This is a genomic window from Stenotrophomonas sp. STK16_22, from assembly GCF_051984505.1.
Lineage (GTDB): Bacteria > Pseudomonadota > Gammaproteobacteria > Xanthomonadales > Xanthomonadaceae > Stenotrophomonas > Stenotrophomonas maltophilia_A.
On record NZ_CP196972.1, the window covers coordinates 375,001 to 431,145 of the forward strand.

49 protein-coding genes and 3 rRNA genes (2 of these 52 cut by a window edge) are annotated in these 56,145 nt (G+C 65.7%); 33 read left to right on the forward strand and 19 right to left on the reverse strand.

Translation table 11 applies throughout. The features are described 5' to 3' along the window. From ACSYAO_RS01685 to rrf (ACSYAO_RS01695), 3 genes are all read left to right on the forward strand, one after another. A 23S ribosomal RNA gene (locus tag ACSYAO_RS01685) occupies positions 1-2,174 on the forward strand (it extends 704 nt beyond the left edge of the window). Positions 2,175-2,301: 127 nt separating this feature from the next. Continuing rightward, positions 2,302-2,416, forward strand: a 5S ribosomal RNA gene (rrf, locus tag ACSYAO_RS01690). Between the two features lie 134 nt (positions 2,417-2,550). Then, positions 2,551-2,665 (forward strand): 5S ribosomal RNA (rrf, locus tag ACSYAO_RS01695). 496 nt (positions 2,666-3,161) lie between these two features. Here the strand turns inward: rrf (ACSYAO_RS01695) and ACSYAO_RS01700 are convergent. Beyond that, the gene (locus ACSYAO_RS01700) at positions 3,162-4,877 is read right to left on the reverse strand and encodes a M28 family metallopeptidase (protein WP_049401620.1); all 1,716 of its coding nucleotides are present in this window, start codon (positions 4,875-4,877) and stop codon (positions 3,162-3,164) included. A gap of 86 nt (positions 4,878-4,963) precedes the next feature. Beyond that, positions 4,964-5,626 (reverse strand): hypothetical protein, encoded by a 663-nt coding sequence (locus tag ACSYAO_RS01705; RefSeq protein ID WP_032129713.1) that lies wholly within the window; start codon positions 5,624-5,626, stop codon positions 4,964-4,966. A 95-nt stretch (positions 5,627-5,721) separates the two neighbouring features. On the opposite strand from ACSYAO_RS01705, the gene ACSYAO_RS01710 reads away from it, so the two are divergent. The 3 genes from ACSYAO_RS01710 to ACSYAO_RS01720 all read left to right on the forward strand — a co-directional run bounded on the left by ACSYAO_RS01710 (position 5,722) and on the right by ACSYAO_RS01720 (position 9,071). Then, positions 5,722-7,020, forward strand: a complete 1,299-nt coding sequence (locus tag ACSYAO_RS01710; protein WP_049461916.1) for a murein hydrolase activator EnvC family protein — start codon at positions 5,722-5,724, stop codon at positions 7,018-7,020. A 108-nt stretch (positions 7,021-7,128) separates the two neighbouring features. Beyond that, entirely contained in the window at positions 7,129-8,577 is a 1,449-nt protein-coding gene (locus ACSYAO_RS01715; RefSeq protein WP_049461915.1) for a S41 family peptidase, read from the forward strand. 83 nt (positions 8,578-8,660) lie between these two features. Continuing rightward, positions 8,661-9,071, forward strand: coding sequence for a hypothetical protein (locus ACSYAO_RS01720; protein WP_032129716.1), 411 nt, complete (start codon positions 8,661-8,663; stop codon positions 9,069-9,071). Between the two features lie 117 nt (positions 9,072-9,188). Here ACSYAO_RS01720 and ACSYAO_RS01725 read toward each other — a convergent pair whose 3' ends face one another. Then, on the reverse strand, positions 9,189-9,881 hold the full coding sequence (locus tag ACSYAO_RS01725; protein ID WP_019662230.1) for a rhomboid family intramembrane serine protease: 693 nt from the start codon (positions 9,879-9,881) through the stop codon (positions 9,189-9,191). A 226-nt stretch (positions 9,882-10,107) separates the two neighbouring features. Here ACSYAO_RS01725 and ACSYAO_RS01730 point away from each other — a divergent pair, with 226 nt between their 5' ends. Both ACSYAO_RS01730 and pnuC read left to right on the forward strand, forming a co-directional pair. Next, complete coding sequence (locus tag ACSYAO_RS01730) at positions 10,108-11,457, forward strand: outer membrane protein transport protein (RefSeq protein ID WP_049461914.1); 1,350 nt, start codon at positions 10,108-10,110, stop codon at positions 11,455-11,457. 142 nt (positions 11,458-11,599) lie between these two features. Continuing rightward, positions 11,600-12,172 carry a nicotinamide riboside transporter PnuC gene (gene pnuC, locus ACSYAO_RS01735; protein WP_049461913.1) on the forward strand — a complete coding sequence of 191 codons (573 nt, stop codon included), beginning with the start codon at positions 11,600-11,602 and terminating at the stop codon, positions 12,170-12,172. A gap of 88 nt (positions 12,173-12,260) precedes the next feature. On the opposite strand, the gene putA is transcribed toward pnuC, so the two are convergent. Further along, the gene (putA, locus tag ACSYAO_RS01740) at positions 12,261-15,479 is read right to left on the reverse strand and encodes a bifunctional proline dehydrogenase/L-glutamate gamma-semialdehyde dehydrogenase PutA (RefSeq protein ID WP_071227445.1); all 3,219 of its coding nucleotides are present in this window, start codon (positions 15,477-15,479) and stop codon (positions 12,261-12,263) included. Between the two features lie 274 nt (positions 15,480-15,753). On the opposite strand from putA, the gene ACSYAO_RS01745 reads away from it, so the two are divergent. The 6 genes from ACSYAO_RS01745 to ACSYAO_RS01770 are packed head-to-tail and all read left to right on the forward strand — an operon-like array spanning position 15,754 to position 20,607. Continuing rightward, complete coding sequence (locus tag ACSYAO_RS01745) at positions 15,754-16,230, forward strand: DUF2244 domain-containing protein (protein ID WP_004153894.1); 477 nt, start codon at positions 15,754-15,756, stop codon at positions 16,228-16,230. 11 nt (positions 16,231-16,241) lie between these two features. Further along, positions 16,242-17,219, forward strand: coding sequence for a cytochrome c oxidase subunit II (gene coxB, locus ACSYAO_RS01750; protein WP_049461911.1), 978 nt, complete (start codon positions 16,242-16,244; stop codon positions 17,217-17,219). Between the two features lie 59 nt (positions 17,220-17,278). Next, complete coding sequence (gene ctaD / locus ACSYAO_RS01755) at positions 17,279-18,886, forward strand: cytochrome c oxidase subunit I (RefSeq protein WP_004153896.1); 1,608 nt, start codon at positions 17,279-17,281, stop codon at positions 18,884-18,886. Positions 18,887-18,894: 8 nt separating this feature from the next. Next, positions 18,895-19,131: a hypothetical protein gene (locus ACSYAO_RS01760; RefSeq protein ID WP_049461910.1), complete on the forward strand. Its 237-nt coding sequence runs from the start codon at positions 18,895-18,897 to the stop codon at positions 19,129-19,131. Then, on the forward strand, positions 19,128-19,718 hold the full coding sequence (locus ACSYAO_RS01765; protein WP_049461909.1) for a cytochrome c oxidase assembly protein: 591 nt from the start codon (positions 19,128-19,130) through the stop codon (positions 19,716-19,718). The genes ACSYAO_RS01760 and ACSYAO_RS01765 overlap by 4 nt, the downstream gene beginning before the upstream one ends. A 13-nt stretch (positions 19,719-19,731) precedes the next feature. Next, positions 19,732-20,607, forward strand: a complete 876-nt coding sequence (locus tag ACSYAO_RS01770) for a cytochrome c oxidase subunit 3 (protein WP_049461908.1) — start codon at positions 19,732-19,734, stop codon at positions 20,605-20,607. Between the two features lie 20 nt (positions 20,608-20,627). On the opposite strand, the gene ACSYAO_RS01775 is transcribed toward ACSYAO_RS01770, so the two are convergent. Continuing rightward, complete coding sequence (locus ACSYAO_RS01775; RefSeq protein ID WP_005412025.1) at positions 20,628-20,846, reverse strand: twin transmembrane helix small protein; 219 nt, start codon at positions 20,844-20,846, stop codon at positions 20,628-20,630. 57 nt (positions 20,847-20,903) lie between these two features. Here ACSYAO_RS01775 and ACSYAO_RS01780 point away from each other — a divergent pair, with 57 nt between their 5' ends. The 6 genes from ACSYAO_RS01780 (at position 20,904) to ACSYAO_RS01805 (ending at position 26,745) form a co-directional block, all read left to right on the forward strand. Next, on the forward strand, positions 20,904-21,620 hold the full coding sequence (locus ACSYAO_RS01780) for an SURF1 family protein (RefSeq protein ID WP_049461907.1): 717 nt from the start codon (positions 20,904-20,906) through the stop codon (positions 21,618-21,620). Positions 21,621-21,729: 109 nt separating this feature from the next. Further along, positions 21,730-22,299, forward strand: a complete 570-nt coding sequence (locus tag ACSYAO_RS01785) for a hypothetical protein (RefSeq protein ID WP_032129724.1) — start codon at positions 21,730-21,732, stop codon at positions 22,297-22,299. 10 nt (positions 22,300-22,309) lie between these two features. Then, entirely contained in the window at positions 22,310-23,473 is a 1,164-nt protein-coding gene (locus ACSYAO_RS01790) for a COX15/CtaA family protein (protein ID WP_049421194.1), read from the forward strand. A 4-nt stretch (positions 23,474-23,477) separates the two neighbouring features. Continuing rightward, positions 23,478-24,371 (forward strand): heme o synthase, encoded by an 894-nt coding sequence (gene cyoE / locus ACSYAO_RS01795; protein WP_010484229.1) that lies wholly within the window; start codon positions 23,478-23,480, stop codon positions 24,369-24,371. A 146-nt stretch (positions 24,372-24,517) separates the two neighbouring features. After that, positions 24,518-25,324, forward strand: a complete 807-nt coding sequence (locus ACSYAO_RS01800; protein WP_049461906.1) for a hypothetical protein — start codon at positions 24,518-24,520, stop codon at positions 25,322-25,324. 677 nt (positions 25,325-26,001) lie between these two features. Further along, a complete protein-coding gene (locus ACSYAO_RS01805; protein WP_132808923.1) occupies positions 26,002-26,745 on the forward strand; it encodes a hypothetical protein in 744 nt (247 codons plus the stop codon). A gap of 117 nt (positions 26,746-26,862) precedes the next feature. Here ACSYAO_RS01805 and ACSYAO_RS01810 read toward each other — a convergent pair whose 3' ends face one another. The 6 genes from ACSYAO_RS01810 to rpsU form a co-directional block, all read right to left on the reverse strand. Beyond that, positions 26,863-27,834 carry a bile acid:sodium symporter family protein gene (locus ACSYAO_RS01810; protein WP_049421191.1) on the reverse strand — a complete coding sequence of 324 codons (972 nt, stop codon included), beginning with the start codon at positions 27,832-27,834 and terminating at the stop codon, positions 26,863-26,865. Between the two features lie 28 nt (positions 27,835-27,862). Further along, the gene (locus tag ACSYAO_RS01815) at positions 27,863-28,363 is read right to left on the reverse strand and encodes a fused DSP-PTPase phosphatase/NAD kinase-like protein (protein WP_049461904.1); all 501 of its coding nucleotides are present in this window, start codon (positions 28,361-28,363) and stop codon (positions 27,863-27,865) included. Positions 28,364-28,390: 27 nt separating this feature from the next. Next, entirely contained in the window at positions 28,391-30,130 is a 1,740-nt protein-coding gene (gene dnaG, locus ACSYAO_RS01820) for a DNA primase (protein WP_071227447.1), read from the reverse strand. A 61-nt stretch (positions 30,131-30,191) separates the two neighbouring features. Next, complete coding sequence (locus ACSYAO_RS01825) at positions 30,192-31,112, reverse strand: YihY/virulence factor BrkB family protein (RefSeq protein WP_049461902.1); 921 nt, start codon at positions 31,110-31,112, stop codon at positions 30,192-30,194. A 105-nt stretch (positions 31,113-31,217) separates the two neighbouring features. Beyond that, the gene (locus tag ACSYAO_RS01830; protein WP_005415013.1) at positions 31,218-31,661 is read right to left on the reverse strand and encodes a GatB/YqeY domain-containing protein; all 444 of its coding nucleotides are present in this window, start codon (positions 31,659-31,661) and stop codon (positions 31,218-31,220) included. Positions 31,662-31,794: 133 nt separating this feature from the next. Next, positions 31,795-32,010, reverse strand: a complete 216-nt coding sequence (rpsU, locus tag ACSYAO_RS01835; protein ID WP_002808376.1) for a 30S ribosomal protein S21 — start codon at positions 32,008-32,010, stop codon at positions 31,795-31,797. 166 nt (positions 32,011-32,176) lie between these two features. On the opposite strand from rpsU, the gene tsaD reads away from it, so the two are divergent. After that, positions 32,177-33,202, forward strand: coding sequence for a tRNA (adenosine(37)-N6)-threonylcarbamoyltransferase complex transferase subunit TsaD (gene tsaD / locus ACSYAO_RS01840; protein WP_049461901.1), 1,026 nt, complete (start codon positions 32,177-32,179; stop codon positions 33,200-33,202). A gap of 142 nt (positions 33,203-33,344) precedes the next feature. Here tsaD and ACSYAO_RS01845 read toward each other — a convergent pair whose 3' ends face one another. Continuing rightward, positions 33,345-34,010, reverse strand: a complete 666-nt coding sequence (locus ACSYAO_RS01845) for a hypothetical protein (RefSeq protein WP_049461900.1) — start codon at positions 34,008-34,010, stop codon at positions 33,345-33,347. A gap of 360 nt (positions 34,011-34,370) precedes the next feature. On the opposite strand from ACSYAO_RS01845, the gene folB reads away from it, so the two are divergent. The 4 genes from folB (at position 34,371) to ACSYAO_RS01865 (ending at position 39,035) form a co-directional block, all read left to right on the forward strand. Then, a complete protein-coding gene (gene folB, locus ACSYAO_RS01850; protein WP_025878255.1) occupies positions 34,371-34,724 on the forward strand; it encodes a dihydroneopterin aldolase in 354 nt (117 codons plus the stop codon). A gap of 62 nt (positions 34,725-34,786) precedes the next feature. Beyond that, entirely contained in the window at positions 34,787-36,058 is a 1,272-nt protein-coding gene (locus ACSYAO_RS01855; protein WP_049461899.1) for a mechanosensitive ion channel family protein, read from the forward strand. Positions 36,059-36,186: 128 nt separating this feature from the next. Further along, on the forward strand, positions 36,187-38,361 hold the full coding sequence (locus tag ACSYAO_RS01860) for a glycoside hydrolase family 3 N-terminal domain-containing protein (RefSeq protein ID WP_049461898.1): 2,175 nt from the start codon (positions 36,187-36,189) through the stop codon (positions 38,359-38,361). Between the two features lie 131 nt (positions 38,362-38,492). Beyond that, positions 38,493-39,035: a hypothetical protein gene (locus ACSYAO_RS01865; protein WP_049461897.1), complete on the forward strand. Its 543-nt coding sequence runs from the start codon at positions 38,493-38,495 to the stop codon at positions 39,033-39,035. A 70-nt stretch (positions 39,036-39,105) separates the two neighbouring features. On the opposite strand, the gene ACSYAO_RS01870 is transcribed toward ACSYAO_RS01865, so the two are convergent. Then, the gene (locus tag ACSYAO_RS01870; protein WP_049461896.1) at positions 39,106-40,275 is read right to left on the reverse strand and encodes a PQQ-dependent sugar dehydrogenase; all 1,170 of its coding nucleotides are present in this window, start codon (positions 40,273-40,275) and stop codon (positions 39,106-39,108) included. A 168-nt stretch (positions 40,276-40,443) separates the two neighbouring features. On the opposite strand from ACSYAO_RS01870, the gene yiaA reads away from it, so the two are divergent. Then, the gene (gene yiaA / locus ACSYAO_RS01875) at positions 40,444-40,896 is read left to right on the forward strand and encodes an inner membrane protein YiaA (RefSeq protein WP_049461895.1); all 453 of its coding nucleotides are present in this window, start codon (positions 40,444-40,446) and stop codon (positions 40,894-40,896) included. A 52-nt stretch (positions 40,897-40,948) separates the two neighbouring features. Here yiaA and ACSYAO_RS01880 read toward each other — a convergent pair whose 3' ends face one another. The 6 genes from ACSYAO_RS01880 to ACSYAO_RS01905 all read right to left on the reverse strand — a co-directional run bounded on the left by ACSYAO_RS01880 (position 40,949) and on the right by ACSYAO_RS01905 (position 47,460). After that, entirely contained in the window at positions 40,949-41,278 is a 330-nt protein-coding gene (locus ACSYAO_RS01880; RefSeq protein ID WP_049461894.1) for a hypothetical protein, read from the reverse strand. Positions 41,279-41,388: 110 nt separating this feature from the next. Continuing rightward, entirely contained in the window at positions 41,389-42,690 is a 1,302-nt protein-coding gene (locus ACSYAO_RS01885) for an APC family permease (RefSeq protein ID WP_049461893.1), read from the reverse strand. After that, a complete protein-coding gene (locus ACSYAO_RS01890; RefSeq protein ID WP_049461892.1) occupies positions 42,687-43,448 on the reverse strand; it encodes a L,D-transpeptidase family protein in 762 nt (253 codons plus the stop codon). Before ACSYAO_RS01890 ends, ACSYAO_RS01885 begins: the two co-directional genes overlap by 4 nt. A gap of 15 nt (positions 43,449-43,463) precedes the next feature. Further along, positions 43,464-44,312, reverse strand: coding sequence for a MurR/RpiR family transcriptional regulator (locus tag ACSYAO_RS01895; RefSeq protein WP_049461891.1), 849 nt, complete (start codon positions 44,310-44,312; stop codon positions 43,464-43,466). 616 nt (positions 44,313-44,928) lie between these two features. Continuing rightward, the gene (locus tag ACSYAO_RS01900; protein ID WP_032130035.1) at positions 44,929-46,023 is read right to left on the reverse strand and encodes a dipeptide epimerase; all 1,095 of its coding nucleotides are present in this window, start codon (positions 46,021-46,023) and stop codon (positions 44,929-44,931) included. Beyond that, a complete protein-coding gene (locus ACSYAO_RS01905) occupies positions 46,024-47,460 on the reverse strand; it encodes a C40 family peptidase (protein ID WP_049421210.1) in 1,437 nt (478 codons plus the stop codon). Positions 47,461-47,592: 132 nt separating this feature from the next. Between ACSYAO_RS01905 and ACSYAO_RS01910 the strand changes: the two genes are divergently transcribed. The 7 genes from ACSYAO_RS01910 to ACSYAO_RS01940 form a co-directional block, all read left to right on the forward strand. Then, complete coding sequence (locus ACSYAO_RS01910; RefSeq protein ID WP_049400066.1) at positions 47,593-49,083, forward strand: transglutaminase-like domain-containing protein; 1,491 nt, start codon at positions 47,593-47,595, stop codon at positions 49,081-49,083. A gap of 51 nt (positions 49,084-49,134) precedes the next feature. Further along, positions 49,135-52,158: a TonB-dependent receptor gene (locus ACSYAO_RS01915; protein WP_049461772.1), complete on the forward strand. Its 3,024-nt coding sequence runs from the start codon at positions 49,135-49,137 to the stop codon at positions 52,156-52,158. A 55-nt stretch (positions 52,159-52,213) separates the two neighbouring features. Continuing rightward, positions 52,214-53,767, forward strand: a complete 1,554-nt coding sequence (locus ACSYAO_RS01920; RefSeq protein WP_049461773.1) for a serine hydrolase domain-containing protein — start codon at positions 52,214-52,216, stop codon at positions 53,765-53,767. After that, a complete protein-coding gene (locus ACSYAO_RS01925) occupies positions 53,700-54,413 on the forward strand; it encodes a M15 family metallopeptidase (RefSeq protein WP_049461774.1) in 714 nt (237 codons plus the stop codon). The genes ACSYAO_RS01920 and ACSYAO_RS01925 overlap by 68 nt, the downstream gene beginning before the upstream one ends. Positions 54,414-54,623: 210 nt before the next feature. Next, positions 54,624-54,995 carry a hypothetical protein gene (locus tag ACSYAO_RS01930; protein ID WP_032968343.1) on the forward strand — a complete coding sequence of 124 codons (372 nt, stop codon included), beginning with the start codon at positions 54,624-54,626 and terminating at the stop codon, positions 54,993-54,995. Between the two features lie 232 nt (positions 54,996-55,227). Continuing rightward, entirely contained in the window at positions 55,228-55,638 is a 411-nt protein-coding gene (locus tag ACSYAO_RS01935; protein WP_004139214.1) for an EF-hand domain-containing protein, read from the forward strand. Between the two features lie 95 nt (positions 55,639-55,733). After that, positions 55,734-56,145, forward strand: the 5' portion of a protein-coding gene (locus tag ACSYAO_RS01940; protein ID WP_049462172.1) for an HAD family hydrolase. The gene runs 341 nt beyond the window's last position; the window shows 412 of its 753 coding nt (coding positions 1-412); its start codon is at positions 55,734-55,736; its stop codon lies off the right edge, out of view.

Genomic DNA, 56,145 nt, shown 5'->3' on the forward strand with positions numbered 1-56,145 from the left:
CACTGGAGGCCCGAACCCACTCCCGTTGCAAAGGTAGGGGATGAGGTGTGATTAGGAGTGAAAAGCTAATCGAACCCGGAGATAGCTGGTTCTCCTCGAAAGCTATTTAGGTAGCGCCTCATATGTATCCTCTCGGGGGTAGAGCACTGTTATGGCTAGGGGGTCATCGCGACTTACCAAACCATTGCAAACTCCGAATACCGAGACGGACTGTATGGGAGACACACGGCGGGTGCTAACGTCCGTCGTGAAAAGGGAAACAACCCAGACCCACAGCTAAGGTCCCAAATTTTGTGCTAAGTGGAAAACCATGTGGAAAGGCACAGACAGCCAGGAGGTTGGCTTAGAAGCAGCCACCCTTTAAAGAAAGCGTAATAGCTCACTGGTCGAGTCGGTCTGCGGGGAAGATTTAACGGGGCTAAGCACAGAACCGAAGCTTGGGGTGCATACTTTGTATGCGCGGTAGAGGAGCGTTCCGTAAGCCGTTGAAGGTGGATTGAGAAGTCTGCTGGAGGTATCGGAAGTGCGAATGCTGACATGAGTAACGATAATGCGGGTGAAAAACCCGCACGCCGAAAGCCCAAGGTTTCCTTGCGCAACGTTAATCGGCGCAGGGTGAGTCGGCCCCTAAGGCGAGGACGAAAGTCGTAGTCGATGGGAAGCAGGTTAATATTCCTGCACCTCGCGTAAGTGCGATGGAGGGACGGAGAAGGTTAGGTGTACCAGGCGTTGGTTGTCCTGGGGAAAGGCGGTAGGTTTGGATCTTTGGCAAATCCGGGATCCTCTAAGACCGAGCACCGAGACGAGCCTTTAAGGCGAAGTCACTGATACCACGCTTCCAGGAAAAGCTCCTAAGCTTCAGCTTACGCAGACCGTACCGTAAACCGACACAGGTGGGTAGGATGAGAATTCTCAGGCGCTTGAGAGAACTCGGGTGAAGGAACTAGGCAACATGGCACCGTAACTTCGGGAGAAGGTGCACCCTTTTTGGTGGCTCGTGCGAGCTATAGCTGAAGAGGGTCGCAGTAACCAGGCCGCTGCGACTGTTTATCAAAAACACAGCACTCTGCAAACACGAAAGTGGACGTATAGGGTGTGACGCCTGCCCGGTGCTGGAAGGTTAATTGATGGGGTCAGCCGCAAGGCGAAGCTCTTGATCGAAGCCCCAGTAAACGGCGGCCGTAACTATAACGGTCCTAAGGTAGCGAAATTCCTTGTCGGGTAAGTTCCGACCTGCACGAATGGCGTAACGACAGCGGCGCTGTCTCCACCCGAGACTCAGTGAAATTGAAATCGCTGTGAAGATGCAGCGTTCCCGTGGCAAGACGGAAAGACCCCGTGAACCTTTACTATAGCTTTACACTGAACGTTGAGTTCGTCTGTGTAGGATAGGTGGGAGGCTATGAAACTGTGGCGCTAGCTGCAGCGGAGCCATCCTTGAAATACCACCCTGTCGTGCTTGACGTTCTAACCTGGGCCCATTATCTGGGTCGGGGACCGTGTATGGTGGGTAGTTTGACTGGGGCGGTCTCCTCCTAAAGAGTAACGGAGGAGCTCGAAGGTACGCTCAGCGCGGTCGGACATCGCGCACTGTGTGCAAAGGCATAAGCGTGCTTGACTGCAAGATCGACGGATCAAGCAGGTAGGAAACTAGGACTTAGTGATCCGGTGGTTCTGTATGGAAGGGCCATCGCTCAACGGATAAAAGGTACTCCGGGGATAACAGGCTGATACCGCCCAAGAGTTCATATCGACGGCGGTGTTTGGCACCTCGATGTCGGCTCATCACATCCTGGGGCTGTAGTCGGTCCCAAGGGTATGGCTGTTCGCCATTTAAAGTGGTACGCGAGCTGGGTTCAGAACGTCGTGAGACAGTTCGGTCCCTATCTGCCATGGGCGTTGGAGATTTGAGAGGGGCTGCTCCTAGTACGAGAGGACCGGAGTGGACGAACCTCTGGTGTTCCGGTTGTCACGCCAGTGGCATTGCCGGGTAGCTATGTTCGGAAGCGATAACCGCTGAAAGCATCTAAGCGGGAAGCGCGCCTCAAGATGAGATCTCCCGGGGCACAAGCCCCCTGAAGGAACCATGTAGACTACGTGGTTGATAGGTCAGGTGTGTAAGTACAGCAATGTATTGAGCTAACTGATACTAATGATCCGAGAGGCTTGACCATATAACCTCAAGTTGCCTTGGCTTTACGACAACGTCGTAAGAGCATCCAAGTGCACGCTACGTCACAAGAACTACGAGAGGCAGGCGCCTTATCCAGTTGTATCGGATGGCGACGCTCCAACCGCCTCCCTGGTGAAATTAGCGCTGTGGAACCACCCGATCCCATCCCGAACTCGGAAGTGAAACGCAGCTGCGCCGATGGTAGTGTGGCTCAAGCCATGCGAGAGTAGGTCATCGCCAGGGTTTATACCCGAGAACCCCGCTGCATGCGCAGCGGGGTTTTTCTTATTAAGTGAAGGCACTGCATTTTCCGGGTACCTTCCGCCCCAAGGGCAAGATCGCGAAGCTGGCGCTGCAAGCGCTGCTGCAACCGTCTCCCTGGTGAAATTAGCGCTGTGGAACCACCCGATCCCATCCCGAACTCGGAAGTGAAACGCAGCTGCGCCGATGGTAGTGTGGCTCAAGCCATGCGAGAGTAGGTCATCGCCAGGGTTTACACCCAAAACCCCGCTGCTCGCGCAGCGGGGTTTTTCTTTGTGCGCGCGAAATGCGGGTAGTGCCGGCCGATGGCCGGCACTGCCGTGGCTGCACAGCGGCCGGTAGATCCACGCCATGCGTGGATGGCTGTCCCTGCGAAGAGCGGTGCCGCCCCCCGGCAGCAGGTCCAGACAGTGCGCGTCGCTGTGATTGCCGGCCAGCGGCCGGCACTACCGGTAGATCCACGCCATGCGTGGAGGCCCTCTGCGAGGAACCATGGCGCCAACCAAGGTTGGCAGCTACCAACAGCAGGCCCACACAGCGATCGTTTGCCGGCCAGCGGCCGGCACTACAAGTAGATCCACGCCATGCGTGGATGCTCTCTGCATGGAACCACGGCGCCAACCAAGGTTGGCATCTACAACTGCAGGGCGCGATCACACACAAAAAAGCGGCGCCCTTGCGGGCGCCGCCTTGGCTTGCTTCAGTACTCAGTCGAGCAAGCTCGACGTTACTTCGCCGCAGCCGGGGCCTTGTCCTTCATCATCGCGTCGCGGGCTGCCTTGAACGGGTTGCCTTCGTACCAGTTCGGCCAACGATCACCACCGGCCAGCTCCTTGCCGACACCGTACATCAGCTGCAGGTCTTCGACGGTGCCGTCCAGCTTCCAGGTGGCCGCATCGAACTCGTCCTTCGGGCCGTGGTAGCGGTTGGCGCCGTAGTCGGCTGCAGCCTTGCGGCCCGCGTCCACGCCACCCTCGCGCAGGTCTTCGCCGCCATCGGCGTACAGGGCCGGCACACCGGCCTTGGCGAAGTTGAAGTGATCGGAACGGAAGTAGAAGCCGCTCTGCACCGAGGTCTCACCGTGCAGGGTACGGTCCTGGGCCGCGGCCAGCGGCTTGAGGATGTCTTCCAGCTCCGAGCTGCCGAAGCCGGTGACGGTAACGTCCTTGGCACGGCCGGCCACCGACATCGCGTCGATGTTGATCACGCCGGCGATCTTGTCCAGCGGGAAGGTCGGATGGGCAACGTAGTACTTCGAACCCAGCAGGCCGGATTCTTCCAGGGTCACCGCCAGGAACACCACCGAACGTTCCGGCTTCGGCTCCTGGTGGGCCATTGCTTCGGCCACTTCGAGAATGCCGGCCACGCCGGTCGCGTTGTCGACCGCGCCGTTGTAGATGTTGTCGCCGGTCTCGCCCTCGTGCTTGCCCAGGTGATCCCAGTGCGCCATGTACAGCACGGCCTCGTCGGCACGCTTGCTGCCCGGCAGCACGCCCACCACGTTGCGCGACTGCTTCTGCGCGATCTGGCTCTTCAGATCGACTGCAGCGGTGGCCTTCAGCGGCACCGGCTTGAAGCCGCGCTTGCTGGCGTCCTTGTAGGCCTGCGCCAGGTCCAGGCCGGCACCGGCGAACAGCGCCTTGGCAGCGTCGGCACTCAGCCAGCCCTGCACCGGAATGCGGGCTTCCGGGTCATCCTTGGCCGGCAGGTCGTACTGCGGGCCTGCCCAGGAGTTCTTCACCACATCCCAGCCGTAGGAAGCGCCGGCGGTGTCGTGCACGATCAGCGCGGCAGCGGCGCCCTTTCGCGCAGCCTCCTCGAACTTGTAGGTCCAGCGCCCGTAATAGGTCATGCGCTTGCCGTCGAACAGCTTCGCGTCATCGACATGGAAGCCCGGGTCGTTGACAAACATGACGACCGTTTTGCCCTTCCAGTCCTGGCCGGCGTAGTCGTTCCACTTCTGCTCCGGCGCGTCGACGCCGTAGCCGACGAACACCAGGTCACTGGCATCGACCTTCACCTCGGCCTGGCCGGTACGGGTACCCACCACCATGTCGGTGCCGAACTTCAGCTCGGTGGTCTTGCCGCCCTGGGTGATCTTCAGCACGGTCGATTCGTCGGCCGTGGTCTCGGTCATCGGCACATCCTGGAACCAGCTGTCGCCGTTGCCGGGCTGCAGGCCGATGCGCTGCATCTGGTCGCGGATGTAGTTGACCGTCAGTTCCTCGCCCTTGCTGCCCGGGGCGCGGCCTTCGAATTCATCCGAAGCCAGCGTCTTGACCATCTCGGCGAAGTCGCCGGCGTTGATCTCCGGCGAGAACGCATGGGCCGCCGGCTTGGCAGTGGCGGTGTCGGTGGCCGGCGCGGGCGCCGGAGTGTCTTCGCCTTTGCAGGCACTGAGCGCGGCCGCAGCGGCCAGGCACAGGAGGAGTTTGCGGGGCATCGTCGATTCCTGGAAAACAAAGGGCGGCCGCACCACGTGTACGACCGGTAACAGCGAGTATCACCGAACCGATGGGCGCGGTGTGCTCAGTCCGCCGGAGCGGTTTCGGTGTCGAACGGGATCGGCTCGGCGCCGGTGACCGGGCCGATGCGGGCCGTGCGGTGCACGTACAGCACCACCTCGCGTTCGAACTGCAACGGGCCGTCCACCACGGCATTCGGACCGATGATCACGCGCGGCTTGCGGCTGGCGGTCAGCGAGACGCTGAAGTTCGGCTTGCGCACGTGCACACCGCCCTTGACCTGCGAACCGATGCCCACGGTGATGTCACCGTTGACGGTTTCCACGTCGTTGCCGACGCGGCTTTCGACCAGCCCGATGCCACCGTTCACGGTTTCAACGCCGCCTTCGATCTGGCTGCCGCGATCGCTGAAGATGCTGCCGTTGACGGTGCTGACGCTGCCGTGGGCGATCACTTCGCGGCCCAGGCGTACGCCGCCGTTGACCGTTTCGATCTTGCCGGTGCGCGCGCGATCGGCGACCTTGACCCCGCCGTTGACGGTGTCGATGCTGCCGGTCTCGACACCTTCGCCGACACGGATGCCGCCGTTGACGGTGTCCAGCTTGCCGTAGCGCTGGCCGGGTTCGGCGCTGATGCTGCCGTTGACCTTGCTGATGTTTTCCTGCGCTGCCACTGGCCCGGTGACCAGCAGTACGCCCAACAGCAGCGGAATGGAGAGAGCTTTCATGGGGACCTCGATGGATGTGCGGCTGGCAGGCCGCGTGCGGAGATGTCACCATTCCCCGGTACCCCCTGCAACTGCCTGAAGTCACTGGAAAGCCCTTGCGCAACAACGCCTTCCCATCACGCCGACATCACATCGCCGCTGCTCGCGGCGGGCGCTGCCTGCTGTTGGGGCTGGCCCTGGCACTGGCGTTGCCGCTGCCGGGTGCCGCGCAGACCACGCGCGAGACCGAGCGCAAGCTGCAGAAGCTGCGCAGTGAGCTGAAGGGCGTGGCGCAGGAGCGCCGGCAGATCGAAGGCCAGCGTGGCCAGGCCTCGCAGCAGCTGCGCGAGGCAGATGAGAAGGTGGCCCGCACCGGCCGTGCGCTTGCGCAGACCGAGACCGCGCTGCGCGAGCAGGGAAGGGCCCTGGCCGAGGCCGAACAACGCCGCAGCACGCTGCAGGTCAACCTCGCCCAGCAGCATCGCGAGCTGGCCGGCCTGCTGCGTGCGGCCTACCAGCTGGGCAACCACGCACCATTGAAGCTGCTGCTGTCGCAGGACACGGTGGCCGATGCCAATCGCGCCCTGGCCTACCACCGCTACCTGCAGCGTGAGCGGGCCCAGCGCATCACCACGCTGACCGCCGACCTGAAGGAACTGGAAGCGCTGCAGGCGCAGATTGCCGAGCGCAAGCAGAAGCTGCAGGGGGCGCAGCAGGACCAGAAGCAGCAGGCAGCGGCGCTGGAAGCCGACCGCCGCGATCGTGCAAAGACCGTGGCCTCGCTGGACGAGCGCTTCAAGGACCAGCGCGAGAAGGAACAGGCGCTGGGCCAGGACGCCAAGGCGCTGGAAACACTGCTGGCCAATCTGCGTGCGGCCGCCGCCCGTGCCGAGGCCGAGCGTCGCGCGGCTGCGCGCCGTGCGGCAGCGGAGAAGGCCGCTGCCGAACGTGCCGCACGCCAGGCCGCGGCACAGGGACGGCCGCCACCGCCCACCAAGGTTCCGCCGGCGGTGGCTTCCGCACCGGCGCCGAAGGTGGGGGGCCTGGGTTGGCCGTTGTCCGGCAACCTGCTGGCCCGCTACGGCGGCAAGCTGCCTGACGGGCGTACCAGCAGCGGCGTGCTGATCGGCGCACCGGCCGGCAGCACCGTCACCGCTGTGGCCGACGGTACCGTGGTGTTCTCCGACTGGATGACCGGCTACGGCATGATCCTGATCGTCGACCACGGCAATGGCTACATGAGCCTGTACGCCCACAACGACACCCTGCTCAAGGACGCCGGTGCACGGGTCAGCCGTGGCGATGCGGTGGCCAAGGTCGGCAACTCGGGGGGCCAAGGGGTCACCGCGCTGTACTTCGAGCTGCGTCGTGGCGGGCAACCGGTGAATCCGGACAGCTGGCTGCAGCGGCGCTGAATCCCGGCTCGCCATGAGCGGGCTGGATTCAACGGGAATTTAGCTGTGCTTCGCGCATAATCGGTGCATGTGCCTTGGGCACCATGCCACCGTCGACAGGAGTGATCCATGCGCGCAGCCCGTACCGCCACCCTCTTGCTGGCCCTGTTGCCAGCGCTGTCCTGGGCGCAGCAGACCGCGCCCGCCCCGAGCCAGGAAACCGGCGGGCAGGCAGCGAGCAGCGAGGAGGCGGTGACCTCGAAGGTGCCGCTGGAGGACATCCGCCGCTTCGTGGCCGTCTACAACGCAGTGCGGGCCGCCTACGTCGATCCGGTCGATGACAAGAAGCTGATGCAGGCAGCGGTGCGTGGCCTGCTGCTCGACCTCGACCCGCACAGCACCTACTTCAACAAGGAAGACGCGCAGGCCTTCGACGAACAGGCCAGCGGTGCCTACGAAGGCATCGGCGTTGAGCTGCAGCAGCAGCCAGACAACGCCAGCATGAAGGTGATCTCGCCGATCGACGACACGCCGGCGGCCAAGGCCGGCATCCTCGCCGGTGACCTGATCATCGCCATCGACGGCAAGCCGATCAGCGCGATCGATGCCAGCGAACCGCTGCGCGGCCCGGCCGGCAGCAAGGTGGTGCTGACCATCGTGCGCGAAGGCAAGCCCAAGCCGTTCGATGTCAGCCTCACCCGCCAGACCATCCGCGTGACCAGCGTGCGCAGCCGCCTGCTGGAACCGGGCTATGGCTACATCCGCCTGAGCACCTTCCAGGCCGACACCGGTTCGGACTTCCAGAAGCACGTGCAGCAGCTGCAGAAGCAGTCCGGTGGCCAGCTCAAGGGCCTGGTGCTGGACCTGCGCAGCAACCCGGGTGGCCTGCTGACCGCTGCCGTGCAGGTGGCCGACGACCTGCTCGACAAGGGCAACATCGTCAGTACCCGCGGTCGCATCAGCATCAGCGATGCACGTTTCGATGCAACGCCGGGCGACCTGCTGAAGGGCGCACCGGTGGTGGTGCTGGTCGACGCCGGTTCGGCCAGTGCCTCGGAAGTGCTGGCCGGCGCACTGCGCGACAACAAGCGCGCCCGCGTGGTTGGCAGCCGCACCTTCGGCAAGGGCTCGGTGCAGACCGTGCTGCCGCTGGACAACGGTGACTCGGTGAAGCTGACCACCGCGCGTTATTACACGCCCAGCGGCAAGTCGATCCAGGCCACGGGCATCGTGCCGGAGGTCGAACTGAAGCCGGCCGCTACGCCGGCCGAGGATGCACTGCCGGCCAGCCTGAGCGATTACAGCGAAGCGACCCTGCCGGGCCATCTGCGCGGTGACGACGAGGGCACCGAGGGCTATCACGCCGGTGCGGTACTGCCGGGCGATGGCCCGATCAACGACGCGCTGGCCGAGCTGAAGAACCCGGGTTCGGTGGCTGCACGCTTGAAGGCCGAAGCGACGAAAGTGGATGCGGCCAAGGCTGCGAAGGCCGCTGCCGCGAAGCCGGAGGCGAAGGTAGAAGCGAAGCCGGAAGCGAAGCCGGAAGCGAAGCCCATTCCGGTCCCGGCCAAGCCCTGAGGGTAGCGCCGGGCTGTGCCTGGCGGACACCCTGCTCATGCAGAAGGCGACGCGGCCGAGGCGTCGCCCGATAGAATCGGCCCATGGACGATTCGAACCTGGCGACTACGATCAGCCAACTCCTTGGCCGTGATCCGCTGCCACCTGACCGGGCCGCCACCCTGCTGGAATCCCTGGCGGTCCGCCATGGAATCGATCCGCGCTTTGTCTATTGGTGGGCAGGCAAAGCGACGTCTGATCAGACGATCCAATACGACAGCAGCGATGAAGGCCTTTCCTGCCTGGCTGAACTGCTGGCGGAAGTGAACGGTGAAATGTGCCTGGTAGCGTCAGATGAGCGCGCATTGCCGTGGCCGATCTGGACTCTGCAGGCAAGTGAACTGATTCCTTTGCTCGGCGAGTTGCCGTTCTTTGAGTACTTCGTGGTGCTGGATGACGGCGCTACGCTGCTGTTCGATACCCACCACAACACGTTGGTGGTCAGTCGCGAGTGACGCATTCGGCGTCATCGCGGACGGAGCAGATCCATATCGATGAAGGAGTCGAGCACGCTCGACGCCACGAACGAGCGGGTGCGCGTGGAGCCGGCCAGCGGCCGGCACTACCAGGGGTCAGAAGCCGTGGCGCTTGCGCAGGCGGCGGGCGATGGCCGCCCGCACGTAGACCCCGTACACCACGCCGAACACGAAGCCGCCGATGTGCGCCCACCAGGCGACCATGCCGAAGCTTGGGCCGATATGGGCGAACACCACCTGCAGGGCGGCCCAGACGCCGATCAGCAGGTAGGCCGGGGCGCGCACGAACTCCAGGAACAGGCCGAGCGGAATGACCACGCCCAGCCGGGCGCCCGGGAACAGGGCCAGATAGGCGCCGATCAGTGCGGACACCGCGCCGCTGGCACCGATGATGATCTGGTCCGGGCTGCCCATGGTGTAGATCGCTACCAGGTTGGACACCGCACCGCCGACCAGGAACAGCAGCAGCAGCCGCCACGGCCCCAGCACCCGCTCGGCGGGCAGGCCGAAGATCAGCAGGAACACCAGGTTGCCCAGCAGATGTGACCAGTCCGCGTGCAGGAACAGAGCCGTGAACAGCCGCAGCACGCTGCCGTCCTGCAGGGTCGCCCACCAGTCCAGCGGGTGGGTCAGGCCGGTGGACAGGGCGCCCCAGTCCAGCCAGAGGCTGCCCCGGGCGTCGTCCGGACGCGAGATCGACCACAGGAACGCCAGCCACAGTGCCGCAAACAGCACGGGCGTGGCCCAGCGCAGGGCCGCCTTCTTGCGCGACGGGAGGGAGACGAACATGGGCAATAGCCTAGCGTGCGGGCGCTTACGGCGGGGATTGTCCTGTTCAGCTTCTGGGACGAAAAAAGCGCCTGCGCTGTTATTGTTTCATTAACAGCTCTGGGTAATACTCGCATACGGCGTCGTATGTCGGGAGGGGAATCCGGCGCGCTCCGAAGGGCCCCAAGGCCTGCCGGGCGCAGGCGCACTCAGAGCACCATCACCGCTTACCGGAGAGAGAACTACGATGCAAACCGCTTCCACCATTGCCCGTCTGACCCTGCTGGCCGTCGGCGTTGCCGGTGCGCTGGCCGCCGCCGACGCCAACGCTGCTGCCTTCCAGCTGAAGGAAAACAGCGCCAAGGGCCTCGGCCGCGCGTTCGCCGGTTCCGGCAGCGCCGAAGGCGACGCCTCCATCATCGCCGTCAACCCGGCCGGCATGCGCCAGCTGGAAGGCACGATGGTCCAGGGCGACCTGAGCGCCATCAGCTTCAAGGCCGAGTTCAAGGGCCAGGGCCGCAATGCGGCAGGCCGCCCGCAGACCGGTGGTGACGGCGGCGACGCCGGCATGATCGCTCCGGTCCCGGCTGCGTACTTCCACATGCCGATCGGCGAGAAGGCCCACTTCGGTGTGTCGCTGACCGCACCGTTCGGCTTCAAGACCGAATACGACAACGGTTGGGTCGGTCGTTACAGCGGCCTGAAGACCGATCTGAAGGCCATCGACCTTGGCTTCGCCGCGTCGTATGACGTCAACCCGTACGTGTCGTTCGGCGCGTCGGTGTTCGTCGAGCACCTGACCATCGAGCTGAGCAACGCCGTCGACTACGGCAGCATCCTGGCCGGCGCCGGCGCTCCGGGCTTCGCCCCGGGCAGCGCGGATGGCACCCTGAAGATCGAGGGTGACAACAATGCCGTGGGCTGGACCGTCGGTGGCCTGTTCTCGATCGACGAGAACACCCACATCGGCCTGAGCTACCGTTCGAAGGTCGAGCACAAGATCACCGGTGGTGATGCGACCTTCAGCGGCGCCGACCGCGCACGTTCGCTGCTGACCAACTCGCCGCGTACCCGCGGCTGGTTCATGGACACCAGCGGCAAGGCCACGGTGACCATGCCGGCCTCGGCCACCCTGAGCGTGACCCACAAGGTCAACGACCGCTGGACCGTGATGGGCGACGTGACCCGTACCGCCTGGTCGACCGCCTTTGACAGCGTCACCGTCGACTACGCGTCGCCGCAGGCGGACTCGGTCCTGGAGTTCGGCTACCGTGACACCACCTTCGTGTCGCTGGGCGCCGACTACAAGCTGAGCGACACCGTCACCCTGCGCGGTGGTGTTGCACTGGACCAGACCCCGACCACCGACGCACACCGCGACGCGCGCGTGCCGGATACCAGCCGCAAGTGGCTGTCGCTGGGCGTGGGCTGGACCCCGTCGGCAAACACCGAGTACAACTTTGGCTACACCCACCTGTTCACCAGCGATCCGAACGTGAACGTGCGTGCCACCACTGCCAACCAGGGCAACTCGCTGTCGGGCAAGTACAAGGTCCGTGGCGACGTGCTGGCGGCTTCGTTCCAGTACAAGTTCTGATTCGGGCCTCGGCCTGACGCAGCACACGGAAGGCCCCGCGCAAGCGGGGCTTTCTTTTTCTGTGGCCACGGGCCATCCACGCGTGGTATGGATCTACTGAAGAGCGCAGCCAGCCACGGTGCGGATCCACGACAATAGCGCCATGAACCTGTCCGATCCGAACTTCCAGCTGGAGCTGGCTGCCAACATTGCCGTCGCCGGCTCGATCCTGCTGGCCGGCCGCAACAACGTGCACACCTGGTGGCTGGGCATCGTGGGCTGCACATTGTTCGCCGCCGTGTTCGAGCGTTCGCACCTGTACGCAGACATGGTGCTGCAGTTCTTCTTCATTGCCATCAGCGTGCTGGGCTGGTGGCAGTGGCTGCGTGGCGATCACGGTGCGCCGCTGCCGATTACCTCATTGCGACCGCGTGCATGGGCCTGGCTCGCGCCGCTGGCGGTGGTGGCCACGTTCGGCTACGGCTGGATGCTGACCCGCCTGACCAACGCCTACGCGCCCTACATCGATTCGGCGGTGCTGGTGCTGAGCGTGATCGCGCAGATCCTGATGATGCGGCGCAAGCTGGAATCGTGGTGGGTGTGGCTGTTGGTGAACACCGTGGCGGTGCCGCTGTACTACAGCCGTGGCCTGCACCTGACCTCGATCCTGTACGTGGGCTTCTGGATCAACGCGCTGGTGGCGTTGCGTCATTGGCGCGGCCTGATGCGGGTGTAGCGCCGAGCCCACGCTCGGCGCTACAGGAAAAAAGGCACAAAAAACCCCGCTTTCGCGGGGTTTTTCGTTCACCGCATGACGCAGGCGATCAGTCGCCCAGGGTCAGCAGCGAGGCGTTGCCACCGGCGGCGGTGGTATTCACCGTCACCGTCTTTTCGGTGGCAAAGCGCAGCAGGTAGTGCGGGCCGCCGGCCTTCGGGCCGGTGCCGGACAGGCCCTGGCCGCCGAACGGCTGCACGCCGACCACCGCACCGATCTGGTTGCGGTTGACGTAGACGTTGCCGACGTGGACGCCGTTGCTGATGCGGTCGACGGTCTCGTCAATACGCGAATGCACGCCCAGGGTCAGGCCGTAGCCGGTGGCGTTGATCTGGTCGATCACCGCGTCGAGCTGGTCGCCCTTCCAGCGGATCACGTGCAGGACCGGACCGAACACTTCCTTCTGCAGCTGGCCCAGGTCCTTCAGTTCGTACGCACGCGGGGCGAAGAAGGTGCCGTTGGCCGCTTCGGCGGACAGCTCGGCCGCAGCGATCAGGCGTGCTTCGCGGTCCATGCGCACGGCGTGATCCTGCAGGATCTGCAGCGCATCGGCGTCGATCACCGGACCGACGTCGGTGGACAGCAGGCCGGGGTTGCCGACCTTCAGTTCCTTCATCGCACCGGCCAGCATGGTCATCACCTTGTCGGCGATGTCGTCCTGCACGAACAGCACGCGCGCGGCCGAGCAGCGCTGGCCGGCTGAGGTGAAGGCCGAACCGATCGCGTCCTTGACCAGCTGTTCCGGCAGTGCCGAGGAGTCGGCGATGAAGGCGTTCTGGCCACCGGTCTCGGCAATCAGCACGCCGATGGCGGCATCACGCGCGGCCATCGCGCGGTTGATCGCACGGGCGGTGTCGGTGGAGCCGGTGAAGGCCACGCCGGCCACGCGCGGGTCGGCGGTCAGTGCGGCACCGACGGTGGCACCGTCGCCCGGCAGGAACTGCACCACCTCGGCCGGCACGCCGGCGTCGTGCAGCAGCTTCACCGCGTAGTAGCCGATCAGGTTGGTCTGCTCGGCCGGCTTGGCGATGACGCTGTTGCCGGCGGCCAGGGCGGCAGCGACCTGGCCCAGGAAGATCGCCAGCGGGAAGTTCCACGGGCTGATGCAGACGAACACGCCACGGCCGTGCAGTTGCAGCTCGTTGGACTCACCGGTCGGGCTCGGCAGCTTCTCGGCGTGGCTGAACTGCTCGCGCGCCTGCTTGGCGTAGTAGCGCAGGAAGTCCACCGCTTCGCGCACTTCGGCGATGCTGTCGGGCAGGCTCTTGCCGGCTTCCTTCACGCACAGCGCCATGAACTCCGGCATGCGCGCTTCCAGCTGGTCGGCGGCGTACTCGAGGATGGCGGCGCGGCTGGCGGCCGGGGTGCGGTTCCAGGCCGGCTGCGCGGCCACGGCGTTGGCCAGGGCCTTCTGCACGGTGGCGGCATCGGCGGCCAGCCACTGGCCGACCACTTCGCGGGTGTCGGCCGGGTTGGTCACCGGCAGCGCGGCGCCGGCCGGGTTCGCACCCGGCACCAGCGGGGCGGCCTGCCACGGCTTCACTGCAGCGTTGATCTGCTCGGCGAGGGCGCGCAGTTCGTTGTCGTTGGCGAGGTTGGCGCCCATGGAGTTCTTCCTGTCGTGGTTCTGGCTGCGCAGCAGGTCAACTGGCAGCGGGATCTTGGGATGCGGAATCGATTCGAACGAAGCGACCATCTCGACCGGATCGCGGATCAGGTCGGCGATCGGCACGCGTTCGTCGGTGATGCGGTTGACGAAGCTGGAGTTGGCGCCGTTTTCCAGCAGGCGGCGTACCAGGTACGGCAGCAGGTCTTCATGCGAACCGACCGGCGCATACACGCGGCAGGGCAGGTTCAAGCGGTCGGCCGGCACCACTTCGGCGTACAGGTCGTCGCCCATGCCGTGCAGCTTCTGGTGCTCGTACACGCCGCCATTGGCGATGCTGCGTACGGCCGCGATGGTGTGCGCGTTGTGCGTGGCGAACATCGGGTAGATCGCGTCGGCATGCGTGAACAGGCGCTTGGCGCAGGCCAGGTAGGAGACATCGGTGTTCTGCTTGCGGGTGAACACCGGGTAGCCCGGGTAGCCTTCGATCTGCGCGCGCTTGATCTCGGCGTCCCAGTAGGCGCCCTTGACCAGGCGCACCTGCAAGCGGCGACCGGCGCGGCGGGCCATGTCGGCCAGGTGGTCGATCGTGTACGGCGTGCGCTTCTGGTAGGCCTGCACGACCACGCCGAAGCCATCCCAGCCGGCCAGCGAGGCGTCGGAGAAGACCTGCTCGATGATGTCCAGCGACAGTTCCAGGCGGTCGGACTCTTCGGCGTCGACGGTGCAGCCGATGCCGTAGCTCTTGGCCAGTTGTGCCAGTTCCAGCACGCCCGGCACCAGGTCCTTCAGCACGCGCGCGCGCTTGGCGTGCTCGTAGCGCGGGTACAGCGCCGACAGTTTGATCGAGATGCCCGGCGCGTTGTTGACGTCGCCGTCCGGACGGCCGCCGCGTGCCTTGTGGTCGCCGCCGATGGCGTGGATCGCACGACGGTAGTCTTCCAGGTAGCGCAGCGCGTCCTTCATGGTCAGCGCGCCTTCGCCCAGCATGTCGAAGGAGTAGCGGTAGTTCGCGTTGTCGCCCTTGTGCGAGCGCGACAGCGCTTCGCTGATGGTGCGGCCCATGACGAACTGGTGGCCCATGATCTTCATCGCCTGGCGCACGGCCAGGCGCACCACCGGCTCACCGACGCGGCCGACCAGGCGCTTGAACGCGCTGGGCGCATCGGCACGGGTGGCGTCGTTCATCTGCACCAGCTTGCCAGTCAGCATCAGGCCCCAGGTGGAGGCGTTGACCAGCACCGAGTCGCTGCCGCCCAGGTGCTTTTCCCAGTCGGCATCGGCCAGCTTGTCGCGGATCAGCTTGTCGGCGGTGTCCTGGTCCGGAATGCGCAGCAGCGCCTCGGCCACGCACATCAGCAGCACGCCTTCCTCGCTGCCCAGGTCGTACTGGCGCATGAAGGCTTCGATCGCGCCCTGGTCCTTGGCACGCACGCGCACGCGGCCGACCAGGTCGGCGGCCAGCGCCTGCACCTTGGCCTGCTCTTCGGCGGGTAGGCGGGCCTGCGCCAGCAGCTCGCGCACGTGGCTGGCCTCGTCCTTCAACCAGCCATCGGTGATGGCCTGGCGGAACGGGTTGGGGGGCGCCGGCAGTTCCGGCGACAGCAGCGCGCCGGGACGCGGAGCGTCGTGGGCGGCAGGGGAGGAGGAAGGTGCGTTCATGCCGGTCCGGCCAGTGGAAAACTTGGCGATTTTAATCATTTTTGCGGGTTGCGGAAGTGCCCAACAGCCACCTTCGTGAAGCGCTGATAGCCCCTAGCTGCAGTGGATTCAGCGTGTTCAGCAAGCTTGGCAGGATTTGTGCTGAATTCGTCATTCGTGCCGCCGACCTCATGCTGTGTTGCAGCATGGTAAAAAGTGTGAATGCACCCTTGCTACCGGCGAGAGGGCGGGGCTACCATCGAGACGTTTCCCGCGGCAGGAACGCGGTTGCGACATGATCGAGGTGCTTCCAGCTCCGGATGGGTCAGGTACGCAGCTGCGGCTGCGTCCCCCACGGGCGCTCGATGCCCGGCAGTTCGTCCTGTTGTTCACCGTGTTGTCGGGTGCGATGTGGCTGGTGTCCGCCCTCGGGTGGTTGGCCGGCAATGCATTCGCCCCCCTGTTCGCGCTGCTGTACAGCCTGGTGCTGGCGGCGGCACTGCGTGCCTTGTGGCGCAGTGGTGAACGGCAGGAGGAGATCCGGGTAGTGCCGGCGTACGTGGAGGTCATCCCCGTACCCGGTGGATCGCCGGTGTTCCGGGCCCACCCCCACTGGGTGCGCCTGCTCACCGACGACGAGAGGGTCCGGCTGGCATCCAGCGGCCGGCAGGTGGAGGTGGGGAGTTTCCTCGCGCCGGCCGAACGTCAGACGCTCGCAGAGACACTTGAAAGCTTGCTCGCCGCCAGCGATGGCGGCAACCGACGACGCTAAGGGTCTAGGCAATGAAGCAAAGCAGCAGGTGGGGCACGAAGTGCGTTGCAGCGGTCGCCGCCATGGTGGCCGGGGGACTGATGCCGGCGTTGGCCTGGGCCCAGGCGGCCGATCCCAAGCCGTGGCAGCTGAACATGGGCAAGGGGGTGACCCAGACCTCGCGCCTGGCCTGGGAATCGAACAATCTCTCGTTGATCATCTGCACGGTGATCGGCGTCATCGTGTTCGGGGCGATGGCCTACGCCATCTTCAAGTTCCGCAAATCCAAGGGCGCGGTCGCCGCCACCTTCAGCCACAACACCAAGGCCGAGATCATCTGGACGGTGATCCCGGTGATCATCCTGATCGTGATGGCATGGCCGGCCACGGCCAACCTGATCAAGATGTACGACACCCGCGATGCCGAGATGACGGTGAAGGTCACCGGCTACCAGTGGATGTGGAAGTACGAGTATCTCGGCGAGAACGTCACCTTCACCAGCCGCCTGGACCGCGAGTCCGACCGCGTGCGGCAAAGTGGCATCGTGCCGACCCGCGAGACTCACCCGCATTACCTGCTGGATGTCGACAACCGCCTGGTGCTGCCGGTCGATACCAAGGTGCGTTTCGTCATCACCTCTGATGACGTGATCCACGCTTGGTGGGTGCCGGCGCTGGGCTGGAAGCAGGACGCCATCCCCGGTTTCATCAATGAAGCCTGGACCAGCATCGAGCAGCCCGGCGTCTACCGCGGCCAGTGCGCCGAGCTGTGCGGCAAGGACCATGGCTTCATGCCGATCGTGGTCGAGGCGGTGTCCAAGGAAGAGTTCAAGCAGTGGCTGGCGCAGCGCAAGCCGGCGCCGCCCGCCGAGCCGGCAACGCCGGCGGCACCTACCGAACCGGCGGCACCGACTGCACCGGCGAGCGAGGCACCGGCGAGCGAGGCACCGGCTGCGCCTGCTGCTGCAGAAGCGGGCAGCGCGCCTGCCACCGTGGCCAGCGGCGCGTGATGTAAAGCCCGCGGCCGTTCGCGGCCGTGGTGACAACCGATTCTGAGAGGTGTTTTGCAATGGCGCACTCGGCAGTTGGGCACGACGATCACCATCACCAGCAGAGTTTCTTCGAGCGTTGGTTCTTCTCGACCAACCACAAGGACATCGGCACGCTGTACCTGGGTTTCAGCTTCATCATGTTCATCATCGGTGCGGCGATGAGCGTGGTGATCCGCGCCGAGCTGGCGCAGCCGGGCCTGCAGTTCGTCAAGCCCGAGTTCTTCAACCAGATGACCACCGTGCATGCGCTGGTGATGATCTTTGGCGGCGTGATGCCGGCCTTCGTCGGCCTCGCCAACTGGATGATCCCGCTGCAGATCGGCGCGCCGGACATGGCGCTGCCGCGCATGAACAACTGGTCGTTCTGGCTGTTGCCGGTGGCCTTCAGCCTGCTGCTGCTGACCCTGTTCCTGCCCGGTGGTGCGCCGGCCGGCGGCTGGACGCTGTACCCGCCGCTGTCGCTGCAGGGCGGCTACAACGTCGCCTTCAGCGTGTTCGCCATCCACGTGGCCGGCATCAGCTCGATCATGGGCGCGATCAACATCATCGCCACTGTGCTGAACATGCGTGCGCCGGGCATCGACCTGCTGAAGATGCCGATCTTCTGCTGGGCCTGGCTGATCACCGCGTTCCTGCTGATCGCGGTGATGCCGGTGCTGGCCGGTGCGGTGACCATGCTGCTGACCGACAAGTTCTTCGGCACCAGCTTCTTCAACGCCGCCGGTGGCGGTGACCCGGTGATGTACCAGCACATCTTCTGGTTCTTCGGGCACCCCGAGGTCTACATCATGATCCTGCCCGCCTTTGGCGTGGTCAGCGAGATCATCCCGACCTTCAGTCGCAAGCCGCTGTTCGGCTACCAGGCGATGGTGTACGCCACCGCCGCGATCGCGTTCCTGTCGTTCATCGTCTGGGCCCACCACATGTTCACCGTGGGCATGCCGCTGGGTGGCGAGATCTACTTCATGTTCGCCACCATGCTGATCTCGATCCCGACCGGGGTGAAGGTGTTCAACTGGGTCAGCACCATGTGGCGTGGCTCGCTGACGTTCGAGGCACCGATGCTGTGGTCGGTGGCGTTCGTCATCCTGTTCACCATCGGTGGCTTCTCCGGCCTGATGCTGGCCATCGTGGCGGCTGACTTCCAGTACCACGACACCTACTTCGTGGTCGCGCACTTCCACTACGTGCTGGTGACCGGTGCGGTGTTCGCGCTGATCGCGGCGGTGTACTACTGGTGGCCGAAGTGGACCGGGCGGATGTACAGCGAGAAGTGGGCCAAGGTGCACTTCTGGTGGTCGATCGTGTTCGTCAACCTGCTGTTCTTCCCGCAGCACTTCCTCGGCCTGGCCGGCATGCCGCGCCGCATTCCCGATTACAGCGTGGCCTTCGCCGACTGGAACCTGATCAGCTCGATCGGCGCGTTCGGCATGTTCGTCACGCCGTTCATGATGGCCGCGATCCTGCTGTCCTCGCTGCGCAACGGCGAGAAGGCCGAGGCCCGATCGTGGGAAGGTGCGCGCGGCCTGGAATGGACGCTGCCGTCGCCGGCACCTGCGCATACGTTCACCACGCCGCCGACCATCCGCCCGGGGGATCTGGCGCATGACGACATCACGCATTGAGGTGGGGCATGCATAACGAAAGCCCGCTCCCGATCGGTAGAGTCGAACCATGCTCGACTGACGAAAAGCCGCCGAGCACGGCTCGGCTCTACAACAGCGAAGCGCAGCCGACCAGCGGTCGGCTCTACCAGGGTGGAAGCATCGAGCAGCAGCGCCAACGCGCCAGGCGCACCGCGCTCTGGGTCGGCGCCATCGCCGTGCTGGTCTACGTCGGCTTCATCCTCAGCGGGGTGATCGGCCGATGAGCGAGGCGCCGGCCACCACACCGTCACGCAGTGCGGGGCTGCCGCGCCTGATCGGCGTGGCGGTGGCGGTGTTCCTGCTCACGTTCTCGCTGGTGCCGCTGTACCGCATCGCCTGCGAAAAGGTATTCGGCGTGCGCCTGGAGCGCGGTCCCGGCAGCGAGGCCAGTACCGGCGCCGTGACCGGCAAGCGCACCGTGCGCGTGGAGTTCGATGGCGGCGTCAACTCGCGCCTGCCCTGGTCGTTCCATCCCGAACAGTTGACCATGGACGTGGTGCCGGGCGAGCTCAACGAGGCGCTGTACTTCGCCCGCAACGACAGCCAGCAGGCGGTGGTCGGCAGCGCGGTACCGTCGGTGGCGCCGGCGCGTGCGTCGGGCTTCTTCAGCAAGACCGAGTGCTTCTGTTTCACCGCGCAGACGCTGCAGGCCGGCGAGAAGCGCGACATGCCGGTGCGCTTCATCGTCGATCCGGACCTGCCGCCGGAGATCAAGACGATCACCTTGTCCTACACCTTCTACCGCAACGACGCGCTGTCCGATCGGCTGGCTCCGGCCGCCACCTCGGAAGGCGCGCACGCCGCACCCTGACCCGGATACCGACATGGCCCAGACACCGACCGATGCCAACGTGTACTTCGTCCCGGCCCAGAGCAAATGGCCGTTCGTGGGGTCCATCGCGATGATGGTGACCATGGTGGGCGTGGCCAGCTGGCTCAACGATGCCAGCTGGGGACGCTGGACGTTCTACATCGGCATCGCGATGCTAGTGCTGACCCTGTTCTGGTGGTTCAGCGACGTGGTGCGCGAATCGCAGGCCGGCAATTACAACCACCAGGTCGACGGATCATTCCGGATGGGAATGATCTGGTTCATCTTCTCCGAGGTGATGTTCTTCGGCGCCTTCTTCGGCGCACTGTTCTACACCCGCAACCTGGGCCTGTCGTGGCTCAGTGGCGAAGGCCGCGGTGTGATGACCAACGAGCTGCTCTGGCAGGGCTATTCCGCCGGATGGCCGACCAATGGCCCGGCGGCGATCGGTGGCACGTTCCAGACCATTCCGGCCTGGGGCCTGCCGCTGATCAACACGCTGATCCTGTTGACCTCCGGCGTGACCCTGACCATCGCCCATCACGCGCTGAAGGCGGGCAACCGTCGCCAGCTGCTGATCTGGCTGGGCCTGACCGTGGTGCTCGGCCTCGGCTTCCTGACCCTGCAGGCGGAGGAGTACATCCACGCCTACAAGGAACTGAACCTGACGCTCGGCTCGGGCATCTACGGTTCAACGTTCTTCATGCTGACCGGCTTCCACGGTGCGCACGTGCTGCTGGGCACGATCATGCTGATCGTGATGTGGCTGCGTTCGGCCAAGGGGCACTTCACCCGCGACAACCATTTCGGTTTCGAAGCCGCCGCGTGGTACTGGCACTTCGTCGACGTGGTGTGGTTGATGCTCTTCATGTTCGTCTACGTGCTTTGACCGCGCACGTATCGGTGGCCTCAGCCGCCGATGCCGTGCGGTTTTATCCAGCCCATGTAGATGCTCACGATCACCAGCAGGATCAACGCCACCGACACCGCGATGCGGCGGGTCAGTGCGTTGACCGTGCGCTTGGTCTGGCCGCGGTCGACCAGCAGGTAATACAGGCCGGCGCCCAGATTCCAGACGATGACGATCAGAAACGCGATTACCAGCAGGGTCTTCAGCGAATCACTCATGCGCGGCTCGAGGGCAGGGTGGATGCGCCTATCTGACCGCGTTTGCGCGGACTTGTCATGATGCGCCAGCACACGCGCGTGATCGGCTGGCTGTTGGCGGTGCTGGCGATGGCCGGTTTCAGCGCATTGGGGCTGTGGCAACTGCAGCGCATGCATGCCAAACAGGCAATGTTGGATGCGCAGGGTCCAGCTGTGGCGCAAGCGCTTCCGTTGTCGCAGGCCCTGGCGGCGCCCGGCGCCTTGCACGGCGTGGCCGACCACGGCCGCTTCCTGCCCGGCGTGGTGCTGCTGGACAACCAGACCCGGCATGGTCGCGCCGGGGTGAAGATCTATCGTCCGTTCCGCAGTGACGGAGGCAGCGTGCTGCTGGTCGACCTCGGCTGGCGCGCGCTGCCGCCGGATCGCACGCTGCCGGATGTGCCGGCGCCGCCTTCGCCGGTGGCGGTGCGTGGGTTATTGGCGCCGCCGCCGTCGGCGGGACTGGCACTGGGCCCGGCGTTCTCCGCTACCGATGAGGCCGGGCGTTGGCTGGCCAGCCGTTTGCCCGCCGAAGGCCTGGCGGCGGCGCTTGGCCTACCGGTATTGCCCGACCGCGTCCTGCGCCTGGACCCGGCACTGCCATTCGGCGACGAACGCGATCTGGACCTGCTGCCGAACACGCTGCCGCCGCAGCGTCACCTGGGCTACGCCGTGCAGTGGTTCGGCCTGGCCCTGACCGTGCTGGTGGTCGCGCTGGTGCTGGAGTGGCGCAGGAGACGTGCCGTGGCCCGGTAGTGCCGGCCGCTGGCCGGCATCCCCTCGGATTCCTGGATGCCGGCCAGCGGCCGGCACTACCGGGGCACCACACCCGCATCCCTTACCCAACCATGAGAAAATGCCCCGCATGAACACTGCTACGTCCCCGCAGGCGCGCGGCTCCGGCCGCCGGACCCTGGTGCTGCTGTTTGCCGTGTTCTTCGGTGCGATGGCACTGGCCGCCGTGCTGCGCTTCTCCGGCTGGCAACCGACCGGGCACCGCAATGCCGGCCAGCTGCTGAAGCCGCCGGTGGACCTGCGCCAGCAGGCGCCGACCCTGGCCAGCGGCCAGCCCTACGCCTGGAACCCCGAGGCCCGTACCTGGCGCCTGCTGGTGGCGCCGGCCGGTGCCTGCGACGCGCAGTGCGTCACTTTGTCGCAGGGACTGGGCAAGGTGTGGCAGCTGTTCGGCCATAACGCCGATAATGTCGAAATCCTGTGGCTGGGAACGCCACCGGCGTCGATCGCCTCGCTGCCCGCGCTGCGGCCGCTGGCTCCGTCGCCAGCACTGCGCGCGGCCCTGCCCGGCGTCGACGATCCGGCTGGCCTGCCGGTCTACGTGATCGATCCGAACGGCTTCGTGATCATGCGTCATGCCCCGGGCACCGACCTGGGTGGCCTGCGCAAGGACATGGCCACGTTGCTGAAACTGAAGTGAGTCCCGTTTGATGAGCCTTTCCGCGCGTCCGGCGCTGCACCGCAATTTCCACCGCCTGGCGTGGTTCGCCATGATCATGACCGCGAGCACGATCATGTTCGGCGCGTTCGTGCGCCTGTCCGATGCCGGCCTGAGCTGCCCGGACTGGCCGACCTGCTATGGCCAGGCCACCTGGCCGCAGCACGTGGAAGAGACCATCGGCCACCCGGCGGCGGAGATCCGCCCGCTGGAGACCCACAAGGCCTGGCGTGAGCAGGTGCACCGCTTCCTGGCTGGCGCGCTGGGCATCGAGATCCTGACCCTGGCCCTGTTGGCCACGCGCAAGCGGCGATTCGGAAGCACGGCGGTGGTGACCGCCTGCGTGCTGGTGGCCGCCGGCATACCGCTGTACATGATGGGCTGGCATGGCACGGCCAGCGTGCTGGCGTTGATCGGTGAGGCGATCCTGCTGATCGCCGCGCTGCGCTGGAGCAACATCGACCTGGCGCGCGCTGCATTGCTGACCCTGGCGGTGGTGATCTTCCAGGCCTTGCTGGGCATGTGGACGGTGACCCTGCTGCTCAAACCCATCGTAGTGATGGGCCATCTGCTCGGTGGCATGCTGATGTTCGGCCTGCTGGTGTGGATGGCCTGGCGCGCGACGCACATGCCGATCACGCTGGCCGAGGCGCCGAAGCTGAAGTGGCTGCTGCGCATCGGCGTGGCGGTGCTGGTCACCCAGATCGCGTTGGGGGGCTGGGTCAGCGCCAATTACGCGGCGCTGGCCTGCGGCGGTGGCAGCGCCTCGCTGGACAACTTCCCGCGCTGCGCCAACCAGTGGTGGCCGCAGCACAACTTCGTCGAAGGCTTCACCCTGTGGCGTGGCATCGGCGTGGATTACGAAGGCGGCGTGCTGGATGGCGCCTCGCGCATCGCCATCCAGATGGCACACCGCCTGTTCGCGGTGGTGGTGGCCCTCTACCTGCTGTGGCTGGGCGTGCGCCTGTTCCGGTTGCCGAGCATGCGTGGCTGGGCCAGCGCGTTGATCGCGCTGCTGGTGCTGCAGGTCACCCTCGGCATCCTCAATGTGAAGCTGGCGCTGCCGCTGGAAGTGGCGGTGGCCCACAACGGCGTGGCCGTTGCCCTGTTGTTCGTGCTGGTCAGCCTGCTGGCCCGCCTGCGTGCCCCGGACTGATTCCATGTTTTCCAATTACCGCCAGTACTGGGACCTGACCAAGCCCAAGGTCGTTGCCCTCATTGTCTTCACCGCCCTGGTCGGCATGGTCCTGGCCATCCCCGGCGTGCCCAGCTGGGAGCAGGTGCGCGCAGGCGTGCTCGGCTTCCTCGGTATCTGGCTGGCCGCTTCGGCCGCCGCGGCGATCAACCAGCTGCTGGATGCGCACATCGATGCGCAGATGGCGCGCACATCGTGGCGTCCGCTGGTGGTGGGCAAGGTCAAGCCGTGGCAGGTGCTGGTGTTCGCCGGCGTGCTGATCGTGTTGTCGATGGTCATCCTGGTGCTGTGGGTGAACCTGATCACCGCCGTGCTGACCTTCGCCTCGCTGATCGGCTACGCGGTGATCTACACCGTGTACCTCAAGCGTGCGACCTCGCAGAACATCGTCATCGGTGGCCTGGCCGGCGCGATGCCGCCGATGCTGGGCTGGGCTGCGGTGACCGGCATGCAGGGTTCGTCGGACTGGGCGTACTCGTCGCTGCTGGTGCTGATCATCTTCATCTGGACGCCGCCGCACTTCTGGGCGCTGGCGATCTTCCGCCGCGAGGATTACGCCAAGGCGGAAATTCCGATGCTGCCGGTGACCCACGGCGTGGTGCACACCCGCAAGCAGATCATGGTGTATTCGGTGGTGCTGGCGCTGGTCTGCCTGCTGCCGTACCTGGTGGGCATGAGCGGTGCGTTCTACCTGGGCGGCGCGATCGTGCTCAATGCGGTGTTCCTCTGGTACGCCTGGCGCATGCTCAATCCGCCGGACGAACTGTTCTCGATGAAGATGTTCTATTACTCCATCGTCTACCTGATGGCGCTGTTCGCCTTCCTGCTGGTGGACCACTGGATCCTGCCCTGGTTGTGAGGGGCTGCCCTTTGTAGAGTCGAGCCACGCTCGACTCAGGCCCGGTCTGATGGCGGGAGCATCCACGCACGGCGTGGATCTACTTGAACCGCGGTTGCTGCGTCGCCATTGCTGTTCCTGACCGCAAAGGAAAGGAAGGCGCAGGGATGCATTCGATCTTCCGTTGGACCACCGCGCTGCTGCTGGCGCTGGGTGTGGCCCTCACCGCGCATGCCGATGACACCGCCGCGCAGATCCGCCAGCATGCCGGTGAGCACCGCCTGCTGGTACTGGGCGAATTCCACGGCACCCGCGAGACCCCGTTGCTGGTACGCCAGCTGGTGGACGACTACAGCCGCAACGGCCCGGTCCTGCTGGCGCTGGAACTGCCACGCGCCGAGAACCCTGTGCTGCGCGACTATCTGGAATCCGATGGCGGGGCCAGGGCGCGCCGGCACCTGCACGGCCGCGCGTTCTGGACCGTGCGCGATGACCAGCATGATGGTCGCCGCAGCCGCGACATGCTGGCGATGATCGAAGGCCTCCGTGTGCTGAAGGCGCAGGGGCGCGTGATCGAAGTGGTTGGCTATGACGTCAATGCCAGCAGTGGCGGCAACCAGGCGCGCGATGACTTCATGGCAGCCGAATTGCGACGGCTCTATCGAGGGTTGCCAGACAATGCACGCATGCTGGTGCTGACGGGCAATGTCCACGCCATGCTGCGGCGGCCGGAAGGTATGCCGCCGGAAATGCAGAGGCAGCCGATGGCCTCCCAGCTGCGGGACCTGGATATCTACAGCGTGCGGTTGGGTGCGCTGCGTGGCCAGGCGTGGGCGTGCGCGGACCGTTGCATGGCGCGGCCACTTCCAGAGCAGGTGGCCACGGCGCCGCGGGTCGATGCCGATGCGAAACGGCCGTACGACCTGTGGGTGTGGATGCCGGAGTTGAGCGTCGGCACGCTGGTGGGCCCGTAACGGCAGGCAACCCATCCACGCATGGCGTTGATCTACTGGTGGTTCACGCCATCGGTGGGAGTAGAGCCACGCCATGCGTGGATGGGCTCTCACGGAACCCGGCGCAGCCAGTGTCGGGTTTCGCCCGGGAGGGCTGCAACTGCGCCCATCGACCAAGCCGTCGCGCTGTAGGGTTTTGCCGCGCTGTCAGCTTCCTGCACGCAAGGCGTCACAGATACCGACTGTTCCACCAGACCGGATCATCAACAGTAGATACACAGGTATTGCGGGATGACTCGCAATTCTGTGGAGCAATCAATGAGATGTCATGTTTCTCTGCCCATCGTTCTGTGTGCCGCGCTTACCAGCCTGGCTGGCAATGCGGCAGCAGAAATAAAAGCACTGAGTCGGGCCAACTGCATTGGATTCATCAACGAATCCGTGACCTATGAACGGCCCCAGTTTCGCAATTTTCAGGGGTCGGCCGTAACTAGGCACGTTCCCCTCGGGAACATTGAGCCGAAGCATGCTTTCGGTGCGCCTAACAATGGACTGTACTCCTGGCGATTTTACGCAGGCGATGGCAGTGATCCAGAACGAATGGTTGTTCACGGATATCACACATGGGTGCTGGGCGGACGCGTATTTACGCAACCCATGAGTGCGGTCGATTGCCAGCTTTCGGAGTGGTGAGCATCATGAAGATTCTTTGCTTTATCGCATTCTCGCTGGCCATGTCGATGTCAGCTCAAGCATCCCAGAATGAACCTGCTCCCGATGCGGTAGGGAGCTGGCTACACCAACGCGCCATGCAGGCTGCAATGCAGGAGGCCTCGGCAATGGGAAGATCGTCCGCCAGCGTGGGCAGCTACCAGATGGTGAAACTGGCAGACCTTGATGCCCCCCGAGAAGTGAAGCAGCAGCTTCGCGATGACATCGAACGATCCAACGGTGTCGTGCGGGTTGCAGCAGGGAGCATCCCAACGCAGGCCGAAATGCTGGCTGCCGTGCCGCGGACTCACCGCTCAACTCCAGAACTACGCCAGCGCCTGCCGCAGCCCCCCAGCAGGCTGGAAAGCAGCCTGCTGGGCGCAGCCGAGATGATTGGCATGGAGCCCAGTGGTGCGTTGGAGGGTGGAAAGTCCTCGGGCTTGAGCCGTTTCTACCGGCTGGAGGGTGTCGGCATCGTGGAGTTCAGCGAGAACAACTTCCTCGCTGCGGGCATGCAGATCGAGGTCATCGCGGAGGCGCAGAACACCGTGGTGGACGGCAAGCCCGCTCACCTCGGGAAGGTTGTGGATAGTGTCGGCCGTACTCGGGTTGAGCTTGCCTGGACGGGAGACAGCAAGACCTACAGTCTGACCGTCACGGGCGAGCCGGGCAGCGACGTGGAGCGCAACGCCCGAGTGCTGCACGACATCGCCGCGGCCATCGTGGATTAGCGGCGGCGTATGCGTCATCCACGCATGGCGTGGATCTACTGCGGGTTCACGCCATCCGCGGTTTGGTAGATCCACGCCGCGCGTGGATGGGCTCTCTACAAAAACCCGCGCGCCCAATCAGGGCGCGCGCTTCGCATACCGTTGCGCGATCACACCGCAGACGATCAGCTGGATCTGGTGGTAGATCATCACCGGCAGCACGATCGCGCCGAGGCTTCCACCGGCGAACAGCACCTTGGCGATCGGCACGCCGGTGGCCAGGCTCTTCTTCGAGCCGCAGAAGACGATGGCGATCTCGTCCTCGCGATTGAAGCGCAGGCGACGCGCGATGAAGGTGATCAGCGGCATCGCGATGCCCAGCAGCACGGCGGCCACGACCGCCACGGCCAGCAGCGAGAGCAGCGGCGTTTTGCTCCACAGACCCTCGGTGACGGCTTCGCCGAACGCCGAATACACCACCAGCAGGATCGTGCCCTGGTCGGTATAGCGCAGCAGCGCGCGCTGCTTCTCCACCCAGCCGGCGATCCACGGCCGCAGCAGGTGGCCGGCCACGAAGGGCACCAGCAGCTGCAGCATGATGCCGCCGATCGCATGCAGCGGGTCGTGCACGCCGCCGGAGGTACCGGCCAGTGCGGTCAGCAGCAGCGGGGTCAGGAACACGCCGAGGATGCTCGACAGCGAGGCGCTGCACACCGCAGCGGGTACGTTGCCGCGTGCCATCGAGGTGAACGCGATGGACGACTGCACGGTGGAGGGCAGGGTGCACAGGAACAGCACGCCCAGGTACAGCTCCGGCGTCAGCAGCCAGCCCGACAGAGGCTTGAACATCAGCCCCAGCAGCGGGAACAGGATGAAGGTGCAGGCCAGGATGGTCAGGTGCAGCCGCCAGTGCAGCATGCCGCCGATGATCGACTCGCGCGGCAGGCGCGCGCCATGCAGGAAGAACAGCGCGGCGATGGCGACGGTGGTGACATCGTCGAGCACGATGGCGGCGGCGCCCTTCATCGGCAGCAGCGAGGCCAGGCCGACGGTGCACAGCAGGGCGAGGGTGAAGTTGTCCGGTCGCAGGCGCGACCACCAGCGGGTCATGGTGGGCAGAGTCCTTGGTGCGGAGGGTTCAGGGCGAGGTGACCGGCGTGGCCAGGCGCTGGCGGGTGGCGGCTTCCAGCGACTTCAGGCCAGCACGCTGGCCCAGCTGAAGGGCCTGTTCGGGGCTGGCATGTTCGTAGCGTGCATTGACCAGGCCGAGCACGGCACCGGCGCGGTTGCCGGACGCACAGTGCAGCAGCACCGGCCCCTGGCTCTGCTGCAGGGCCTGGTGCACGGCACGGATGTTGGCCGCATCCAGGCCGTCGGCACCGGCCACCGGAATGCGTACGTAGCGCAGGCCCAGTGATTCGGCTACGCGGGTTTCATCAAAACCCCGGTCCTCGTCGGGCTGGCGCAGGTCGATCACGGTGCGCACGCCCTGTGCGGCCAAGGCCTGCAGCTGTGCGGCGCTGGGCTGGCCGCCGGCGTACAGGCCGGGGCGGACTTCGTTGAGGGGCGCGTCTTCGGCCAGGGCCGTCAGCGGCAGGCAGAGCGACAACAACAGCAGGCAGGTCAGGCGCAGCAGCATGGTCCTCTCCGTGAAAACGTTCTGCCGCTACAGGCGCAGTCCGGCGCGCGCCTTCAGCAGCTCGCGCAGTTCGTACTTGTCAGTATCGTCCAGGCCCTGCTGGCGCTGCTTTGCCAACAACTCCTCCAGACGTTGCACCAGCAGCTGTTTCTCCAGCTGGGCCACGGCGTCGTGCAGTTCCTGGGTCCAGCTGGCCTCGGTGCCAGGCAGTGTCTGCGCAGCCAGCGTGTGCAGTGATGCCTGTTCCTCGCGCCCGTCGAAGTGCTCCAGCAGGGCGCCGGTGCTGATGTCCGGGCGCTGTTCGACCAGTCCCAGCAGCTCCAGCAGCAGTTCCACGCCGGGCAGGCGCAGGCCCTGGAAGTGATGCTTGCCGCCCAGCGTCAGCGCCAGCGACGGCTGCTGCAGCAGCACGGCGATCGCGCCGCGCACCAGACTGCGCTTGGCCACGGGCTGGATCGTCCGCTGCGGCTGCCGTTGCGGCATCGGCGCGCGCGTGACCTGGGCAGTACCGCCCAGGCCGGTCAGCTGCGCCAGCTGCTGCTTCATCAGGTCGCCGAAGGCACCGTCGGGAATCTGCGCCAGCATCGGCTTGGCCCGCTCGGCCAGGCGTGCCTTGCCATCGAGCGTGCCCAGATTGATCTCGCGGGTCAGTTCGTCGAAGAAGAACTGCGACAGCGGCGTGGCCTGCTTCAGGCGCTCGTTGAACGCCTCGGCGCCTTCCTTGCGCACGATGGTGTCCGGGTCTTCGCCATCGGGCAGGAACAGGAAGAAGGCCTGGCGGCCATCCTTCATGCGCGGCAGCACCGACTCCAGCGCCTTCCAGCCGGCGCGGCGGCCGGCGGCGTCGCCGTCGAAGCAGAAGAACACATCCGGTGCGTTGCGGAACAGCAGCTCCGCATGGTCCGGCGTGGTCGCGGTGCCCAGTGTTGCCACCGCCTGGGTGACCCCGAACTGGAACAGCGAGACCACGTCCATGTAGCCCTCGACCACGATCAGCCGCTCGATCTTCTGGTTGGCCTGGCGCACCTGCCACAGGCCGTACAGTTCGCGGCCCTTGTGGAACAGCGCGGTCTCGGGCGAGTTGAGGTACTTGGGGCCGTCGTCCTTCTCGAACACGCGGCCGCCGAAGGCGATGACCCGGCCGCGGCGGTCGAAGATCGGGAACATCACCCGGTCGCGGAACTTGTCGTAGACGTGACCGCGATCGTTCTTGGAGAACAGGCCGGCGCGGTCGAGCAGCTTCATCCGCCGCTCGTCCTTGCCCAACGCATCGCGCAGGCCGCTGTAGCCATCCGGCGCGTAGCCGATCTGGAAGCGCGCGCGGTTCTCTTCATCCACGCCGCGGCCATCCAGGTAGCTGCGGGCCTTGTCGCTGCCCTGCAGGTTGCTCTGGAAAAACTTCGTGGCCGCCTCAAGCGCCGAGTACAGCTCGCGGCTGTCGTCCTGCTGCTGGGGGCTGCGCGGGTTCTCGCTGCGCGGCACTTCCATGCCGGCGCGCTTGGCCAGTTCATCCACCGCGTCGAGGAACTCGAGGCGGTCGTAGTTCATCAGGAAGCTGATCGCGGTGCCGTGCGCGCCACAACCGAAGCAGTGATAGAACTGCTTGGTGGGCGAGACCGTGAACGACGCCGAGCGCTCGTCATGGAACGGGCAGCGGGCGGCGTACTCCTTGCCCTGGCGCTTCAACGGCACGCGGCTGCCCACCACCTCGACGATGTCGGTGCGGGCCAGCAGATCGTCGATGAAAGCGTCGGGGATACGGGCCATGGGCAACAGGGCAGGGCGCGGTACAGGACCACGCGACGGAACCGGGGGCGGTTGCCCTAGTTTACCCCCTGTCGGGCACCTGGCTGGCGGTGGCCGGATCGATGCCGGCGGCGGCCAGGTGATGGCGCGCGCGCAGGCGCTCATCGATCACCGCGGTCATCAGCGCGCCAACGAAGAACACGACGGTCGCGTAATAGATCCAGACCAGTGAGATCACCAGCGCGCCCATCGAGCCGTAGGCACTGCCGGGGGCCACGGTGGCGATGTAGACGCCGATGCCGTAGCGGCCCAGTGCGAACAGTGCCGAGGTGATGACGCCGCCGATGAAGGCCTGGCGCCACGCCACGCGACGGTCGGGCAGGTAGTGGTACATGAAGGCGAAGCCGACTGCGTAAAGCAGCAGGCTGGTGACGTACCCCAGCGCGGGCAGGATCGAAGGCAGTTGCGCGAAGGCCACCTGCAGCACCGTGGTGGCGGTCATCGACAGGATCAGCAGGAAGCCCAGCGCCAGCACGACGCCGAACGAGAACACGCGCTTGCGCAGCCAGGCCTTGAGGCCTTCCAGGCGCTCGCCGCTGGTGCGGAAGATCAGGTTCAGTGCGTTCTGCAGCTGGGCGAACACGGCGGTGGCGCCGACGAACAGCAGCAGCGTGCTCCACACACCCGCCAGCGAGCCGACATCCGGCTGGTTGTCGGCGTTCCTCAGAACGGTTTCGGCCACGGTAGCCGCGCTGCTGCCGGCCACCGAGCTGATCTGGTCGATCAGTGCTTGCTGGGCCGGTGGGTACAGCGAGGCGGTCAGCCACAGCAGCAGCACCAGCAACGGCGCCATCGACAGCAGCGCGTAGAAGGAGACGGAAGCTGCTTGGGTCAGCACGTCGACGTCGATGAAGCGCTTGGCCACCGCCATCGGGAAGCTGTCCTGCAGGCGCTTGATGTACTTGTGCAGTGACACGTGAACGTTGGGCTCGGGTTCAACCATGTGTGCGGTTGTAGCAGGCGAGCGACGAAGGTGCGGTGAAGCGAGTGCATCAATGGGGTTAGAGCCCTTCCGCGTCGCGGAAGGGATCCGACCCCAAGTGCTGGATTACGCCAGCTGCTGCTTGACCAGCTTGGACACCAGGCCCATGTCGGCCTGGCCGGCGAGCTTGGGCTTCAGTGCGCCCATCAGCTTGCCCATGTCGGCCGGGCCGGAGGCGCCGGTTTCGGCGATGGCGGCCTGGATGGCGGCCACGATCTCGGCTTCGCCCATCTTGGCCGGCAGGTAGGCTTCGATGACCACGATCTCGGCGCGCTCGATCTCGGCCAGGTCCTCGCGGTTGGCGGCCTCGTACTGGCTGACCGAGTCCTTGCGCTGCTTGACCATCTTGTCGAGCACGGCGATCACGGCGGTGTCATCCAGTTCGATGCGCTCGTCCACTTCACGCTGCTTGATGGCGGCGTTGATCAGGCGGATCACGCCCAGCTTGTGCTTCTCGCCCGCCTTCATGGCGGCCTTCATGTCTTCGGTGAGCTGCTGCTTCATGCTCATGAGGAACCTCGTGGTGGTAGGTGGGGCGGGGCGGATGCCCGAACCCGGAAACGCAAAAAGCCGGCGACGCTCGCGCGTGCCGGCTTCGGCTCCATCGCGACAGGCAAGCCCGCCGCAATGAAGATGCGTCCGATCAGTACAGGCGCTGACGCTTGGTGACGTCGCGCGACGAGCGGCGCAGCTGACGCTTCACAGCAGCGGCGGCCTTGCGCTTGCGCTCCTGGGTCGGCTTTTCGTAGAACTCGCGCTTGCGGGTTTCGGCCAGCACACCGGCCTTTTCGCAAGTGCGCTTGAAGCGGCGAAGAGCAAACTCGAAGGGCTCGTTCTCGCGGACTTTGACGCTGGGCATGGAATCTCCGGGACACAGTAGAACCGGGTCACGCCCGGCGAGCCGCACATTATAGCGGCGAATAGACAAACTGCAAGCGGCCAACCCTGAATACGGGCCGGCGGTTCGAAAGCAGTGAGATCTGCACGTCCCCCGAGGGGGCGGCAGGGGCGTCATAATAGCAGGCATGCGAGTCCTTGGCATCGAATCTTCCTGTGATGAGACCGGCGTGGCGGTGTATGACACCGACCTGGCCGGCAGCGCGGCCCTGCGCGCCCATGCGGTCTACAGCCAGATCGCCCTGCACGCCGAATACGGTGGTGTGGTGCCCGAACTGGCCAGCCGCGACCACGTCCGCAAGCTGCTGCCGCTGGTGCGCCAGACCCTGGCCGACGCCGGTCTGGGTGTAGGTGATATCGACGGCGTGGCCTATACGGCCGGTCCCGGTCTGGTCGGCGCACTGCTGGTCGGCGCGGGCGTGGCGCGGTCGCTGGCCTGGGCGCTGGAGGTGCCGGCGGTGGGCGTACACCATATGGAAGGCCACCTGCTGGCCCCGCTGATGGAGGACGACCCGCCGGAAGCGCCGTTCGTGGCGCTGCTGGTGTCCGGTGGCCATACCCAGCTGGTGGCGGTGGACGCGATCGGCCAGTACCGCCTGCTGGGCGAGACCCTGGACGACGCGGCCGGCGAGGCCTTCGACAAGACCGCCAAGCTGATGGGCCTGCCGTACCCGGGTGGCCCGCAGCTGGCCAGGCTGGCCGAGCAGGGCACGCCGGGCGTGTACCGCTTCGCGCGACCGATGACCGACCGCCCGGGGCTGGATTTCAGCTTCTCCGGCCTGAAGACCCAGGTCCTGATGGCCTGGCGCGACAGTGACCAGAGCGAGCAGACCCGTGCCGACATCGCCCGGGGCTTTGAGGACGCGGTGGTCGAGACCCTGTCGATCAAGTGCGAACGCGCGCTGGAAGCGGCCGGCACCAACGTGATCGTGGTGGCTGGAGGTGTTGGCGCCAACAAGCGCCTGCGCGCACGCCTGCAGCAGATGGCCGAGCGTCTCGGCGGCCGTGCCTGCTTCCCGCGGCCGGCGTTGTGCACCGACAACGGCGCGATGATCGCCTTCGCCGGCGCGCTGCGGCTGCAGGCCGGCCAGTACAGCCCGCCGAAGGTGGATGTGACCCCGCGCTGGGACATGGCGACCCTGCCGGCGGTCTGAGCCCCCCGGCCGCGCGAACCGCTCGATCGGCGTTTGTAGAGTCGAGCTTGCTCGACTGGGCGCAATGACGGACACAGAGCAGTCGAGCAAGCTCGACTCTACAGGCAGGCCTCCGTAGCGCCGGGCCACGCCCGGCTACACATTACGGACGCCCTGCCAATGGCGACGCCGCCAACACCGTTGTCGCCCGCTCATGGCGCTGCAGCCAGCCCAGCGTATGCGGGCAGCGGGCGTGGATCAGCCGCCCGATCGCCGCCAGGTCGGCACCGATGTCGCGTTCCAGGATGGGTTCGTGGTGCGCGATGCGGTTGCGCAGGTGGCGAATGCGTCCGATGTCAGAGTGGATGGCTTTTCTGATGACGCTGGGATGAGCTGAGGGTGCATGCCGCAGAACTCCATTGAGTGCGGGTATCCATAGCGTGTCGTCGAAGCGACAGGTGAAAAGCTGCTGCCAGAACACCATCGGCAGCTTGGCGACGATTTCGGGTGTATCGGTCGTGCGGCCAGCAACCTGTTCCAGTGCTGCACGTGCGGAAGTACAGGACGAGGTTGGCAGCCTGCGTCGGAAGGCATCATTCCAGGGCCAACGCGGGCCATGCTGCCGGGCGAGCACGGTAGCAGCGGCGTTACGGGTGACCACTTCGCACAGATGGACCGGCATCATCAGTGCACCGCACATCCGCATGTTCCAGAGGTACAGGGATTCGGCCGTGACGTCGGGGCTGCAGGTCGATGCGATTCTCTCGTAAGTAGACAGACGCTCCGCTGACAACGCGCGCCGCAGTACATCGTGTGGAGCCATCGTCATGTGCGGTGGTGAAGGAGGGATCGATGTTCGCGAGAGTGGGCGGCGGCCACCATCAGGGAACGTCGTTGTCTGCGCGGCTGATTCTCTGCGTTTGACCTCGGACGACTACCTGATCTGCCCTGTCGGAATTGGCCTTGACCGGTGATCTCGTCTTTACCTAATCTGCGTGCCTGCGCCACCGGGACCCGCGGCTGTTCAACAGCTCCCCCCGGGGACAAACGGTAGTACCAAAGGGCCCTGCTAGCGGGGTCCTTTGTCTTTTCTGGAGCCGCGCCCCTGCCGGCCACTCACCGCCCGTTCCGGGCAGGCTCACCGTCGTGCCGTTACCATGGCCCCCTGTATTCGGGCTGGTTAAGCGCAATGGACAAGGTTTTCATCGAGGGGCTGACGATCGACGCCCTGATCGGTATCTACGATTGGGAACGACGGATCCGCCAGGACCTGGTGTTCGACCTGGAGATGGGCTTCGACAACCGTCGTCCGGCGGCCTCCGACGACATCGCCCACACCCTGAACTACAAGGCGGTCAGCAAGCGCCTGGAGCAGTTCGTGCGCGAGTCGGAATTCGGCCTGGTCGAAACCCTGGCCGAGCGCTGCGCACAGATCGTGCTGGACGAATTCGACGTGAAGTGGCTGCGCCTGAAACTGAGCAAGCCGGGCGCGGTGCGTGGCGCGCGCGCGGTGGGCGTGATCATCGAGCGCTCGCGGGACTGATCCGGTAGTGCCGGCCGCTGGCCGGCACCCCCAACAACAACGACAACGCAAGGAGACAACTGATGGTGGACGCGGTGGTGGCGGTACAGTGGCTGGAAAAGCTGCAGAACACACTGGAACCCTATCCCGGCGCCTACCTGGCGTTGATGATCTCGGCGCTGCTGATCGCTGCGGGCTTGGCCAACTGGGTTACCAAGCGCATCCTGGTGCGTGGCCTGCGGCGCCTGCTGCAGCGCCTGCCAGGTGCCGAGTCCGGGCGCGGCAGCCATCTGATGCGGGTCATCTCGCGCCTGTCCAACGTGGTGCCCAGCCAGGTGATCGCCTCGGGCATCACCCTCATTCCCGACCTGCCACCCGGCCTGGTCAACGTCATCATCAAGCTGTGCATCGTATGGGCCGTGCTGACGGTGTCGATGGCGTTCTCGCATGCGCTGGACGCGGCCAACAGCCTGTACGAACGCAAGCCCGATGCGCGCAACAAGCCGATCAAGGGCTACCTGCAGGTGGTCAAGATCGTGGTGTTCGTGGCCGCCGGCCTGTCCATCATCGCCACGCTGCTGGGGGTGAAACTGGGGCCGTTGGTGACCGGCCTGGGGGCGGCCACGGCGGTGCTGATGCTGATTTTCCAGGACACCATCCTGTCGCTGGTGGCCAGCGTGCAGATCAGTGGCGATGGCCGTGTGCGCATCGGCGACTGGATCGAAATGCCCAGCCAGAACGCCGACGGTGACGTCATCGATATCGCGCTGCACACCGTCACCGTGCAGAACTTCGATAAGACCATCACCACCATTCCGACCAAGAAGCTGGTGACCGAGTCGTTCAAGAACTGGCGCGGCATGCAGGAGGCCGGTGGCCGCCGCATCAAGCGCGCGCTGTACCTGGACCAGCACAGCGTCGGCTTCCTGGACGAAGGCGACTTGGCCTTCCTCGGCCAGTTCGCGCTGCTGCGTGATTACCTGCAGGAGAAGGAGCAGGAGCTTGGCCAGTGGAACGGGCGCCTGCGCGAGCAGGGCGTGGCCGAGGTCAACAGCCGCCGGGTGACCAACCTGGGTACCTTCCGGGCCTATGTGGAGCGTTACCTGCGCAGCCACCCGGGCATCCATACCGACATGACCCTGCTGGTACGCCAGCTGCAGCCGACCACCGAAGGCCTGCCGCTGGAGCTGTACTGCTTCACCCGCAGCACCGCCTGGGGCGAGTACGAGGCGGTGCAGTCGGACATCTTCGACCACCTGCTGGCGATCCTGCCGGCCTTCGGCCTGCGGGTATTCCAGGCCTCCAGCGACGCCATGTTGATGGCCGGGCAGCGCCAGCTGGCCGGCTCGGAGTAAGCTGCGGTGCCCCCGGCGGGGCCATACGGACCCCGCTGGTGGCTGAAACTGAATGAACAAACCCCTCGCCAAATCGCCCGGGATCGCTAGAATGCCGGGCTTGTAAACGTTTTCATCAAGGACTGCCGGTGGCCTCCGATCGCATCGAATCCCTCATTGCCCAGATGACCGTCGAGGAAAAGGTCGGCCAGCTGGGTGTCTTCGCGGACATGGTCCGCCCGTTCGCCCCGGACGTGAACCCGGAAGCCAACGTGCGCAATGCCGACCAGGTGCTGCAGCAGGTGCGCGAGGGCAAGGTCGGCTCGCTGTTCAATGGTGTGGGCGCCGAACTGGGCCGCCGGATCCAGCAGGTCGCCACCGAAGAGAGCCGCCTGGGCATCCCCGTGATCCTGGCGGCCGACGTCATCCACGGCATGCGTACCGTGTTCCCGATTCCGCTGGGCGAGGCCGCCAGCTTCGAGCCGGAGTTGGCCGAGCGCACCGCGCGCGCCACCGCCATCGAAGCGACGGCCGCTGGCCTGCACTGGACCTATGCGCCGGCCGTGGACATCGCCCGCGACCAGCGCTGGGGCCGTGGCGCCGAAGGTGCCGGTGAGGACGTGGTGCTGGGGTGTGCGTTCGCCGCCGCCCGCGTGCGTGGCTTCCAGGGCAGCGACCTGCGCGCCGCCGATTCGCTGCTGGCCACGCCGAAGCACTTCGCCGCCTACGGCGCGGTGATGGCGGGCATGGAATACAACATGGTGGACATCTCGCCGCAGACCCTGCGTGACGTGCATCTGCCGCCGTTCAAGGCCGCCTTCGATGCGGGCGCGATCACCGTGATGTCCTCGTTCAACGACATCAACGGCGTGCCGGCCAGTGCCAATGCCGAACTGCTGACCGACATCCTGCGCGGTGAGTGGAAGTTCCCGGGCGTGGTGATCTCCGACTACACCGCCGACATGGAACTGGTCGCGCACGGCTATGCCGCCGATGACCGTGATGCCACTGCCAAGGCGTTCACCGCCGGCCTGGACCTGAGCATGCAGAGCGGCTTCTACGCCGAACACCTGCCGGGCCTGGTCGAGAGCGGCGAAGTGCCAATGGCGGTGCTGGATGAAGGCGTGCGCCGCATCCTGTGGCTGAAGGAAACCATCGGCCTGTTCGACGACCCGTACCGTTCGCTGGACCCGGCGCGCGAAGCGGATACCTCGCACATTGCCGCACATGACGCACTGTCGCGCGATGCCGCGCGCCGTTCGATCGTGCTGCTGAACAACCGTGACAACGTACTGCCGCTGCAGAAGACCGGGCAGAAGATCGCGCTGATCGGCCCGTTCGTGCAGGACCGCGAGAACATTGAAGGCTGCTGGACGCTGTTCGGCGACAAGCAGCGTTACGTGGATCTGGAAACCGGCGTGCGCGCCGCCATCGGCGATGAAGCGCTGCTGGAGATCGTGCCGGGCTGCGAACTGGAAACTGCCATTCCGGGCGGCACCGAAGCCGCCGTGGCGGCCGCGCTGCGCGCCGACGTGGTGGTGCTGGCGCTGGGCGAACCGCAGCGCTACAGCGGTGAAGCGCAGTCGCGCGTGGAGATCACCCTGCCGCCGGCACAGCAGGCACTGGCCGAGGCGGTGGCGATGACCGGCAAGCCGCTGGTGGTGCTGCTGCGCAACGGCCGCGCGCTGGCACTGCAGGGCGCGGTGCGCAACGCGCACGCGGTGGCGGTCACCTGGTACCTGGGCACGCAGACCGGCCATGCCGTGGCTGATGTGCTGTTCGGCGACTACAGCCCGTCCGGCCGCCTGCCGGTCAGCTTCCCGCAGGTGTCCGGCCAGCAGCCGTACTTCTACAACCACCCGCGCACCGGCCGCCCGGAACTGCCGACCATGTCGGAGTTCAAGGCTCGCTGGCGCGAGATCCCGAATGAGCCGCTGTACCCGTTCGGCCACGGCATCGGTTACACCACCTTCGCCTACGGCGTGCCGCAGCTGAGTGCGGCGCAGCTCGGCTGGGACGACACCCTGACCATCACCACCACGCTGACCAACAGCGGCGACATGGCCGGCGAGGAAGTGGTGCAGCTGTACATCCACGACCGCGTGGCCAGCCGCGTGCGTCCGGTGCGTGAACTGAAGGACTTCCGCAAGGTGGCACTGCAGCCGGGCGAGTCGGCCGAAGTGGTATTCACCCTGACCCGCGAGCAGCTGGCGTTCACCGGCCGCGACGGCGTGCTGCGTGCCGAGCCGGGCCAGTTCGACCTGTGGGTCTGCGCCTCGTCGGCAGCAGGCGAAGCCGTGCAGTTCGAGCTGCTGAAGGCCTGATCGAAGAAAAAGGGGACGGAGGGGATTAAGTCGTTTGTGCCACTAACGACTTAATCCCCTCCGTCCCCTTTTTGTTGTCCTCACCGCGGCGGCGCTACCATCGGTGTTCTTGAACCGATGGATGTCCGCGCATGCGCACGATCGCTGTGTTGATTCCCGCCCTGTTGCTGGCGGCCTGTTCGCAGCCGGCACCGCCGGCCGAGCCTGCGGTGGACGCACCGCCGCCGATGGAGGCCAGTGCTGCGGCAACGCCTGCGGCACCTGCCGCTGAATCCGCTGCTTCGGCACCGACCGCGCCCGCAGCGGAAGCGACTACCGAAGACGCACGTGCGCGTATCGAGACCCTGCTCGGTGATGCCGCGCAGTACGAGAAGGTGTTCAACGCGTTCAAGACCGCGGTGGTCGGCGGTGATCGCGCTGCGGTGGTGGAGGAAGTGCGCTTCCCGCTGAATATCGCTAACGGAAGGAAGATCACCGGCCCCGGTGAGTTCCAGCGCAACTACGAGAAGATCATCACCCCGGCGGTGGTCAAGGCGGTGTCCGAACAGGACTTCGGCAAGGTCTTCGTCAACCAGCAGGGCGTGATGATCGGCGATGGCCAGGTGTGGTTGAACGGGCAGTGCCTGGACCAGGCCTGCACGAAGACCGAGGTGAAGGTCATCACCATCCAATGAACGCAGACGGCCCCGCGTGCGGGGCCGTTGCGGGAAAACGTGCCGGCCAGCGGCCGGCACTACCATCCTGTCAGGTTTTCGGGGTGAGCTTCAGCAGGCGCGCCTTGTTGCCATCTTCCAGCAGCCACAGGGCGCCATCCGGGCCCTGTTCCACTTCGCGGATGCGCTCGCCCATGTTGAAGCGTTCGGCTTCGCGCGCGCTGTCACCATCGAAGGCCACGCGCACCAGCGAGGTGGAGGACAGGCCACCGATGAAGCCGCTGCCCTTCCACTGCGGGAACAGGGTGCCGCTGTAGATCACGAAGCCGGCCGGCGAGATGACTGGCGTCCAGGTCACCTTCGGGGCGGCGAACTCCGGGCGGGTATCGTGGTCGGGAATCGGGCGGCCGTCGTAGTGGTTGCCGTTGGAGACGATCGGGTAGCCATAGTTGGCGCCGCGCACGATCAGGTTCAGCTCGTCGCCGCCGGCCGGGCCCATCTCGTGGGCCCACAGCTTGCCGTTGGCATCGAAGGCCATGCCGAGGATGTTGCGGTGGCCCAGTGACCACACCTGCGCGGCCACGCCGCCCTGCGAGGCGAACGGGTTGTCGGCGGGCAGGCTGCCATCATCGTTGAGGCGGATGATCTTGCCGAGGTTGCCGCCCATGTCCTGTGCCGGATCGAACTTCTGGCGCTCGCTGGAGCTGATCCACAGCTTGCCGTCCGGGCCGAAAGCAAGGCGATGGCCGTAGTGACCTTCACCACTCACCTTCGGGCTCTGTCGCCAGATCACCTTCAGGTCCTTCAGTTGGCCGGCACCGTTGGCATCCAGCGCCAGCGTGGCACGGGCCACGGCAGCGCCGCGGGTGTCCAGCGTGCCTTCCTCGGCATAGCTGAGATAGACCACGTGGTTGCTCGCGAATTGCGGGTGCAGGATCACGTCACCGAAGCCGCCCTGGCCGCCGTAAGCGACCTTCGGAACGCCGGTGATCTCGTGTTTCTGGCCACTGGCCAGGTCCAGGTGCTGCAGCTTTCCGCGCTTTTCGGTGACCAGCAGGCTGCCATCGGGCAGGAAGGTCATTGCCCACGGCTGGTCGAAACGACTGATTTCGGATGCGGTGAACGGTCGCTGGTCGGCAGTGGTGGAGGCTGCGGACGCTGCGGTCTGGGCCCCGTTGGCGGCCGGGTCGGCGGCATTGCAGGCGGAGGTGGCAAGGATCGGCACCAGGCCGAGGGCGAGCAGCAGGGGCGTGCGGGTCATGGGTATCTCCAGTGCGGGGATGCGGATGGCCGGGCTGTCCCTTGTATACCACTGGCGTCGTGAGCGTCGTGGCCCGAAGGTCCTGCGACCCCTGTGCGAGCGCGGCGGGATCGTCTAGGGTGGGCACGCCCGGGCAAAGCGTGCCCGTCTGCCTGCCAAGGATCTGCAATGAACACTGCCATGCCCCACAAGCCCTCCACCGCCTTCATCGCCGCCTCATGGGTGGCCCTGCTGCTGGGTGCGGCGGCCTACCTGATCGGTCTGTTCAACGCCACGATGGCGCTCAACGAAAAGGGCTACTACCTGACCCTGCTGCTGTTCGGCCTGTTCGCGGCGGTGTCGCTGCAGAAGAGCGTGCGTGACCGTGTCGAGGGAATCCCGGTGAGTGGCCTGTATTACGCGCTGTGCTGGTTCGCATTGCTGTCTGCGCTGTTGTTGCTGCTGGTTGGCCTGTGGAACGCCACCCTGGTGCTGAGCGAGAAGGGCTTCTACGGCATGGCCTTCGCGCTGTCGCTGTTCGGTGCGGTGGCGGTGCAGAAGAACACCCGCGACCTGATCGCCGCCGGTGGCGGTGAGAGCAAGCGCAGCACGGCCGTGCCGCCGCTGCCGGAACAGGAGTGATGCAGCAACGGTAGCGCCGGGCCATGCCCGGCGTTGCCGCATATCGGATCCGTCAGGGGCCGCGTGCCAGGCGCGGTTCCACCTGCCGCGCTTCCTCCCAGCCACGGCGAACGGCACTGCGTGCCTGCGCCCACTCCAGCCGGCTCTTGCCTCGTTCACTGGCCCAGCGTGATTCCAGCTCGCGTTCCACTTCCTCGTAGGCGCGGATCACGTCCTGCGCACGTGCGGCGTGGCCGATGCGGTAGGCCGGCTCGTAGTCCTCGAAGAACAGCTGGTCGTCGTAGTACGGCTCGGCCGTGTAGCGTTCGCGCCAGTAGTTACTGACCGCATCGCGCGGTGTGCTGTCGTCCGGTACGCGGCCGGGAATCTGGTACTCGGTCATGGAAGGCTCCGTTGTGGACGAAGCCTGATCATGCCTGCGTGGCGGTTAACGGCCCGGTCCGGCAGCGTGATCACCAGATCAATCCGCCGGGCATGGCCCGGCGCTATCGGTCATCCGGCGTCGGCATCTTTTCGCGGCAGTTTGTAGATCACTGCACCAATGGCGAACGCCACCAGCGCGGCGGCGATGTTCTGCCAGCTGGCACTGGCGAACAGCGCAACGCACAGCAGCAGCGCCAGCACCGGAATAAGCGGGCCGCCCGGCAGCTTCAATGCACCGGGGCGGTCGGCATAGCGCTTGGCCAGTACCAGCACTGCCGCGGCGGTACCGATGTAGGCGAACAGGCGCGTGGTCATCGACAGCAGCGCCAGCTGCACGAACGAACCCGACAGGGCCAGGCCGAGTGCGATCAGACCCTGGCACAGGATCGACGCGGCCGGCGTGTAAAAGCGCGGATGCACCTGGGCCAGGATCTTCGGGCCGTAGCCATCGCGGGCCAGCGCGAACAGGAAGCGCGGGCCCATCATCATCGTGTTGCTGTTGGTGCCGAGGATGGAGATGGTCGCGCCGATGGTCAGGATCAGCGCCAGTGCCTCGCCACCGAAGCCGGCGGCGGCATCGGCCAGCGGCGTGGCCGAGCTGGCCAGGCCGGCCAGCGTGCCCTGCGCCACCACCTGCACCGCGCCGTAGATGACGGTGACGGTGATGATCATGGTGATCAGGGCGAATGGAATATCGCGGCGCGGATTACGGTACTCGCCGGCGGCCGCCGGAATGTTCTCGAAGCCGGCGTAGGCGTACAGCAGCAGCAAGGCGGCTTCGCCCATGCGCTGCAGGTCATGCGGGTCCGGGCGCTGGCCGGAGAAGGCCAGTTGCGGATCGATGTAGAACGCACCGATGGCCACGAACAGCAGCAGCGGCAGCATCTTGCCGATCACCAGCACCACGCCGGTGCGCGCGGCCGAGCGCACGCCGATGATGTTGACGCCGGTGAGGAAGCCCAGCGACACCACGATCACCGCGATGCGGCCCATGCCGGCGCCGGCCCACGGCCAGAAGCGCGCGACCGCATCGGCCAGTGCATTGCTCAATGCGGCCGCCGAGCTGATGCGGGTCAACCAGATCATCCAGCCGATCTCGAACCCGGCGAATCGCCCGAACGCCTCACGGGCATACAGGTAGCTGCCACCGGGTTCATCGAAGTAGCTGGCGGCCTGCGCGTAGCACAGCACCAGCAGGGCAACGACGATGCCGGCGGCGACCACGCCCCACAGGCTGAAGGGGCCGAGCAGGGCGACGGTGGCGGCCGGCAGCAGGTAGATGCCGCTGCCGATCACATCGTTGATCGACAGGCCGACGATCTGCCAGCGGCTGACCGCGCGCTGCAGCTGCGGTTCGTCCTGCGCGCTCAACGGGCGTCTCCGCTCAGTGCGGGCAGCTGCCACTGTGCCTGCAGGCGCTTGTACTCGGCGCGCGGCAGCAGCACGAAGCGCGGCATATCCTGCGGGCGCAACCAGTCCAGCAGCGCCTGCATGCGTGGCTGCGGCATGGCGGTGCAGCCAGCCGTGGCCTCACCGGGCGCGCGCCACAGATGGGCGAAGATGCAGCTGCCCTTGCCGGGCTGGTTGTCCGGGTTATGGGCAATCACGAAGCCTTCCTGGTAGCGCACGTCGCCCTGGTTGTGAAGGTCCAGCCGCATCGGCTCGGTGGAGCCCTTGACCGCGGCGCTGCCGACCTTCTTTTCATCCACGATGCGGTTGTAGAACGGAGAGCCGGACACATCCATGCAGTAGCTGCTTTCAAGCATGGGCTGGTAGGCCATCGCGGTGCCGGGGCGGGTGATGGCATAGCCGAAGGCGCTGCCGAGCGCGAACACGCCGGCCGGGCTGCGGCCATCGCCTTCCTGCTTCTGCGGGCCGTCGGCCTGTGCCGGATGCAGGCCCAGGCCCCAGGCGCTGCCGGTACGGCCGAGCGCCACCGGGAACGCCTGTCCATGCGCGTGCCAGCCCTTGCCATCGCGCACATAGGCCTGCAGCTGGCCCTCGGTGCTGTCCCAGCCATCGCTGGTGACCACGATCAGCTGGCGCGCACCATCCAGCGGCGCCGCGTATACGGACACCGCTGCAGCAAGCAGCAGCGCAGCGGTAGCGAGGCGGACCAGCGATTTCATCAACGTGCGCTCCGGTCAGGAATCCAGCAGGTGGTCGATCCGCTCCAGGTTCACCGCGAGCTGCTGCTGGCGATCCGGATTGGCGTGGCAGAGCAGCACGAACAGGAAATCGAGCAGCGCGTGCATGGCGCTACGGTACAGCAGCTGCGCGACCTGCGGCGTGCGGTCGTGCGCACACACCACCAGTGTTGCATCAGCATGCGCGCGCAGCGGGTTGGCGGTGTGGCGGGTGATGGAAATCACCTTGCCACCCATGTCCTGGAACTGGCGCGACAGCTGCGAAAGCTGGGGCAGGTTGCCGAACTCGGAGAACACCAGCAGCGCATCGCCGGGGCGCGCGGCCGACAGGTTGGCCAGCATCAGGATCGGGTCGGTATGCGGCACCACCAGCAGGCCGAGCAGCGACAATCGCATGGCGAACTCACGCGCGTACAGGCCGTCGTCACCCAGGCCGTACACGAACAGCTTCGGCGCGCCGTCGATCAGCTGCACGATGCGCTCGATTTCCCCGCGTGGATTGGCCTGGCGGGTTTCCTCCTCGGCCTGTGCCTTGCTGCGGCGCAGGGCCTCGCCGAGGCGCAGGTAGTCGTCACCGCTGTCCGGTTCGCTGGGCGCCTGTTGTGGATCGGCACCGGCGCGAGCCACATCCTGGCCGATCGAGTACTTCAGGTCCGGGTAGCCCTTGAAGCCGAGCTTCTGGCTGAACTTCACCACGCTGGACTGGCTGATGCCCAGCGCGCTGGCCAGCTGTTGGGACGAGTAGTCGCGCAGCAGGTGTGCGTTGTCGAGAATGAAGTCGGCGATGCGACGCTCGATGGCCGACATCTGCCCGCGCTCGGAACGGATCTTCAGCAGGGGCGGCATGCGGGGAGTCCGGGCATGTGTAGGCGCATTGCGGTTGGTCGCGTAGAGCGTGTCATGGAGTGGGTCGGGCGGGTGGGGTTTGCAGGGGACGCCGTGAATCCGTCCATGGAGGCTTGGCCGCGCTTGCTCGTTTGCGCTGTCCTGCGCAAACGGCAAGACCGGGGTTGGGCGTCCTGCCCAACCCGCCCGAGGCATGCCTCGGGCCCATGGCGCGGACACCCCTGCAAACCCCACCCGCCCGACCTCGGACACATCGCGCGCGTGCCAGCCGCGAAGGGGTTACGGGGTAGGGCAGAAGCAAGAGAAGGTGCATCCACGCGTGGCATGGATTTACTGGGTGCAGCTGTTGCTTTGGACGTTGAGTCCGCCTTGTAGCGAGCCGAGCACCGCAGGTCCTGCGAGGGCGAAGAGGCGCGGGTGTCTGAGCGCAGCGAGTTCCGCGCCGTCCCTTGACGGACCGAGGAGCGCAGGGCACCGACGTGCGCAGCACGTCGGCTCGCGGCTGGCGGAGCGTTTCTTTTGGTTACTTTTCTTTCCGCAGAAAGAAAAGTAACGCCCGACCAGGCATCAGATAAGCACGGCCCTTGTAGAGTCGAGCCATGCTCGACTGCGCGGGTCACCCCAGCATCTCCAGCCCGCGCACTTCGGTGATGCCCAGCCCCGGCACGTCGCTGATGCTGATCTCCGATTCGTTGAAGTGCACGCCGCCACTGACCGGGTCGAACTGGCCCAGCGAGGGGCCGTCGAGGTCGACCTTGGTGATCACATCGCTCTTGGCCACCGCGAGGTGCACGGCCGCAGCCACGCTGATGCTGGATTCGATCATGCAGCCGATCATGCACGGCACGCCGTAGATGCCGGCGATGTCGGCAATGCGGATCGCGTTGGACAGGCCGCCGGTCTTCATCAGCTTGATGTTGATGATGTCGGCCGCGCGCTGCTGGATCAGGTCCATCACCTGGCTCGGGCTGAACACGCTTTCGTCGGCCATCACCGGCGTGTTGACGCGGTCGGTCACGTACTTCAGGCCACTGATGTCGGCGGCCTTCACCGGCTGCTCCAGCAGCTCGAGCACCACGCCCGCTTCCTCCAGCGTGCGCATGGCATGCACCGCCTGCTTGGCCGTCCAGCCCTGGTTGGCGTCCAGCCGAAGCAGGGCGCGGCCTTCCACGGCGGCGTGGATCGCCTTGACCCGTTCGATGTCCAGACCGATGTCCTTGCCGACCTTGATTTTCAGCGACTCGAAGCCGCGCTCGATCGCCGACAGCGAATCGGCCACCATCTTGTCGATGTAGTCCACGCTGATGGTGATGTCGGTGGTGATCACCGGGTCGCCGCCACCCAGCATCTGGTACAGCGGCGCGCCATGCAGCTGTGCCCACAGGTCGTACAGCGCGATCTCCACCGCCGCCTTGGCGCTGGTGTTGCGCTCCATCGCGGTCTGCACCAGACCGCACAGGCGATTGAGGTTGGCCACGTCCTGGCCGATCAGGCGCGGCGCGATGAAGTGACGGATCGCCTCGATGATCGAGCCGTGGGTATCACCGGTGATCACCGCGGTGGCCGGCGCTTCGCCGTAGCCGGTGTGGCCGGTGTCGGTGCGGATCAGCACCACTACGTCTTCCACGGTTTCCACCGTGCGCAGGGCGGTCTTGAACGGTGTTTTCAGCGGCACGCGCAGCATGCCCAGTTCGATGGCAGTGATCTTCATTCAGGGGGTCTTGGCACGCAGGCGTTGGATGTTGGTGATGCGGTCGATGTAGCGGACGCTGTCGCTGGCCATCATCGGCTCAAGCGGGGTGACCGAAACACCATTGAGGTGGGCCTGCACACGCTTGCCGTCAGCACCGAACCAGCTGCCGCCCGCCGTATCGTGGATCACCCAGGTGCGGCCGTCGACGTGGCCGATGGCCATCATCACGTGGCCGGGGATGTAGACCAGGTCACCCACCTGCAGGTCGGTGACGGCGCGGTCGCGCACGGCCTTGCCGTCCTTGCCGGTGAATGGCACGCGGTCCAGCGCCGGGCTGACCGCCTGCGCGCTGGTATTGCGCGGCAGCAGCACGCCGAAGCTGCGGTAGATCTCGGAAACGAAACCGCTGCAGTCGCGGGTGTCGTAGTCGTGGCCCCAACCGTAGCGCTCGCCGAGGAACTTGAAGGCCTGCTGCAGCAGCAGGCGTGGGGTCAGCGGCAGATAGTCGGCGGCGGTGTCCTGCGAGCGCGGCAACAGCGCTGGTACCAGCTTCAATCGACCATCGGCCTCGCGTACCGGCAGCTGCACCACCCACGACGCATGTGCCTGCTGGCCGTTCACCGGCTCTGACGCCGGCCAGTCGGCCAGCACCGGCAAGCGCACGCCCATGTCCAGCTGCAGGCGCGAGACGCGCGGTTCTTCCGGGGTGTAGGCGGTCTGTGCGGTGGCGCCGGTGACGATCCGGTACGGTCCCTTCGCGCCGTAGCCGAGCACGGTGGCTTTGTCGCCGCTGGCGATGGCATCGGCCTCGATCCATGCGCTGTAGCGCTCGCTGTGCACGAACAGCCAGCGGCCGTCGGCGCTACGATGGACCACGGCGACCTTGTCGCCGGGGAACAGCGCCGATTCCTGGAAGCGATCGATGTCGATGTCACCGACGCTGCTGAAGACGCGCTCGCGGGTGGGGAAGGTGCGCAGTGCAGCGCGCTTCACCACCAGCCCGTATTGCGGTGTCGTCTGCGCGGGAATGGACTGTAGGCCCAGATTGGCTTCGGTCGCGCTGCGCAGTGCCGGCGCAACGGCCTGGCCCTTGTCGTTGTACAGAGTGCGGGTGGGCCAGCTCGACAGCGAGGTGATGCTGGCGCGCACCGCCGCCGCATCAAGCTGCTCGGGCAGTGCGGCGATGTCCTGGATGTGGCTGTCCTGTGACCGCATCCGTGCGTTCTGTGCCTCGATCTGGCTGCGGTCCAGGATCGGCACGTCTGCGTTGTCCAGGCGCGCGGTCCAGTACTGCGGGGTGAGGTAGGCCTCGTGCAGGCCGATCACATAGGGCAGCGGCGCGCCCGGGTCGGGCGGCGGGGCCGCCTGTGCAAAGGCCGGTGCGGCCAGCAGGCACAGGGCCAGGGTCAAGCGGCGTGGCCAATGCCGATGCCGTTCGCGGGAAGCCAGGATCATGCGCTGCACACCCTCCTCGAATGCCTGTTGGAATATTTATTCCTTTTGGCATCGAAAGCAAGAATAAATTATTGACCGGCATCCCGGCCCGTGTTACACAGCCGTTACCACCCGCGCTGGGGAAGTGTCGCTGTGGATCCTGCCGTTCGCAAACCACGTCTGCCTGCCACTGCCGGCCTGTGTGCCGCGCTGCTGCTGTGGGCGTGGTCGGCGGGAGCGGAGCCGCCACCCTCGGCCATCCAGTTTGCGCGGGTCGTGCAGATGATCGACGCGGGACGGTTCTCCGAAGCCGGCAGCGAACTGAACACCTGGTCGGCTGCGGACGCGGCGGAGCCTGGCGTCAGTTTCGACGACATCGCGTTCCAGGAAGAGCGCATGCGCCGCATCCGCCTGGATTTTTCCCTCGACGAAGCCGCCGCCAAGTCTGCCGTGCGCCGCTGGATTCCCGACCTGACCGACGAGGAATTCGCACGCTGGGACCAGCTTGGACTGATCGAACACCTCGACATCGATGGCACGCGCTGGTACTTCAAGCGCGCACCGTTGAACCTGTTCCTGCTCAGCGACGAGGCACGTGCGCGCCGCCGCGCGGATGCACCGATGCCGGCGCCGGGCCCAAACGAGGTGCTCAACGCGCACCACGCACGCGTGCTTGCCGCAGCGGAACAAAGTGGCCAGGCGTCGGTACTGCCGCAGCGCATTGAATTCACCCAGTCGCTCACGGTGAAAGCCGATGCGGTGCCGGCCGGCGAGACCGTACGCGCCTGGATTCCGTACCCGCGCGAGATACCCGGCCAGCAGGAGCAGGTGCAGTGGCTGGGCAGCACCCCGGGCAAGGCGCGCGTGGCACCAGCCAGCACCCTGCAGCGTACCGCCTATCTGGAAGCCAAAGCGGTGGCCGGGCAGCCGACCCGCTTCGAGGTCCGCTATGCGGTCACGATCCTGGCCCGGCATACCGCGATCGATCCGGCCAAGGTGCAGCCGACACCGGCCGATCCGGCACTGAAACCCTACCTGGCCGAGCAGCTGCCGCACGTGCGCTTCACGCCGGCGCTGAAGCTGTTCTCCGACCAGGTGCTGCAGGGGGAAACCCGCCCGTATGAAGTGGTGCGCAAGCTGTTTGCTGCCGTGGATCGCATTCCATGGGCCGGTGCGCGCGAATACTCCACGATCAGCAACATCAGCGATTACGCGCTGCATGCCGGGCATGCCGACTGTGGGCAGCAGACCCTGCTGTTGATCGCGCTGCTGCGCCTGAACGGCATTCCCGCACGCTGGCAGTCGGGCATGGTGTTCTCCGACGATGGCAGTGGTTACAACAACCTGCATGACTGGGGGCAGGTCTACCTGGCGCCGTATGGATGGCTGCCGATGGACGTGACCACCGGCGCACTGGCCAGCGACGTGCCGGCCCTGCGCGATTTCTACCTGGGTGGCCTCGACGGCTACCGCATCGCCTTCAACGACGATTTCGGCCAGGCCCTGGTGCCGGCCAAGCAGCACTTCCGCTCGGAAACGGTCGACTCGCAGCGCGGCGAGGCCGAGTGGGCTGGCGGCAACCTGTACTTCGACCAATGGAACTACGACTTCCAGTGGCGGGTACTGCCAGCCAGGCAACGCTAGCGCGACACATCGCACTCCACACCATTCGATTCTTGCAGGAGAGAGCAGGGGATGAAGGCTTACAGCATCAAGCGGGCGGCGTTGTGCGTCGCCCTTGGGGCGTGTCTGGGCGTGATGCTGCCCGGCACCGCAATGGCGCAGAACGTGAGCGGCGCGGTGGCGGGCCGCGCCACCGCCGGTGATCAGGTGACCGTGGTCAGCAACAGCACGGGCCTGACCCGCTCTGTCACGGTCGGTGCCGATGGCAGCTATCGCCTGGGCCAGCTACCGGTGGGCGACTACCAGTTGCAGCTCAGCCGTGATGGCCAGAAGCTGGGTGATCAGGTTGCTGTCAGCGTCGCGATCGGCGGCACCACCACGGTCAATCTGGCAAGCGGCGGCGGCGTCACCAATCTCGATGCACTGCAGGTGGTCGGCACACGCGTGGTCAATCGCGTGGATGTCTATTCCACCGAAACATCCTTCAACATCAATCGACAGGAAATCTCGCGCCTTCCTGTGGCGCAGGACCTGTCTGCGGTCGCACTGATGGCGCCTGGCGTGGTCGGCGGCAACTCGTCGTTTGGTGGCTTGTCCTTCGCCGGCTCGTCGGTGGCTGAAAATGCCGTCTTCATCAATGGCCTGAATGTCACCGACATGTACACCCGTCGCGGCTTCAGTACCGCGCCGTTCGCCTTCTTCAAGGAGTTTCAGGTCAAGACCGGCGGATACTCGGTCGAGTTCGGCCGCTCCACCGGTGGCGTGATCAATGCGGTGACCCGTTCGGGCAGCAACGAGTTCGAAGGCGGCGTGGAAGTCACCGCTGAACCCAGTGCATGGCGCTCCAGCGGCGGCGACCACTTCCATCGTGATGGAACCCCGCATTCGTATGGCAGCCGCGACAACAACTCGTTCCTGAAGACCAACGTGTGGGGCTCCGGTCCGATCATCAAGGACAAGCTGTTCCTGTTCGCGATGTATGAAGACCGCAGTGACAAAGGGCACAACACCTCGTCCGATGGCAGTACCTGGTTCAAGAATGATTCCGGCAACGGTTTCTGGGGCACCAAGCTGGACTGGAACATCAACGACAACCACAGCCTGGCACTGCTGGCGTTCTCCGACGAAGGTGACGTCACCAACGCCTCGTATGGCTACAACTGGAACGCAGACCAGCTCGGTGCATGGGGCGGTGATTCGGTCACCGAGACGGGTGGTCGCAACTGGTCGGCCACCTATACCGGCCACTTCGGCCAGAACTTCACCGCCCGCGCCATGGTCGGCCAGAACAACCAGCGTGCGTTCACCAATTCGTCGCTGGATCAGGCGTGCAGCCCGGTGTTCACCGACAGCACCTACGGCCCGCGCCTGGGCAAGCTGCAGGGCCTGCGCGCAGGCTGCCACCCCACCGGCACGGCAGTGGCCGAGCGTGACGATACCCGTGACGTGGCGCGACTGGACTTCGAATGGCAGCTGGGTGATCACCTGCTACGCTTCGGTGTCGACCGTGAGCTGATGACCACAAAGCAGTCCACCCGCTACCCCGGTCCGACCGAGTTGAGCTACACGGCCTACGTAGCGCGACCTGGCGACGAAGTCTGGGACGGTGCCAATGCCTACGTGCCAGCAGGCGTTACCGAAATGCTGCGTGCGCGCAACCGCAAGTCGGGAGGCACGTTCGAGACTGAAGCCAATGCCTTCTACGTGGAAGACATCTGGAACATCACTCCGAACCTGATGCTCAACCTCGGCGTGCGCTGGGACCGTTTCGAAAACCGCACCGCCGCCGGCAAGGCGTTCATCAAGATGGACGACCTGGTCGCGCCGCGTGTGGGCTTCTCGTGGGACATGCGCGGTGATGGCAGCACCAAGCTCTTCGGCAACGCCGGCCGCTACTACCTGCCGGTTACCAACAACATCAACGTGAACTTCGCCGGTGGTCTCACCGACGAATACAGCTATTACGTGCTCAATGGCTGGGAACAGAAGACCTCGCCGACAGGCTCGCCGTACATGGCACCGATCGTCGGCCAGCAGATCGGGCCGACCGACACCCGCATGAACACCGGCGGTGCCGACCTGCGCCAGAGCGTGGACCGCGATCTCAAGGCGGTCTACCAGGACGAGTACATCCTGGGCTTCCAGAACATGATCAACCAGGCGTGGTCCTGGGGCGTCAACGCCACCTACCGGCGCATGACCCGCGCTCTGGATGACATCCGCATCAACTACACCCCGTGCGGCCCGACCCCCAGCACGCTGTGGCCGATCGCCAACCCGGGCGAGAGCCTGACGATCTGGGGCGACAAGAGCATCGGTTGCGCCAACGAAGGCTGGATCACCATCGACACCGCCAACAGCGGCTATCGAAAGGGCGGCAGTGGCGAGGTGATCGGTTACTCCAAGCCCAAGCGTACCTACAAGGCGCTGGAGTTCCAGATCGACCGTGCATGGGACGAGAAGTGGATGTTCAACGCGTCCTACCTGTGGTCGAAGAGTGAAGGCAACTTCGAAGGACCAGTGAACTCCGATACCAACTACGGTGATACCGGCATGGTCCAGTTCTGGGACCACCCCGCCACCAACGAGCGCTACGGCGTACTGTTCAACGACTTCCGCCACCAGTTCAAGCTGCGAGCTGCGTACGCACTGAACAAGCAATGGTCCTTCGGCACCACGTTGCAGGTGCAGTCCGGTGGCCCGATCACTGCGTATGGCGTGATGTGGCCAAACGACTCCATCGCCGGTGGCAGTACCTCCAGTGAAGGTAGTGGCGGTGGCACCGGTTGGCTGTGCGTGGCCAACTGCTCCGGCCCATACAACCAGCGACAGTTCGAGTACAGTCCGCGCGGCGCGTTCGGTCGCCTGCCATGGACGTGGACCATGGGCGCCAATGTGACGTGGCGTTTGCCGGTGGAAGGCATCGACCTCAGCGCACGGCTGTCGGTCTACAACCTGTTCAACAATCAGAAGACCATCAACGTGCACCAGCGCTATGAAGCGCAGCCCGGCCAGTACCGCGAGGCGACGTTCGCCACCGGGACGCGCTGGCAGGCTCCGCGCTATACACAGTTGGTGGTGACCTGGAATTTCTGAGGCTGCATCCCGTGCCGTCCGTGTGGGCGGCGCGGGCATTGGAAGGGAAGCGTGCATGCATCATCTGCTGATCCTCGCAGCGGCACTGGCCGCACCCTCCGCTTCGGCGGTCGATACCGCATCCATCGATGCCGATGTCGCCGCCGTGGTCCAGCATAAGCACCTGCCCGGGCTGGCCATGGCGGTGGTCGAGAATGGGCACGTGGTCTATCGCCATGCCGAGGGCGCGCGCGGTGATGGCGGCCGCATCGACGAGGACACGCTGTTCAAGATCGCCTCCAACAGCAAGGCGATGACCGCCGCGTTGCTGGCGCGGCTGGTGCAGCAGGGCAAGCTGCGCTGGGATGACCCGGTGCGGCGGCACCTGCCGGGCTTCCGCATGCATGACGCATGGGTGGGCCAGCAGATGCAGGTGCGCGACCTGCTGATCCACAACAGCGGTCTCGGTCTGGGCGCCGGTGATCTGATGCTGTGGCCGGAGCCGAACACGTTCACCCGCGCCGACATCATTGCCGGACTGGCGCACTTGAAGCCGGTCAGCAGCTTCCGCAGCCACTATGCCTACGACAACCTGATGTATGTGGTGGCCGGCGAAGTGGCCGCTGCGGCCGGTGGCAAATCGTACGACCAGTTGATGCGCGAGCAGGTGTTTGAACCACTCGGCATGACGCGCTGCCAGGTGGGGGCCTGGTCGGTGAAGCGCGTAGGCAACGTCGCGCAGCCACATGCCTGGCGTCGTGATCGCAATGAGGTGGTGAACGCTGACGGTGCCATCAGCCCGGACCTGCCTTCCATGGCTGCCGGAGGCATCCGCTGTTCGCTGCGCGACATGACGCGCTGGATGCAGGTACTGCTTGATCCTGCCGTGGTGCAGGATTGGTTGGATAGTGAACAGCGCCGCACGTTGTGGACATTACACGTGCCGATGCCGCTGGGTGAGCGCCAGCGGCGCTGGGACAACGCGCATTTCTACGGCTACGGCTATGGCTGGCGCGTGTCTGACATGGATGGGCAGTGGAAGGTGGCACACACCGGCACGCTGTCAGGGATGTACTCGTCGCTGGCGCTGCTGCCCGACCGCAAGGTGGGTGTGGTGATGCTGATCAATGGCGAAGGCGAGGATGCGCGTACCGCGTTGATGCAGGCCGCGCTGAAGCGCTTCACCGCAGCGGACGATGCGCGGCCTGCGATGGAGTACCTGGCCGAATTGAAGGCAGACCAGGCAACGCGGGCGGCGACCGGCCATTCGCGGCCGTCCACCGTTGCGGCGCAGGAGACGAGCCGCACGGATCTGCCGCACTGGCAGGGCCGTTACCGCGATCCGTGGCTGGGCCCGGCCTCACTGTGCCCGGGCGCGGACGGCCTGCGCTTCAGCGTGGACAAGTCGCCCCGGCTGCAGGCCACGGTGCTGCAGTTGCAGGGGCGTTGGCTGCTGCGCTGGGATACGCTGGGCGAAGACGCACAGGCCTGGCTGCAGCCCGGTGACGGTGCGCCGCCCACACTGGACCTGCGTGCCATCGACCCGGACATCGACTTCAGCTATGACTTCCAGGACCTGCATTTCACTCGTACTGGCGACTGCCCTGGCAGCGAGCGCCAGCGCCGCTGAGCCGCCGCGTGTTTCGCCGGCCACCGATGCCGCCAGCGCCGGATTCGTGGAGATCCGCACGTTGTCGCCAGGCATCGAGATGGACATCCGCTACGCCGGCGCCAACAACTTCACCGGCGCGCGCGTGCCGGGTTACGAGGGGCCGTCCTGTTACCTGCTGGCGCCGGTGGCGAAGGCACTGGCACAGGTGGAACAGGACCTGCGCGCGGATGGCTTTGGCCTGCGCCTCTACGACTGCTACCGGCCGGTGCGCTCGGTGCAGGCCTTCATGGCCTGGGTGAACGATCCGCGCGAGCGCTCGCGCAAGGCTCTGCAGTACCCGGATCTGGACAAGCCACGGCTGCTGGCCGACGGCTACATCGCCGAGCGCTCCGGCCATAGCCGCGGTGCCACGGTGGATCTGGGGCTGCTGGATTGCGGCAGTGGTGCATGTACGCCGTTGGACATGGGCACCGACTTCGATTTCTTCGGGCCACGCGCGCATACGCAGACGAGCGGGCTGAGTGCTGCGCAGCAGGCGAATCGCAAGCAGCTGGTGCAGGCGATGGCACGCCGTGGTTTCGTCAACTATCCGCAGGAGTGGTGGCACTACACCCTGCAGCCCGAACCGGACCCGGGCACCGCATACGACGTCCCCGTGCGGTAGGGACATCGGCGGAGGGGCGCTGCTGTTGGTAGGTGTCGACCTTGGTCGACACGGTAGATCCACGCCATGCGTGGACGCCTTTCGTTCAATCATCGGAGTATTCGATTTCGATGGGGATTCATCCACGCATGGCGTGGATCTACCGGGGCTAACGGATTGGGTCCGAGGCAGATCCCTTACACTGGCCGCCTCTTCATCCCTGCCCACCCGATGAACCTTCCCCTGCACTTCGGCCTGCTCGGTACCCTCGAAGCGGGCGCCATTGCCCTGCTGGTCGGGCTGCTGGTGTACTTCCTGTGGTCGCAGCTGTGCCGGCTCCTGCACTGGACGGTTGGCCACGCGATCGGCTGGTCCTGCGTCATCGCCGTGATCATCTCCGCCGGCATCGATGCCTGGAAGCTGTTCTACATGGGCATCGTGCGTCTGGAGTCGCCCCTGTATGCGCGCCTTTTCCTCGCCACCATCCACGATCCGAACGAACTCGGCAGCCGCGTGGTGCTGGAAATCGCCGGCGCGCTCGCCGGTGTTGCCCTCGGCTGGGTGGTGTTCAGTTCGCGGTCATCGGCTCAGAACGTCGACTGACGCAGGTTTTTTGTTCGCTGCCGGTTAAATCAGGCAGCGCTGAATGCGCAGCTTATGAGCCACTCACTTCGTGCTAACCACCGCGCTAAAGCATGCGCGTAGGCGAGTGGTTAATCGTGCGTGTTGACGCCGGTCGCGGGGCAAAATCGATTCAGAAACGCGGTGGCAGGGTAGGTGCCGTGCGGAGACAACACGCCGCGCAACACCACCCAATTGGTAGGAGACACCCCTGATGACTATTCGCAACCGCAAGCCCCTGATCGCCCTGATCGTCGCCGCCGGCAGCGTGCTGGCCATTCCGGCGATGGCCCAGTCGGCCAAGCAGCAGGCCGCGCAGGCACAGAACGAGGCCGCGCAGGCGCAGCAGTCGGCGGCACAGGCAGGGCAGGCGGCTGACCAGGCGACCAACGCGGCCGCAGCGGCTTCGGCACAGGCCAATGGCGGTGGCCAGACCTGGGCCAGCATCGATACCGATGGCAACGGCACCATCAGCAAGACCGAGGCGCAGGTGAACGCAGGCCTGGCCCAGGTGTTCGACCAGGCCGATACCAACAAGGACGGCGAGCTGAGCGCCGACGAGTACAAGGCCTACGTGGCCGCCCAGCAGGCCGGTGCAGGTGCCGGCGCGGCGCAGGGCCGCTGATCCACGCCTGATTCGGGAAGACCGGTGCATGGGGACCCGGGCGGCTGCGGCCGCCCGGGTTTTTATCGTCACCAGCACCCCTGTATCCTTGTGCGATGAACACCCCCACGCCTGCGCCGTCGCGCGCCATCGGCCTGGTCGGTTTTGACGGTGACGATACGCTGTGGAAGAGCGAGGACTACTACCGCAAGGCCGAGCAGGATTATCTTGACCTGCTGTCGCGCTACGTCGACGTGCATGACACGCAGACCGCGCGCCACCTGCTGGAAGTGCAGCAGCGCCACCTGGGCACCTTCGGTTACGGCGTGAAGAGCATGACGCTGTCGATGATCGAAGCGGCCATCGACATCACCGGCCAGCGCATCGAGGCCAAGGACATCCAGCGCATCCTGGACATCGGCCACGACACCCTGCGCCACCCGGTCGAGCTGATCGACGGCGTGCGTGAAGCAGTCGCTGCGATCGCCGAAGATTATCCAGTGGTGCTGATCACCAAGGGCGACCTGT

Excerpts from the sequence above, each read along its gene's own strand:
- ACSYAO_RS01700 (WP_049401620.1), bottom strand. The coding sequence starts at position 4,877 with ATGCCCCGCAAACTCCTCCTGTGCCTGGCCGCTGCGGCCGCGCTCAGT.
- ACSYAO_RS01705 (WP_032129713.1), bottom strand. The coding sequence starts at position 5,626 with ATGAAAGCTCTCTCCATTCCGCTGCTGTTGGGCGTACTGCTGGTCACC.
- ACSYAO_RS01715 (WP_049461915.1), top strand. The coding sequence starts at position 7,129 with ATGCGCGCAGCCCGTACCGCCACCCTCTTGCTGGCCCTGTTGCCAGCG.
- ACSYAO_RS01720 (WP_032129716.1), top strand. The coding sequence starts at position 8,661 with ATGGACGATTCGAACCTGGCGACTACGATCAGCCAACTCCTTGGCCGT.
- ACSYAO_RS01725 (WP_019662230.1), bottom strand. The coding sequence starts at position 9,881 with ATGTTCGTCTCCCTCCCGTCGCGCAAGAAGGCGGCCCTGCGCTGGGCC.
- ACSYAO_RS01730 (WP_049461914.1), top strand. The coding sequence starts at position 10,108 with ATGCAAACCGCTTCCACCATTGCCCGTCTGACCCTGCTGGCCGTCGGC.
- pnuC (WP_049461913.1), top strand. The coding sequence starts at position 11,600 with ATGAACCTGTCCGATCCGAACTTCCAGCTGGAGCTGGCTGCCAACATT.
- putA (WP_071227445.1), bottom strand. The coding sequence starts at position 15,479 with ATGAACGCACCTTCCTCCTCCCCTGCCGCCCACGACGCTCCGCGTCCC.
- ACSYAO_RS01745 (WP_004153894.1), top strand. The coding sequence starts at position 15,754 with ATGATCGAGGTGCTTCCAGCTCCGGATGGGTCAGGTACGCAGCTGCGG.
- coxB (WP_049461911.1), top strand. The coding sequence starts at position 16,242 with ATGAAGCAAAGCAGCAGGTGGGGCACGAAGTGCGTTGCAGCGGTCGCC.
- ctaD (WP_004153896.1), top strand. The coding sequence starts at position 17,279 with ATGGCGCACTCGGCAGTTGGGCACGACGATCACCATCACCAGCAGAGT.
- ACSYAO_RS01760 (WP_049461910.1), top strand. The coding sequence starts at position 18,895 with ATGCATAACGAAAGCCCGCTCCCGATCGGTAGAGTCGAACCATGCTCG.
- ACSYAO_RS01765 (WP_049461909.1), top strand. The coding sequence starts at position 19,128 with ATGAGCGAGGCGCCGGCCACCACACCGTCACGCAGTGCGGGGCTGCCG.
- ACSYAO_RS01770 (WP_049461908.1), top strand. The coding sequence starts at position 19,732 with ATGGCCCAGACACCGACCGATGCCAACGTGTACTTCGTCCCGGCCCAG.
- ACSYAO_RS01775 (WP_005412025.1), bottom strand. The coding sequence starts at position 20,846 with ATGAGTGATTCGCTGAAGACCCTGCTGGTAATCGCGTTTCTGATCGTC.
- ACSYAO_RS01780 (WP_049461907.1), top strand. The coding sequence starts at position 20,904 with ATGATGCGCCAGCACACGCGCGTGATCGGCTGGCTGTTGGCGGTGCTG.
- ACSYAO_RS01785 (WP_032129724.1), top strand. The coding sequence starts at position 21,730 with ATGAACACTGCTACGTCCCCGCAGGCGCGCGGCTCCGGCCGCCGGACC.
- ACSYAO_RS01790 (WP_049421194.1), top strand. The coding sequence starts at position 22,310 with ATGAGCCTTTCCGCGCGTCCGGCGCTGCACCGCAATTTCCACCGCCTG.
- cyoE (WP_010484229.1), top strand. The coding sequence starts at position 23,478 with ATGTTTTCCAATTACCGCCAGTACTGGGACCTGACCAAGCCCAAGGTC.
- ACSYAO_RS01800 (WP_049461906.1), top strand. The coding sequence starts at position 24,518 with ATGCATTCGATCTTCCGTTGGACCACCGCGCTGCTGCTGGCGCTGGGT.
- ACSYAO_RS01805 (WP_132808923.1), top strand. The coding sequence starts at position 26,002 with ATGAAGATTCTTTGCTTTATCGCATTCTCGCTGGCCATGTCGATGTCA.
- ACSYAO_RS01810 (WP_049421191.1), bottom strand. The coding sequence starts at position 27,834 with ATGACCCGCTGGTGGTCGCGCCTGCGACCGGACAACTTCACCCTCGCC.
- ACSYAO_RS01815 (WP_049461904.1), bottom strand. The coding sequence starts at position 28,363 with ATGCTGCTGCGCCTGACCTGCCTGCTGTTGTTGTCGCTCTGCCTGCCG.
- dnaG (WP_071227447.1), bottom strand. The coding sequence starts at position 30,130 with ATGGCCCGTATCCCCGACGCTTTCATCGACGATCTGCTGGCCCGCACC.
- ACSYAO_RS01825 (WP_049461902.1), bottom strand. The coding sequence starts at position 31,112 with ATGGTTGAACCCGAGCCCAACGTTCACGTGTCACTGCACAAGTACATC.
- ACSYAO_RS01830 (WP_005415013.1), bottom strand. The coding sequence starts at position 31,661 with ATGAGCATGAAGCAGCAGCTCACCGAAGACATGAAGGCCGCCATGAAG.
- rpsU (WP_002808376.1), bottom strand. The coding sequence starts at position 32,010 with ATGCCCAGCGTCAAAGTCCGCGAGAACGAGCCCTTCGAGTTTGCTCTT.
- tsaD (WP_049461901.1), top strand. The coding sequence starts at position 32,177 with ATGCGAGTCCTTGGCATCGAATCTTCCTGTGATGAGACCGGCGTGGCG.
- ACSYAO_RS01845 (WP_049461900.1), bottom strand. The coding sequence starts at position 34,010 with ATGACGATGGCTCCACACGATGTACTGCGGCGCGCGTTGTCAGCGGAG.
- folB (WP_025878255.1), top strand. The coding sequence starts at position 34,371 with ATGGACAAGGTTTTCATCGAGGGGCTGACGATCGACGCCCTGATCGGT.
- ACSYAO_RS01855 (WP_049461899.1), top strand. The coding sequence starts at position 34,787 with ATGGTGGACGCGGTGGTGGCGGTACAGTGGCTGGAAAAGCTGCAGAAC.
- ACSYAO_RS01865 (WP_049461897.1), top strand. The coding sequence starts at position 38,493 with ATGCGCACGATCGCTGTGTTGATTCCCGCCCTGTTGCTGGCGGCCTGT.
- ACSYAO_RS01870 (WP_049461896.1), bottom strand. The coding sequence starts at position 40,275 with ATGACCCGCACGCCCCTGCTGCTCGCCCTCGGCCTGGTGCCGATCCTT.
- yiaA (WP_049461895.1), top strand. The coding sequence starts at position 40,444 with ATGAACACTGCCATGCCCCACAAGCCCTCCACCGCCTTCATCGCCGCC.
- ACSYAO_RS01880 (WP_049461894.1), bottom strand. The coding sequence starts at position 41,278 with ATGACCGAGTACCAGATTCCCGGCCGCGTACCGGACGACAGCACACCG.
- ACSYAO_RS01890 (WP_049461892.1), bottom strand. The coding sequence starts at position 43,448 with ATGAAATCGCTGGTCCGCCTCGCTACCGCTGCGCTGCTGCTTGCTGCA.
- ACSYAO_RS01895 (WP_049461891.1), bottom strand. The coding sequence starts at position 44,312 with ATGCCGCCCCTGCTGAAGATCCGTTCCGAGCGCGGGCAGATGTCGGCC.
- ACSYAO_RS01900 (WP_032130035.1), bottom strand. The coding sequence starts at position 46,023 with ATGAAGATCACTGCCATCGAACTGGGCATGCTGCGCGTGCCGCTGAAA.
- ACSYAO_RS01905 (WP_049421210.1), bottom strand. The coding sequence starts at position 47,460 with ATGATCCTGGCTTCCCGCGAACGGCATCGGCATTGGCCACGCCGCTTG.
- ACSYAO_RS01915 (WP_049461772.1), top strand. The coding sequence starts at position 49,135 with ATGAAGGCTTACAGCATCAAGCGGGCGGCGTTGTGCGTCGCCCTTGGG.
- ACSYAO_RS01920 (WP_049461773.1), top strand. The coding sequence starts at position 52,214 with ATGCATCATCTGCTGATCCTCGCAGCGGCACTGGCCGCACCCTCCGCT.
- ACSYAO_RS01925 (WP_049461774.1), top strand. The coding sequence starts at position 53,700 with ATGACTTCCAGGACCTGCATTTCACTCGTACTGGCGACTGCCCTGGCA.
- ACSYAO_RS01930 (WP_032968343.1), top strand. The coding sequence starts at position 54,624 with ATGAACCTTCCCCTGCACTTCGGCCTGCTCGGTACCCTCGAAGCGGGC.
- ACSYAO_RS01935 (WP_004139214.1), top strand. The coding sequence starts at position 55,228 with ATGACTATTCGCAACCGCAAGCCCCTGATCGCCCTGATCGTCGCCGCC.